This is a genomic window from Rhodococcus sp. DMU2021 (assembly GCF_019641445.1).
GTDB lineage: Bacteria > Actinomycetota > Actinomycetes > Mycobacteriales > Mycobacteriaceae > Rhodococcus > Rhodococcus pyridinivorans.
Genome location: NZ_JAIFKB010000001.1, coordinates 230,687 through 287,733, shown reverse-complemented (window position 1 = coordinate 287,733; position 57,047 = coordinate 230,687). Strand labels below are relative to the sequence as shown.

At 69.5% G+C, this 57,047-nt stretch carries 56 protein-coding genes (2 of these 56 running past the window's edge); 17 read left to right on the top strand and 39 right to left on the bottom strand.

Annotated features, from left to right (window positions below; translation table 11 throughout):
* Together rpsO and K3M35_RS01350 are read right to left on the bottom strand one after the other, a co-directional pair.
* Positions 1-220, bottom strand: the 5' portion of a protein-coding gene (rpsO, locus tag K3M35_RS01355; RefSeq protein WP_006551263.1) for a 30S ribosomal protein S15. 50 nt of this gene lie to the left of the window's left edge; only the first 220 of its 270 coding nucleotides appear in the window; the start codon lies at positions 218-220; its stop codon lies beyond the left edge, outside the window.
* Between the two features lie 661 nt (positions 221-881).
* Positions 882-1,850, bottom strand: a complete 969-nt coding sequence (locus K3M35_RS01350; RefSeq protein WP_006551264.1) for a bifunctional riboflavin kinase/FAD synthetase — start codon at positions 1,848-1,850, stop codon at positions 882-884.
* Positions 1,851-2,008: 158 nt separating this feature from the next.
* Between K3M35_RS01350 and K3M35_RS01345 the strand changes: the two genes are divergently transcribed.
* Genes K3M35_RS01345 through K3M35_RS01330 form a run of 4 tightly spaced genes read left to right on the top strand, consistent with a single transcriptional unit; the run spans position 2,009 to position 5,293 of the window.
* Positions 2,009-2,896 carry a metal ABC transporter substrate-binding protein gene (locus K3M35_RS01345; protein ID WP_220665892.1) on the top strand — a complete coding sequence of 296 codons (888 nt, stop codon included), beginning with the start codon at positions 2,009-2,011 and terminating at the stop codon, positions 2,894-2,896.
* Positions 2,893-3,690, top strand: a complete 798-nt coding sequence (locus K3M35_RS01340) for a metal ABC transporter ATP-binding protein (protein ID WP_220665891.1) — start codon at positions 2,893-2,895, stop codon at positions 3,688-3,690. Before K3M35_RS01345 ends, K3M35_RS01340 begins: the two co-directional genes overlap by 4 nt.
* Positions 3,687-4,580: a metal ABC transporter permease gene (locus tag K3M35_RS01335; protein WP_006551267.1), complete on the top strand. Its 894-nt coding sequence runs from the start codon at positions 3,687-3,689 to the stop codon at positions 4,578-4,580. Before K3M35_RS01340 ends, K3M35_RS01335 begins: the two co-directional genes overlap by 4 nt.
* 20 nt (positions 4,581-4,600) lie before the next feature.
* Positions 4,601-5,293 (top strand): metal-dependent transcriptional regulator, encoded by a 693-nt coding sequence (locus K3M35_RS01330; RefSeq protein ID WP_006551268.1) that lies wholly within the window; start codon positions 4,601-4,603, stop codon positions 5,291-5,293.
* Between the two features lie 31 nt (positions 5,294-5,324).
* Here K3M35_RS01330 and truB read toward each other — a convergent pair whose 3' ends face one another.
* The 11 genes from truB to rimP all read right to left on the bottom strand — a co-directional run bounded on the left by truB (position 5,325) and on the right by rimP (position 16,360).
* A complete protein-coding gene (gene truB, locus K3M35_RS01325; protein WP_019289147.1) occupies positions 5,325-6,248 on the bottom strand; it encodes a tRNA pseudouridine(55) synthase TruB in 924 nt (307 codons plus the stop codon).
* Positions 6,248-6,910, bottom strand: a complete 663-nt coding sequence (gene npt, locus K3M35_RS01320) for a 4'-phosphopantetheinyl transferase Npt (protein ID WP_033096709.1) — start codon at positions 6,908-6,910, stop codon at positions 6,248-6,250. Before npt ends, truB begins: the two co-directional genes overlap by 1 nt.
* 41 nt (positions 6,911-6,951) lie before the next feature.
* Positions 6,952-7,890 carry a metallophosphoesterase gene (locus K3M35_RS01315; protein ID WP_006551271.1) on the bottom strand — a complete coding sequence of 313 codons (939 nt, stop codon included), beginning with the start codon at positions 7,888-7,890 and terminating at the stop codon, positions 6,952-6,954.
* Between the two features lie 3 nt (positions 7,891-7,893).
* Positions 7,894-9,210, bottom strand: a complete 1,317-nt coding sequence (locus tag K3M35_RS01310) for an MATE family efflux transporter (protein ID WP_220665967.1) — start codon at positions 9,208-9,210, stop codon at positions 7,894-7,896.
* Positions 9,211-9,335: 125 nt separating this feature from the next.
* Positions 9,336-10,343 carry a bifunctional oligoribonuclease/PAP phosphatase NrnA gene (locus K3M35_RS01305; protein WP_052227384.1) on the bottom strand — a complete coding sequence of 336 codons (1,008 nt, stop codon included), beginning with the start codon at positions 10,341-10,343 and terminating at the stop codon, positions 9,336-9,338.
* A 28-nt stretch (positions 10,344-10,371) separates the two neighbouring features.
* Positions 10,372-10,830 carry a 30S ribosome-binding factor RbfA gene (gene rbfA, locus K3M35_RS01300; RefSeq protein ID WP_006551274.1) on the bottom strand — a complete coding sequence of 153 codons (459 nt, stop codon included), beginning with the start codon at positions 10,828-10,830 and terminating at the stop codon, positions 10,372-10,374.
* A 53-nt stretch (positions 10,831-10,883) separates the two neighbouring features.
* Positions 10,884-11,174 carry a DUF503 domain-containing protein gene (locus K3M35_RS01295; protein WP_006551275.1) on the bottom strand — a complete coding sequence of 97 codons (291 nt, stop codon included), beginning with the start codon at positions 11,172-11,174 and terminating at the stop codon, positions 10,884-10,886.
* A gap of 124 nt (positions 11,175-11,298) precedes the next feature.
* Positions 11,299-14,178 (bottom strand): translation initiation factor IF-2, encoded by a 2,880-nt coding sequence (infB, locus tag K3M35_RS01290; RefSeq protein ID WP_024100657.1) that lies wholly within the window; start codon positions 14,176-14,178, stop codon positions 11,299-11,301.
* Between the two features lie 204 nt (positions 14,179-14,382).
* Positions 14,383-14,691, bottom strand: coding sequence for a YlxR family protein (locus K3M35_RS01285; protein ID WP_006554227.1), 309 nt, complete (start codon positions 14,689-14,691; stop codon positions 14,383-14,385).
* A 44-nt stretch (positions 14,692-14,735) separates the two neighbouring features.
* A complete protein-coding gene (nusA, locus tag K3M35_RS01280; RefSeq protein ID WP_006554228.1) occupies positions 14,736-15,764 on the bottom strand; it encodes a transcription termination factor NusA in 1,029 nt (342 codons plus the stop codon).
* The gene (gene rimP, locus K3M35_RS01275) at positions 15,761-16,360 is read right to left on the bottom strand and encodes a ribosome maturation factor RimP (protein WP_019289143.1); all 600 of its coding nucleotides are present in this window, start codon (positions 16,358-16,360) and stop codon (positions 15,761-15,763) included. Before rimP ends, nusA begins: the two co-directional genes overlap by 4 nt.
* A 150-nt stretch (positions 16,361-16,510) precedes the next feature.
* Between rimP and K3M35_RS01270 the strand changes: the two genes are divergently transcribed.
* Both K3M35_RS01270 and K3M35_RS01265 read left to right on the top strand, forming a co-directional pair.
* On the top strand, positions 16,511-17,008 hold the full coding sequence (locus K3M35_RS01270; RefSeq protein ID WP_006554230.1) for a hypothetical protein: 498 nt from the start codon (positions 16,511-16,513) through the stop codon (positions 17,006-17,008).
* Positions 17,005-17,448: a ferritin-like domain-containing protein gene (locus K3M35_RS01265; RefSeq protein ID WP_217579877.1), complete on the top strand. Its 444-nt coding sequence runs from the start codon at positions 17,005-17,007 to the stop codon at positions 17,446-17,448. The genes K3M35_RS01270 and K3M35_RS01265 overlap by 4 nt, the downstream gene beginning before the upstream one ends.
* A 38-nt stretch (positions 17,449-17,486) precedes the next feature.
* On the opposite strand, the gene K3M35_RS01260 is transcribed toward K3M35_RS01265, so the two are convergent.
* Both K3M35_RS01260 and K3M35_RS01255 read right to left on the bottom strand, forming a co-directional pair.
* Entirely contained in the window at positions 17,487-18,146 is a 660-nt protein-coding gene (locus K3M35_RS01260; protein ID WP_033096518.1) for an O-methyltransferase, read from the bottom strand.
* 119 nt (positions 18,147-18,265) lie between these two features.
* Positions 18,266-19,999, bottom strand: coding sequence for a proline--tRNA ligase (locus K3M35_RS01255; RefSeq protein WP_220665890.1), 1,734 nt, complete (start codon positions 19,997-19,999; stop codon positions 18,266-18,268).
* A gap of 53 nt (positions 20,000-20,052) precedes the next feature.
* Here K3M35_RS01255 and yaaA point away from each other — a divergent pair, with 53 nt between their 5' ends.
* Positions 20,053-20,796: a peroxide stress protein YaaA gene (gene yaaA / locus K3M35_RS01250; protein WP_094980578.1), complete on the top strand. Its 744-nt coding sequence runs from the start codon at positions 20,053-20,055 to the stop codon at positions 20,794-20,796.
* Here the strand turns inward: yaaA and K3M35_RS01245 are convergent.
* The 4 genes from K3M35_RS01245 to mqo form a co-directional block, all read right to left on the bottom strand.
* Positions 20,789-21,871 (bottom strand): aromatic acid exporter family protein, encoded by a 1,083-nt coding sequence (locus K3M35_RS01245; protein ID WP_072740501.1) that lies wholly within the window; start codon positions 21,869-21,871, stop codon positions 20,789-20,791. The genes yaaA and K3M35_RS01245 overlap by 8 nt on opposite strands.
* Before the next feature lie 92 nt (positions 21,872-21,963).
* Entirely contained in the window at positions 21,964-23,385 is a 1,422-nt protein-coding gene (locus K3M35_RS01240) for an MFS transporter (RefSeq protein ID WP_230826315.1), read from the bottom strand.
* A gap of 59 nt (positions 23,386-23,444) precedes the next feature.
* Positions 23,445-24,707: a uroporphyrinogen-III C-methyltransferase gene (gene cobA / locus K3M35_RS01235; RefSeq protein WP_006554239.1), complete on the bottom strand. Its 1,263-nt coding sequence runs from the start codon at positions 24,705-24,707 to the stop codon at positions 23,445-23,447.
* Positions 24,708-24,803: 96 nt separating this feature from the next.
* Positions 24,804-26,330, bottom strand: a complete 1,527-nt coding sequence (gene mqo / locus K3M35_RS01230) for a malate dehydrogenase (quinone) (RefSeq protein WP_217579878.1) — start codon at positions 26,328-26,330, stop codon at positions 24,804-24,806.
* Positions 26,331-26,517: 187 nt separating this feature from the next.
* Between mqo and K3M35_RS01225 the strand changes: the two genes are divergently transcribed.
* Together K3M35_RS01225 and mtr are read left to right on the top strand one after the other, a co-directional pair.
* Entirely contained in the window at positions 26,518-27,588 is a 1,071-nt protein-coding gene (locus tag K3M35_RS01225; protein ID WP_064061050.1) for an alpha/beta hydrolase, read from the top strand.
* Positions 27,585-28,958, top strand: a complete 1,374-nt coding sequence (mtr, locus tag K3M35_RS01220; RefSeq protein ID WP_006554243.1) for a mycothione reductase — start codon at positions 27,585-27,587, stop codon at positions 28,956-28,958. The genes K3M35_RS01225 and mtr overlap by 4 nt, the downstream gene beginning before the upstream one ends.
* A 75-nt stretch (positions 28,959-29,033) precedes the next feature.
* On the opposite strand, the gene K3M35_RS01215 is transcribed toward mtr, so the two are convergent.
* The 4 genes from K3M35_RS01215 to K3M35_RS01200 all read right to left on the bottom strand — a co-directional run bounded on the left by K3M35_RS01215 (position 29,034) and on the right by K3M35_RS01200 (position 32,654).
* Positions 29,034-29,600, bottom strand: coding sequence for an alpha/beta fold hydrolase (locus K3M35_RS01215; protein ID WP_024100650.1), 567 nt, complete (start codon positions 29,598-29,600; stop codon positions 29,034-29,036).
* Between the two features lie 9 nt (positions 29,601-29,609).
* Positions 29,610-29,993, bottom strand: a complete 384-nt coding sequence (locus tag K3M35_RS01210; RefSeq protein ID WP_217579880.1) for a hypothetical protein — start codon at positions 29,991-29,993, stop codon at positions 29,610-29,612.
* A 94-nt stretch (positions 29,994-30,087) separates the two neighbouring features.
* The gene (map, locus tag K3M35_RS01205) at positions 30,088-30,945 is read right to left on the bottom strand and encodes a type I methionyl aminopeptidase (RefSeq protein WP_006554247.1); all 858 of its coding nucleotides are present in this window, start codon (positions 30,943-30,945) and stop codon (positions 30,088-30,090) included.
* Between the two features lie 65 nt (positions 30,946-31,010).
* Entirely contained in the window at positions 31,011-32,654 is a 1,644-nt protein-coding gene (locus tag K3M35_RS01200) for an AMP-binding protein (RefSeq protein ID WP_019289131.1), read from the bottom strand.
* A gap of 108 nt (positions 32,655-32,762) precedes the next feature.
* Here K3M35_RS01200 and K3M35_RS01195 point away from each other — a divergent pair, with 108 nt between their 5' ends.
* Positions 32,763-33,626: a LuxR C-terminal-related transcriptional regulator gene (locus tag K3M35_RS01195; RefSeq protein WP_006554249.1), complete on the top strand. Its 864-nt coding sequence runs from the start codon at positions 32,763-32,765 to the stop codon at positions 33,624-33,626.
* Between the two features lie 49 nt (positions 33,627-33,675).
* Positions 33,676-35,031 carry an APC family permease gene (locus tag K3M35_RS01190; protein WP_019289129.1) on the top strand — a complete coding sequence of 452 codons (1,356 nt, stop codon included), beginning with the start codon at positions 33,676-33,678 and terminating at the stop codon, positions 35,029-35,031.
* 2 nt (positions 35,032-35,033) lie between these two features.
* On the opposite strand, the gene K3M35_RS01185 is transcribed toward K3M35_RS01190, so the two are convergent.
* The 5 genes from K3M35_RS01185 to dxr all read right to left on the bottom strand — a co-directional run bounded on the left by K3M35_RS01185 (position 35,034) and on the right by dxr (position 41,443).
* Positions 35,034-36,875 (bottom strand): penicillin-binding transpeptidase domain-containing protein, encoded by a 1,842-nt coding sequence (locus K3M35_RS01185; protein ID WP_183079142.1) that lies wholly within the window; start codon positions 36,873-36,875, stop codon positions 35,034-35,036.
* 32 nt (positions 36,876-36,907) lie between these two features.
* The gene (locus K3M35_RS01180; RefSeq protein WP_094980585.1) at positions 36,908-37,744 is read right to left on the bottom strand and encodes a GNAT family N-acetyltransferase; all 837 of its coding nucleotides are present in this window, start codon (positions 37,742-37,744) and stop codon (positions 36,908-36,910) included.
* 114 nt (positions 37,745-37,858) lie between these two features.
* Positions 37,859-39,013, bottom strand: a complete 1,155-nt coding sequence (gene ispG, locus K3M35_RS01175) for a flavodoxin-dependent (E)-4-hydroxy-3-methylbut-2-enyl-diphosphate synthase (RefSeq protein WP_220665889.1) — start codon at positions 39,011-39,013, stop codon at positions 37,859-37,861.
* A 45-nt stretch (positions 39,014-39,058) separates the two neighbouring features.
* Positions 39,059-40,276: an RIP metalloprotease gene (locus tag K3M35_RS01170; RefSeq protein ID WP_024100644.1), complete on the bottom strand. Its 1,218-nt coding sequence runs from the start codon at positions 40,274-40,276 to the stop codon at positions 39,059-39,061.
* A 15-nt stretch (positions 40,277-40,291) separates the two neighbouring features.
* Positions 40,292-41,443 (bottom strand): 1-deoxy-D-xylulose-5-phosphate reductoisomerase, encoded by a 1,152-nt coding sequence (dxr, locus tag K3M35_RS01165; RefSeq protein WP_220665888.1) that lies wholly within the window; start codon positions 41,441-41,443, stop codon positions 40,292-40,294.
* A gap of 151 nt (positions 41,444-41,594) precedes the next feature.
* On the opposite strand from dxr, the gene K3M35_RS01160 reads away from it, so the two are divergent.
* Positions 41,595-41,843 (top strand): DUF2631 domain-containing protein, encoded by a 249-nt coding sequence (locus K3M35_RS01160; RefSeq protein ID WP_026003452.1) that lies wholly within the window; start codon positions 41,595-41,597, stop codon positions 41,841-41,843.
* A gap of 65 nt (positions 41,844-41,908) precedes the next feature.
* On the opposite strand, the gene rlmN is transcribed toward K3M35_RS01160, so the two are convergent.
* Positions 41,909-43,018 (bottom strand): 23S rRNA (adenine(2503)-C(2))-methyltransferase RlmN, encoded by a 1,110-nt coding sequence (gene rlmN / locus K3M35_RS01155; protein ID WP_064061626.1) that lies wholly within the window; start codon positions 43,016-43,018, stop codon positions 41,909-41,911.
* 136 nt (positions 43,019-43,154) lie between these two features.
* Between rlmN and K3M35_RS01150 the strand changes: the two genes are divergently transcribed.
* Positions 43,155-43,988, top strand: a complete 834-nt coding sequence (locus K3M35_RS01150; RefSeq protein ID WP_220665887.1) for a CoA ester lyase — start codon at positions 43,155-43,157, stop codon at positions 43,986-43,988.
* Positions 43,989-44,000: 12 nt separating this feature from the next.
* Here K3M35_RS01150 and K3M35_RS01145 read toward each other — a convergent pair whose 3' ends face one another.
* The 6 genes from K3M35_RS01145 to rpsB form a co-directional block, all read right to left on the bottom strand.
* The gene (locus K3M35_RS01145; RefSeq protein WP_052039969.1) at positions 44,001-44,747 is read right to left on the bottom strand and encodes a class I SAM-dependent methyltransferase; all 747 of its coding nucleotides are present in this window, start codon (positions 44,745-44,747) and stop codon (positions 44,001-44,003) included.
* 7 nt (positions 44,748-44,754) lie between these two features.
* Entirely contained in the window at positions 44,755-45,693 is a 939-nt protein-coding gene (locus tag K3M35_RS01140) for a phosphatidate cytidylyltransferase (protein ID WP_220665886.1), read from the bottom strand.
* Between the two features lie 2 nt (positions 45,694-45,695).
* Entirely contained in the window at positions 45,696-46,253 is a 558-nt protein-coding gene (frr, locus tag K3M35_RS01135; RefSeq protein WP_024100638.1) for a ribosome recycling factor, read from the bottom strand.
* Between the two features lie 28 nt (positions 46,254-46,281).
* Positions 46,282-47,010 carry a UMP kinase gene (gene pyrH / locus K3M35_RS01130; RefSeq protein ID WP_006550976.1) on the bottom strand — a complete coding sequence of 243 codons (729 nt, stop codon included), beginning with the start codon at positions 47,008-47,010 and terminating at the stop codon, positions 46,282-46,284.
* Between the two features lie 197 nt (positions 47,011-47,207).
* The gene (gene tsf, locus K3M35_RS01125; RefSeq protein ID WP_220665885.1) at positions 47,208-48,032 is read right to left on the bottom strand and encodes a translation elongation factor Ts; all 825 of its coding nucleotides are present in this window, start codon (positions 48,030-48,032) and stop codon (positions 47,208-47,210) included.
* A gap of 130 nt (positions 48,033-48,162) precedes the next feature.
* Positions 48,163-49,005: a 30S ribosomal protein S2 gene (gene rpsB / locus K3M35_RS01120; RefSeq protein ID WP_024100637.1), complete on the bottom strand. Its 843-nt coding sequence runs from the start codon at positions 49,003-49,005 to the stop codon at positions 48,163-48,165.
* A 307-nt stretch (positions 49,006-49,312) separates the two neighbouring features.
* Between rpsB and K3M35_RS01115 the strand changes: the two genes are divergently transcribed.
* The gene (locus K3M35_RS01115; protein WP_220665884.1) at positions 49,313-49,816 is read left to right on the top strand and encodes a M23 family metallopeptidase; all 504 of its coding nucleotides are present in this window, start codon (positions 49,313-49,315) and stop codon (positions 49,814-49,816) included.
* Between the two features lie 74 nt (positions 49,817-49,890).
* Here the strand turns inward: K3M35_RS01115 and K3M35_RS01110 are convergent, their stop codons facing one another.
* Together K3M35_RS01110 and K3M35_RS01105 are read right to left on the bottom strand one after the other, a co-directional pair.
* On the bottom strand, positions 49,891-51,405 hold the full coding sequence (locus K3M35_RS01110; RefSeq protein WP_220665883.1) for a MinD/ParA family protein: 1,515 nt from the start codon (positions 51,403-51,405) through the stop codon (positions 49,891-49,893).
* Positions 51,406-51,471: 66 nt separating this feature from the next.
* Positions 51,472-52,410: a tyrosine recombinase XerC gene (locus K3M35_RS01105; RefSeq protein WP_006550971.1), complete on the bottom strand. Its 939-nt coding sequence runs from the start codon at positions 52,408-52,410 to the stop codon at positions 51,472-51,474.
* 85 nt (positions 52,411-52,495) lie between these two features.
* On the opposite strand from K3M35_RS01105, the gene K3M35_RS01100 reads away from it, so the two are divergent.
* Positions 52,496-53,683, top strand: coding sequence for a multidrug effflux MFS transporter (locus K3M35_RS01100; protein WP_033096707.1), 1,188 nt, complete (start codon positions 52,496-52,498; stop codon positions 53,681-53,683).
* Between the two features lie 15 nt (positions 53,684-53,698).
* Here K3M35_RS01100 and K3M35_RS01095 read toward each other — a convergent pair whose 3' ends face one another.
* The gene (locus K3M35_RS01095) at positions 53,699-54,463 is read right to left on the bottom strand and encodes a siderophore-interacting protein (RefSeq protein ID WP_006550969.1); all 765 of its coding nucleotides are present in this window, start codon (positions 54,461-54,463) and stop codon (positions 53,699-53,701) included.
* 114 nt (positions 54,464-54,577) lie between these two features.
* Between K3M35_RS01095 and K3M35_RS01090 the strand changes: the two genes are divergently transcribed.
* Together K3M35_RS01090 and K3M35_RS01085 are read left to right on the top strand one after the other, a co-directional pair.
* Positions 54,578-54,844: a hypothetical protein gene (locus K3M35_RS01090; protein WP_220665882.1), complete on the top strand. Its 267-nt coding sequence runs from the start codon at positions 54,578-54,580 to the stop codon at positions 54,842-54,844.
* A 142-nt stretch (positions 54,845-54,986) separates the two neighbouring features.
* Positions 54,987-56,303 carry a ClC family H(+)/Cl(-) exchange transporter gene (locus K3M35_RS01085; protein ID WP_220665881.1) on the top strand — a complete coding sequence of 439 codons (1,317 nt, stop codon included), beginning with the start codon at positions 54,987-54,989 and terminating at the stop codon, positions 56,301-56,303.
* Positions 56,304-56,327: 24 nt separating this feature from the next.
* Here K3M35_RS01085 and dprA read toward each other — a convergent pair whose 3' ends face one another.
* Positions 56,328-57,047 carry the 3' portion of a DNA-processing protein DprA gene (gene dprA / locus K3M35_RS01080; protein WP_033096503.1) on the bottom strand. The gene runs 414 nt beyond the window's last position, so the window shows 720 of its 1,134 coding nt (coding positions 415-1,134); the start codon falls outside the window, past its right edge; the stop codon is at positions 56,328-56,330.

Here is a 57,047-nt window from a genome sequence, read left to right as displayed (position 1 = left end):
CGACCTTCTCGACGTACTTCAGCAGGCGGCGACGACGACCGACCAGCAGCAGCAGGCCGCGGCGGGAGTGGTGGTCGTGCTTGTGCTGCTTGAGGTGCTCGGTGAGGTCCACGATGCGCTTGGTGAGCAGTGCCACCTGCGCCTCGGGGGAGCCGGTGTCGGTCTCGTGGAGGCCGTACTCGCCGAGGATCTGCTTCTTCTGTTCGGTGGTCAGAGCCACTGGGTCACTCCTGTACAACTGACGTCCGCGTGACGGTAGACGGACCGGAGTCCGCCCGGTACGGCCACCGCGAACCGCAGCGCGCACCGACGGTCCAGCCTATCAGAGCCGACTTCTGCCGCCGAACCACGATCGGGTTCAGCGCCGGCCGGCACCCGCGCGGCCCACCGCGGCCGACACCTCGGCGAAAACCTGGTCGAGCAACTCGACGTACCGGTCGATGTCGCGGTCGGGACGGAGGTCGTCCCGCGCCGGGGCCAGGACGGTGACCGCCGAGCGCCACGGGCACCGCCGCGTACTCCGAGGGCAGATCCTCCCCGCGCTCGCGGTAGTAGCGCTCCATCGCGAGCGACACCGTCGTCGACGGCGAGGTCGGCCTTCACCCAGTAGGGATAGTCCAGTGAGCCCGGCGCGTCGGCGATCCGACGTGCCAGAGCACTGACCAGGTGCATGCGGGAGGCGAAGAACGACAGAATCGACTCACGGTCCGGGGTGCGCCCCCGGTCCTCGGAGAAGACGGCGGACAAGACCTTTTTCGTACCGAACTCGCAGTTTCGTTCGTTCGGACGACACCGGACGGTCGACGGACACCCACGTCATTCGAGAGTCGGTGTCACTCGAAGTCGGTGTCACTCGAAGTCGGTGTCACTCGAAGTCGGTGTCACTGGGGAGTCTTCGTGAGAACCTCTCGCGCCCGTTCGGCGTCGCGGTGCATCGCGGAGATCAACGCTTCCACGGAATCGAACTTCTCCATGCCCCGCAGCCGCTCGACGAAGTCGACCGCCACGTGCTGGCCGTAGAGATCGGCCTTCTCGTCGAGGACGAACGCCTCCACGGTGCGCTTGCGTCCGGAGAAGGTCGGATTGGTGCCCACCGAGACGGCTGCGAGGTAGCGCTGACCAGCTGTGAGTCCCTCGACGGGAGAACCGGAGTCGAGCACCGTGAACCAGGCCGCGTACACGCCGTCGGCGGGGATCGCCGCGTAGATCGGCGGTGCGACGTTGGCGGTCGGGAATCCGAGTCCTCGACCGCGACCGTCGCCGTGCACGACCACGCCTTCGACCCGGTGCGGGCGACCGAGTGCGTCCGCGGCCGCAACGACGTCCCCGGCGTCGACGCACGAACGAATGTAGGTCGACGAGAACGTCACGGCGTGCTCGGCGACCAGCGTGAGCCCCTGCACCGCGAACCCGAAACGCTCACCGATCGAGCGCAGCATGTCGACGGTGCCGGCCGCCTTCTTTCCGAAGGTGAAGTTCTCCCCCACGACCACCTCGGCCACGTGCAGTCGCTCGACGAGGATCTCGTGGGCGTACCGCTCCGGCGAGAGCTTCATGAATTCCGGGGTGAACGGCATGACGCAGAAAACGTCGATACCGAGTTCCTCGGCGAGCTCGGCGCGTCGCGCGAGGGTGGTCAGCTGCGCCGGGTGGCTGCCCGGGCGGACCACTTCCATGGGGTGGGGATCGAAGGTCATGAGCACGGCGGCCACACCGCGTGCCCGCGCGGCCTCGACGGCACGCGCTATGAGCTGCTGATGGCCGCGGTGTACGCCGTCGAACACGCCGATCGTGAGTACACACCGACCCCAGTCCGCAGGAATTTCGTCCAGACCTCGCCATCTCTGCACATCGGCAGCCTACGGCCCGTGAGCGGGTCGGGCACGCCCGGATGGCTCCCGGAGCGCCCCACATGACGGTGACGGCTCGGCGAATGCATAATTTCGGTGTGCCGAACTTTTCGTCGAGAGCCCACAGAACACGGTCCGTATCCTTCCGTGCCGGTCGCATGATCGCCGCCTTCGCGGCCACGGCCTGCGCCGCCGCCCTCGCGGCATGTTCGACCACCGGTTCCGCCGACGATCGGCCCCTGGTCCTGACCACCTTCACCGTCCTCGCCGACATGGCGCGCAACGTCGGCGGCGACCACGTGCGGGTCGAGTCCATCACCAAGCCCGGCGCCGAGGTCCACGGCTACGAGCCCACGCCGGGCGACCTGCGGTTCGCGACCGAGGCCGACCTCGTCCTCGACAACGGACTCGGTCTCGAGCGGTGGTTCGAACAGTTCGTCGCCGATGTCGACGCCGAGCACGTGGTCGTGAGCGAGGGTGTGGACCCACTGCCGATCGGTGAGGGCGCGACGACGGGTCCCTACAACCCCCACGCCTGGATGTCCCCGCTCGCCGCCCGCGTCTACGTCGACAACATCGCCGCGGCACTGGCCGACCTCGCCCCCGAGCACGCGGACGACTTCGCGGCCCGCGCCGAGGCGTACAAGGCCGAACTCGACGGTCTCCACACCGAACTCGTCACCGCCCTCGACAGCGTGCCCGCCGACCGGCGCGCACTCGTCACCTGTGAGGGCGCGTTCAGCTATCTCGCGCGCGACGCCGGGCTGCAGGAGGCCTATCTGTGGCCGGTGAACTCCGACCAGCAGGGCACCCCGCAGCAGATCGCCCGGACCGTCGATTTCGTGCGCACCAACGAGGTTCCGGCGGTGTTCTGCGAATCGACCGTCTCGGACAAGGCGCAACGGCAGGTCGCGGCCGATACCGGAACGGAATTCGGCGGAATCCTCTACGTCGATTCGCTCTCCGAGGCGGACGGTCCCGTCCCCACCTACCTCGATCTGCTCCGATACGACATCGACGTCATCACGACGGGACTGAGGCCATGACTTCGACACTCGACACACCGGCACTGTTCGTCGACGACGTGACGGTGCGCTACGACACCGTCCTGGCCCTGCAGAACGTCACCCTGAAACTCGCACCCGGCCGCGTCTGCGGACTCGTGGGAACCAACGGCTCGGGTAAGTCGACGCTGTTCAAGACGATCATGGGTCTCGTGCGACCCACCTCAGGTCGCGTCACCATCGGCGGGACGACCACCGCCGTGGCGCGTCGCCGCACGCAGGTCGCCTACGTGCCGCAGTCCGAGGCCGTCGACTGGAACTTCCCGATCGGCGTGCGCGACGTCGTCATGACGGCCCGCTACGGCCACCAGGGCTTCCTGCGCCGCCCGCGCCCCGCCGACCACGAGGCCGTCGACGCCGCGCTCGAACGCGTGGGCATGACCGCGTTGTCCGGCCGGCAGATCGGGCAGCTTTCGGGCGGCCAGCGCAAGCGTGTCTTCGTGGCACGGGCGATCGCGCAGGGCTCGCCGCTGCTGCTGCTCGACGAGCCGTTCGCGGGGGTCGACACCACCACCGAGCACGCGCTGACCGGCGTCATCCGCGAACTGGCGGCGAGCGGCCACGCGATCCTCGTCGCCACCCACGATCTTGCAGGTCTGGCGCAACTGTGCGACGAGGCGGTACTGCTGCAGCGGCGCGTGCTCGTGCACGGCTCCCCCGAGGAGGTCCTCCTCCCGGAGAACCTCGCCCGCGCCTTCGGCGCTCCCCCACCTGCGAACGGTGGACGAGCCGAGGACGTCGCACGGGAGACATACGCACAGGAGGCCGGACGATGATCGACGTGCTGATCGAACCCCTGCAGTACGGCTTCATGCAGCGCGCGCTGCTCGTCGCGGTCGCCGCGACGATCGTGTGCGCGCTGCTCAGCTGCTGGCTCGTGCTCATCGGCTGGTCGCTGATGGGCGACGCGGTCTCGCACGCCGTGCTGCCCGGTGTCGTCCTCGCCTATCTGGTGGGGGTGCCGTTCGCGCTCGGAGCCCTCGTCTTCGCCGGCATCGCCGTCGCGTTGATCTGGCTCGTCCGCGGCACGAGCCGCGTCAAGGAGGACGCCACCATCGGCATCGTCTTCACGACACTGTTCGCCCTGGGCGTGGTGCTGATCTCGAAGAACCCGAGCCAGATCGACCTGCACCACGTGCTGTTCGGAAACCTGCTCGGGCTCGCGACGGGCGACGTCTGGCAGGTGTCGATCCTGGCGGCCGTCGTGCTGGCCGTCCTCGTCGCGAAGCGCCGCGATCTGACGCTGTTCGCCTTCGACCGCGTCCAGGCGCACACCCTCGGCCTGTCCCCCGCCGCGCTGTCGGCGTTGCTGTTGTCGCTGCTCGCGGTGACGATCGTCAGCGCGCTCCAGGCGGTCGGCGTGATCCTCGTCGTCGCGATGCTCATCATCCCCGGCGCGACCGCCTATCTGCTCACCGACCGGATGGCCCGGATGCTGGTGATCGCACCGGTACTCGCAGTGATCGCCTCGGTGGTCGGTGTGTACACGAGCTACTACACCGACGCCGCGACCGGCGGCGTGGTGGTGCTCGCCCAGGCCGTGGTCTTCACCCTCGCGTACCTGTTCGCTCCGCGTCAGGGTGTCGTCACCCGGCTCGTGATGCGTCGCCGCGCGCCGGAGGGCGAAAGGACCAGCGAGCCGACGGAGAGCGTGATTCCCGGGTGACGGTTACCTAAGCTGGACGCGTGCCTGAGAGTAACGAGACCACCGCGACCGAGCTGCTGTCCTCGGTCGCACAGGACTATCTCAAGATCATGTGGACGGTCCAGGAGTGGTCCGGGGAGAAGATCTCCACCAAGCTGCTCGCCGAGAAGCTGGGCGTGTCGGCGTCCACGGTGTCCGAAGCGGTACGCCGCCTCGCGGACCAGGGACTCGTCGACCACGAGCGCTACGGCGCGATCTCCCTCACCGACGAGGGCCGGCAGGCCGCCGTGGCGATGGTCCGGCGCCACCGCCTCATCGAGACCTTCCTGGTCCGCGAGCTCGGCTACGGGTGGGACGAAGTGCACGACGAGGCCGAGATCCTCGAGCACGCCGTCTCCGAACGGATGGTCGCAGCGATCGACACCAAACTCGGTCATCCCGAACGCGACCCGCACGGCGACCCGATCCCGGCGCCCGACGGCACGATCCCGTCACCACCCGCCCGCGCCCTGAGCGAGTTCAACGACGGCGACCACGGCCGCGTGGCCCGCATCTCCGACTCCGACCCCGCGATGCTGCGCTACTTCGACGAGGTCGGGATCGCCCTCGACACCGACATCACCGTGCTCGAACGTCGCGACTTCGCCGGAACCATCTCGGTCCGGTTGGGCCGGACCGAGGGCCGCACGATCGATCTCGGTCACCCGGCGGCGGAAGCGATCTGGCTCGTCTGAGCCGGCTGCGATCCGGCCCGTCCGAGCCCGCTCACATGTTGGAGGGGCGCACCACGAACACCGCCGCAGCCCGCTTGCCCTTCTCCTGCAGCAGCGCTGCAGCCCGACCCTGCGCATCCACGGCGCCGTAGACGCCGTGGATCCCGACGGGCTCTAGCCAGCGCCCGTTCGCGAGCAGCCCCACCTCCTCGTCGCTGATGGTGCGGCACTCGAAGGCCGTGCGCACGGCCGCGTCGATGTCGAGGCTCGGCGTCGGGTCGTCGGCGAGCTGTTCGAGCGTGCGGGCATGTTCGAGGCCGAACGGGCCGACCTTCGTGCGACGCAGCGCCGTGAGATGACCGCCCACTCCGAGGGCCGCGCCGAGATCGCGTGCGAGCGCCCGAATGTAGGTGCCGGACGAGCAGTCCACGTCGACGTCGACGTCCACGAAGCCGCTCCCGGGCACATCGCGGCGGGCGAGGACGTCGAACCGCGAGACCGTGACCGGCCGGGCCTTCAACTCGACCGCCTCCCCCTCGCGCATGCGGGCGTAGGCGCGCTTGCCGTCGATCTTGATGGCGCTGACGCTGGCGGGCACCTGCTGGATGTCGCCTGTCAGCGCGGCCACGCCCTCGCCGATCTGCTCGTCGGTCACGTGCGTCGCATCGGTGGTCGCGACGGTCTCGCCTTCCGCGTCGTCCGTGACGGTGCTCTGCCCGAGACGGATCGTCGCGGTGTACGACTTGGTCGTCAGTGCGAGCAGCCCGAGCAGCTTGGTGGCGCGCTCGACGCCGAGGACGAGCACGCCCGTCGCCATGGGGTCGAGAGTGCCCGCGTGCCCGACCTTGCGGGTGCCGAGCAGTCGGCGGCAGCGCGCCACCACGTCGTGGCTCGTCATGCCGGCCGGCTTGTCGACGACGAGCAGGCCTGCGCGGGCGAGTGCCGGATGTTCCTGCGGGGGTGCGGCGTCGTTCATCAGCGCACCGTGATCGCGGTGAGGACGAGACCGTCGGCGATGAGCCACCGTCCGTCGAAGCCCGTCAGCGGCTGCCCGTCGAGGGTGTCGCCGGGGACGAGCAGTCGCGAGTGGAAGGTGCCGGTGACCACGTCCGAGGTGGTGTCGCGCTCGAAGGTGATGTGGGCGTCCTCGAAGCCCAGCCACCTCTTCGTCAGCGGGAACCACGCCTTGTAGGTGGCCTCCTTGGCGCAGAACAGCAGACGGTCCCAGTGCAGGTCGTCGCCGGCCGAGGCGAGCCACTCGCGTTCGGGTTCGAGGCTCACCGCGGGCAGCACCCCGTCGGGGAGCACGTCGTGCGGTTCGGCGTCGATGCCGAGCGATCGGATCTGCAGCGAATAGCCCAGCACGGCACCGCGATAGCCGTCGCAGTGGGTGAGGCTGCCGACGACGCCGCGAGGCCAGACGGGATCGCCCATCTCTCCGCGCAGTACCGGCGCGGGGTCGACGCCGAGGGTGCGCATGGCCTGGCGGGCGCAATGACGGGCACCGGCGAACTCGCGGCGCCGCTTCTCCACGGCCCGCGCCACGAGCGGCTCCTCCTGGGGATGCGGCCGCAGTCCCGGTGGGTCCTCGAACAACTCGGCTGCAGCGACGCCGTCCGGCACGATGCGCCCGATCAGCGCGCCGCGCGTGTCCGTCTTCTGCCCGGTGTCCGGTTCGGTCACCGCAACTCCTTCTCTCGTTGAGCCCGCATCTTCTCGGCCTCGGCTTCCATCTCGGGGGTCACGGTGAAATGACCGCCCCACTTGTTCAGGCTGCCCGGCGGATACTCCGGGACGGGGAGGATCTGCCGCAGGGGCTGCTCCGGCATGCCGCGTCGCTGCCATTCGCGCGGGTAGCCGACCGAGACCTCCTCGAAGCGCACCCCGTCGTAGTAGGTGGTCCGCGGGATATGCAGGTGGCCGTACACGCTGCACAGCGCCCGGTAGCGCAGGTGCCAGTCGGCCGTCTCGGTGGTACCGCACCACAGGGCGAACTCGGGGTAGAACAGCATCCGCGTGGGTTCGCGCACCAGCGGGAAGTGGTTGATCAGCACGGTGGGCAGGGCGGGGTCGAGCGCGTCGAGACGGGCGCGGGTCTGATCCACGCGTACCCGGCACCAGGTGTCGCGCGTGATGTACGGATCCGGCTTCAGCAGGAACTCGTCGGTCGCGACGACGTTGCGTTCGCGCGCCAGCGCGAGCCCGTCCGCCTTCGTCGTGGTGCCCTCCGGCAGGAACGAGTAGTCGTAGAGCAGGAACATCGGCACGAGCACCACCGGCCCGTCCTCGCCCTCCCAGATCGGATACGGATCCTCAGGGGTGAGCACGTCGAGTTCGCGGCACATAGTGACGAGATAGTCGTAGCGCGCGACCCCGAACATCTGCACCGGGTCCTTGGCGGTCGTCCACAGTTCGTGGTTGCCGGGCACCCAGATCACCTTCGCGAACCGGCTGCGGAGCAGCGACAGCGCCCACCGGATGTCGTCGGTCTTCTCCGACACGTCGCCCGCGACGATCAACCAGTCGTCGGGCGACTCCGGATACAGGTCCTCGGTGACCGGCCGGTTGCCCCGATGGCCCACATGGATGTCGCTGATCGCCCACAGCTTCGCTGCCACGCACTAACCTCCCGACTCGTCCTGGATGCACACCTGCCGGTCCGCGCCCGTCACCGCCCATCGTCCCGAGAGCGTGCGCCACACGACGGCGATCATCCGGAACACGATGAACACCGTAAGCCCCGTCCAGATACCCGCCAGACCCCAGTCGTACGCGAGCGACAACCAGATCAACGGCAGGAAGCCGAACAGCGCCGAGGCCAGCGTCGCGGTGCGCAGGAAGGCGGCGTCCCCCGCACCGAGGAGAACACCGTCGAGTGCGAAGACGATTCCCGCGAACGGCATGATCGCGACGAAGAACCACCACGCGACGCCGATCTGGTCGAGCACCTCGGTATCGGTGGTGAACAGATCAGGAATCACATCCTTCCCCGCCACGAAGACCGCCGCGAGGACGACGGCGAAGACCACCGACCACGCCGACAACCGCCACGCCAGGCGAGTCGCGCCCCGGCGGTCGGCCGCACCGAGCGCGGCGCCGACGAGGGCCTGCGCGGCGATCGCCAGCGAGTCCAGGGTGAGGGTCACGAAGGTCCACAGTTGCAGCACGACCTGATGACCGGCCACCGCGGCCGCACCGAAGCGCGACGCCACCGCCGCCGCGGACAGGAAGCAGGCCTGGAATGCGAGGCTGCGCGCGATCAGGTCACGTCCGAGCCGCAACTGTGCCCCGATCACGGCGGGTCGCGGTCGCAGCGGAACCCCGGACCGCAGCAGCGCCACGACGAACAGGACGGCCGTCACGGACTGCCCGATCACGTTGGCGATGGCGGAACCGACGAGTTCCCACCGGGGAGCGCCCAGCAGTCCGTGGACCAGTACCGGGCACAGCACCGCCGACAGGCCGAGGCCGGCGATGACGAATCGCAGCGGCCGCATCGTGTCCTGGACGCCGCGCATCCAACCGTTCCCGGCCAGGCCGACGAGGATCGGGGGAGCCCCGAACAGCGCGACGCGCAGCCACGAGACGGCGGCGTCGGCGATCTCGGCATCGCCGGCGAGCAGCCGCGCGACGGGGCCGGCCAGCGCCTGGCCGACGAGCAGGATCGCAAGTCCGACGATCATCGCGAGCCAGGTCGCCTGCACGCCCTCGCCGACAGCGTCGTCGTGCCGGTCCGCACCGTGGAAACGCGCCGCGCGCGCGGTGGTGCCGTACGACAGGAAGGTGAGCTGGGTGCTCACCTGCGCGAGGATCAACCCGCCGATCGCGAGACCGGCCAGGGGCAGCGCCCCCAGCCGGCCGACGACGGCGATGTCGAACAGCAGGTAGAGCGGTTCGGCCGCGAGCACCCCGAGGGCGGGAAGGACGAGCCCGAGGATCCGCCGTCCGGTGACGTCGGAAGCGTGTGAGCCGCCGGGCGTCTCAGAGGCGCGTAAGCCGCCGGGCGTCTCAGAGGCGCGTGAGCCGCCGGGCGTCTCAGAGGCGGGCGACCCGCCGGACGCAGTCAACCGAGCACGCCGCGTAGGGCGGCGACGATCCGATCGGTGTCGCCGTGGGCGGTGTATCCCGCCGCCAGGCGGTGTCCTCCGCCGCCGAGTGCGGTGGCGACGGCGGACACGTCCACCGAGGTCTTCGCGCGCAGCGAGACGGTCCACTCCTCGGGAGCGACCTCCTTGAACACCGCGGCGACCTCGGCCTCGGCGGTGGTGCGCACGATGTCGATGACGCTCTCGACCTCCTCCGGACCGAGATGCGCGGAGTCGGCGCGCCGGACGAAGGCGTAGACCAGTCCCCTGCCCTGAGCAGCGTCGCGTTCGAGTGTGGCGGTGGCCAGCACCGACGACAGCATCGGCAACCACCCGAAGGGATGGGTGTCGAGCAGGGCCCGCGTGATCGACGTGCCGTCGATACCGGTGGCGAGCAGGCGCTCGGCAAGTCCGTGGGCCTGCGGGCGACCCCAGCGGAACGATCCGGTGTCGGTCACCAGTCCCGCGTACAGGCAGTGCGCGAGTGCGGCGTCGATCTCGACACCCCACACGTCGAAGAGGTCGGCGAGCACCATCGCGGTGGCCTCGGACTCCGGGTCGACGAGGTTGTGGGTGCCGAACCGCGTGTTGGACAGGTGGTGGTCGATCACCAGGACGTTCGGGGCGGTCTTCAGACGGTCGCGCAGGACACCGAGACGGCCCGCGGTACCGCAGTCGACGGTCACCACGAGATCGGCCTCACGGCGTACCTCCGCGACCGGCGTGACCAGGTGTGCGCCCGGCAGCGACCGCATCGAGTCCGGCATGTTCGCGGGCGAACCGAACGCGACCTGCACGGTGACACCGCGTCGCTCGAGCGCCAGCCCGAGGGCCAGCCCGCTGCCGAGGGTGTCGGCGTCGGGGTTGATGTGGCACAGCACCGTCACGGTGGCCGCCGCGTCGAGCAGTGCGGCGGCACCGTGCAGGTCGACGGATCCTGCCGGGCCGGACGGGACGCCGGCATCGTCCCGGTGCGACGGGACCACCGGAGGAGTCGGGTCGGGCACCGGTGCGTTATTCGTCGTCGTCACCGGCGTCGCGCTCACGGGATTCCTTGTAGGGATCGGCATCGCCGGCCGGAACGGCGCCCTCACGGGCGCGTGCGACCTCGTCGTCGGCCGCGCGAGCGCGCGCGAGGAGTTCCTCCATGTGCCGTGCCGTGTCGGGCACGGTGTCGGTGACGAACGTCAGCGTCGGGGTGAACCGCACACCGGTGCCGGCGCCGACCTTCGAGCGGAGCACGCCCTTGGCCTTCTCGAGGCCGGCAGCAGCGGCCTCGTGATCGGGTTCGGTGTTCAGATCCGCGCCCCGGACCGTGTAGTAGACGGTGGCGTCGTGCAGATCCGCGGTGACCTTCGCGTCGGTGATCGTCACGAACTCGAGGCGCGGATCCTTGATCTCGAGGTCGATGGCGGTGGCCACGATGGTGGCAATGCGCTTCGCGAGTCGGCGAGCCCGTGCTGGATCGGCCATGTCGTTCGTTCCCTTCTGTAGCCGCCGGCAGGCGGCCTGTCGTGCGGCCGGGATCAGTCCTCGGGCCCGTACAGCCTGCGTCTGACCGACAGCAGGTCGAGTTCGGGCCGCTGGGCGACCAGCCGCTCACACTTGTCCAGTATCTCTCCGACGTGCGCGAGGTCGGGGGCGACGACCGCCACACCCACCTGCGCCCGGCGGTACAGATCGTGTTCCCCGGTTTCGGCGGCGGACACCCCGAGCCGGCGCAGTTCTGCGACCACCGGACGGATCGCCGATCTCTTCTGCTTGAGCGAATGCACGTCGCCGAGCAGCAGGTCGAGTTCGAGTGCTCCCAGATACATTCGCTTCTCTCCTCGAGGACACTCCGGTCGGCCGTCCGGTCGGCTCCGTGCCGGCCGGGTCGGGCGTCCCGACACACCCGTGGCGGCGAACGACGAATCGTTCACCGCCACGGGTGCGGGTGGATCAGTCGCGCGGCTTCTCGCGCAACTCGTACGCCTCGATCACGTCGCCGACCTTGATGTCGGAGTAGGTGATCGTCAAACCGCACTCGAAGCCCTCGCGGACCTCGGTGACGTCGTCCTTCTCGCGGCGCAGCGACGAGATGGTGACCGTCTCGGCCACGACGTTGCTGTCGCGGATGAGGCGGGCCTTCGCGTTGCGCTTGACGATGCCGGACTGCACGAGGCAACCCGCGATGTTGCCGACCTTCGACGACTTGAAGATCGCGCGGATCTCGGCGCGGCCGAGCTCGACCTCCTCGTAGATCGGCTTGAGCATGCCCTTGAGGGCCTTCTCCACCTCGTCGATCGCCTGGTAGATGACCGAGTAGTAGCGGATGTCGACACCCTCGCGGTTCGCGAGCTCGGTGGCCTTGCCCTCGGCGCGGACGTTGAAGCCGATGATCACGGCGTTCGACGCGGCAGCGAGGTTGACGTTGGTCTCGGTGACGCCACCGACACCGCGGTCGATGACCCGCAGGCGCACCTCGTCGTCGATCTCGATACCCATGAGCGCCTCTTCGAGGGCCTCGACGGTACCCGAGTTGTCGCCCTTGAGGATGAGGTTGAGCTCGTTGTGCTCCTTGAGAGCGGCATCGAGATCCTCGAGGCTGATGCGCTTACGGCTACGTGCTGCGAGCGCGTTGCGCTTGCGGGCATTACGCCGGTCGGCGATCTGACGCGCGATGCGGTCCTCTTCGACGACGACGAGGTTGTCCCCGGCGCCGGGCACCGACGTGAAGCCGACGACCTGGACCGGACGCGAAGGCAGTGCCTCGAGCACGTCCTCGCCGTGTTCGTCGACCATGCGGCGCACGCGGCCGTAGGCGTCGCCGGCGACGATCGAGTCGCCGACCCGCAGAGTGCCGCGCTGGATGAGCACCGTGGCCACCGGACCGCGACCGCGGTCGAGGTGCGCCTCGATGGCGACGCCCTGCGCCTCCATGTCCGGGTTGGCCCGCAGATCGAGCGCTGCGTCGGCGGTGAGCAGCACCGCTTCGAGCAGCTGGTCGATGTTGAGGTTCTGCTTCGCGGAGATGTCGACGAACATGGTGTCGCCGCCGTACTCCTCCGCCACCAGCCCGTACTCGGTGAGCTGCTGACGGATCTTCTGAGGGTTCGCACCCTCCTTGTCGATCTTGTTCACCGCGACCACGATCGGGACATCGGCGGCCTGTGCGTGGTTGATCGCCTCCACCGTCTGCGGCATGACGCCGTCGTCGGCTGCGACCACGAGGATCGCGATGTCCGTCGCCTTCGCGCCGCGGGCACGCATCGCGGTGAACGCCTCGTGACCCGGGGTGTCGATGAAGGTGATCAGGCGATCTTCACCGTTGAGGTGCGTCATCACCTGGTAGGCACCGATGTGCTGGGTGATGCCACCGGCCTCACCCTCGCCGACGTTCTCCTTCCGGATCGTGTCGAGCAGGCGGGTCTTGCCGTGGTCGACGTGACCCATGACGGTGACCACCGGCGGACGCTGCTGGAGGTCTTCCTCGCCGCCCTCGTCCTCGCCGTACTGGATGTCGAACGACTCGAGCAGCTCGCGGTCCTCATCCTCGGGCGAGACGACCTGCACGACGTAGTTCATCTCCGAGCCGAGCAGCTCGAGGATGTCGTCGTTCACCGACTGAGTGGCCGTGACCATCTCACCGAGGTTGAACAGCGCCTGCACCAGGGCCGACGGGTTCGCGTCGATCTTCTCGGCGAAGTCGGACAGCGATGCGCCGCGAGCGAGACGGATGGTCTCGCCGTTGCCACGCGGCAACCGCACGCCGCCGACCGACGGCGCCTGCATCGAATCGTATTCCTGCCGCTTCTGCCGCTTCGACTTACGACCACGACGCGGAGCGCCACCGGGACGACCGAACGCGCCGGCTGCACCGCCGCGACCGCGTCCACCGCCACCGCCACCGGGGCGACCGCGGAAACCACCGGGAGCACCTGCACCTGCAGGTGCGCCGCCACCGGCACCGCCACCGCGGTAGCCGCCGCCACCGCCACCGGGACGTCCACCGGGAGCTCCGCCCGGACGACCCGGACGACCGGATGCGGCCGGACGCGCAGCACGCTGCGGCATCGCACCCGGGTTGGGACGCGGGGGCATCGAACCCGGGGACGGACGGGGACCGCCCTGTCCGGGCGCGGGGCGGGGACCGCCCTGTCCGGGAGCCGGACGCGGACCGGCCTGGCCGGGTCCGGGACGCGGGCCACCGGGGCCTGCTGCGGGACGTCCCTGTCCGGGCGTGGGGCGGGGGCCGCCCTGTCCGGGGGTAGGACGCGGTCCGCCCGGGCCGGGGCGCGGGGCACCCGGACGCGGAGCGGGACGCTCGGCCGGAGCCGAGGAGTACGGGTTGTTACCGACGCGCGGGGTCTTCGGACCCGGACGCGGACCGGCCGGCTTGGGGCCGGGCTTGGCCGCGGGAGCCTGCGGCGTCGCGCTGGGAGCCTGAGCAGCCGGGGACTGCGGTGCCGCCTGGGCAGCGGGGGCCTGCGGCGCGGGAGCCGCGGGCTCCTCCGGTGCCGGAGCGGGCTTGGGAGCAGCCGGCTTCGGTGCGCCGGGCTTCGGACGCGCGGTCTCGGCCGCGGGGGCCGGGCTCGCAGGGGTGGGCCGGGGACCCGGCCGGGGGGCACCGGGCTTCGGTGCGGGGTTGGGTGCAGCCTTCGCGGCTGCATCGCCTTCGGTCTTACCGAACGATTCGCGCAGTCGACGCGCGACCGGCGGTTCGACGGTCGACGACGCGGACTTGACGAACTCGCCCTGTTCCTTCAGGCGTGCGAGTAGTTCCTTGCTGGTGACACCGAGTTCTTTCGCCAACTCGTGCACGCGGGCCTTGCCTGCCACTGCTCTCCTCACTGATGAGGTCGAGCGGCCGACTGCCCGCACGACCTCGGGTTATCTCCGATGGACGTTCATCGCTGGTGCTTCACGGTGTGCTCATGAGTGTTCGTGCCTGTTCTTCTCAGAGTGCGATGTCACTGTTGGTGTTCCTCGTCGTCGTTCCCACGATCGTCGTACCCGGCCGAGGCCGACTCGATGCGTCCGTGATCACTGTGCCGTGGACCCGACCAGCTGATCCAGCGCTGTGGTGTCCGGATACCCGGTCACGCGCAGTGCCCTGCCGAATGCTCGACGCCGAACCGCCAGGCCCAGACATTCCGGGTTGGGATGCAACCAAGCACCTCGCCCGGGAAGTCTGCGTCGGGGATCGGGAATCACGGCGAAACCTGACGGTTCCTTCTCGCGCGCCACCACCCGGAGCAGTTCGGCAGCCAGCGTTCGCTGCCGACATCCGACACAGGTCCGCACCGTAGTGGCGCGTTCCCCGCCGGTCGAGGACAGGTCATGCTGAACCATCGACCACTGTACCGCTGATTTGCCCGGAATCCCGCATCCCACTCCTACGCGCCTGTCGAGCCGCCGCGCGAATCGTCGTTCCCGGCCGGTGCCGCGTCGCTGCGGATGTCGATCCGCCAGCCGGTCAGCCGGGCCGCGAGCCGGGCGTTCTGCCCTTCCTTGCCGATCGCGAGGGACAACTGGAAGTCGGGAACGACCACCCGGGCGGCGCGCGCGTCGGGGTCGACGACCGTGACCGACACCACCTTCGACGGCGACAGTGCGTTGCCCACGAACTTCGCGGGGTCCTCGTCGTAGTCGATGATGTCGATCTTCTCCTCGCCGAGTTCGCGCATCACGTTGCGCACCCGCTGCCCCATCGGGCCGATGCACGCACCCTTGGCGTTGAGGCCGGGGACGGTCGAGTGCACGGCGATCTTCGAGCGGTGCCCGGCCTCGCGGGCGACGGCGACGATCTCCACCGACTCGTCGGCGATCTCCGGGACCTCGAGGGCGAACAACTTGCGCACCAGATTGGGATGCGTCCGCGACAGGGTGATCTGCGGGCCGCGCTGTCCGCGGGAGACGCCCACGACGTAGCACTTGATGCGGTCGCCGTGCTCGTAGGACTCCCCCGGCACCTGCTCGGCCGGCGGGATCAGTCCCTCGGCGTTGTTCGTCTCGCCGCCGATCTTCACGACGACCATGCCGCGGGCGTTGGCACGCGAGTCGCGCTGCACGACGCCGCTGACGATCTCACCCTCGTGGGTCGCGAACTCACCGAAGCGCTGTTCGTGCTCGGCGTCGCGGATGCGCTGCATGATGACCTGACGCGCGGTGGTCGCCGCGATCCGGCCGAAGTCCTCGGGAGTGTCGTCCCACTCGGCGATCAGGTTGCCGTCGGCGTCGCGCTCCTCGGCGAGGACCTGGATGGCGCCGGTCTTCGTGTCGACCACGACCCGCGCGTGCGGCTGGTGTCCGTCGACGTGCCTGTACGCCGTGAGCAGGGCCGTCTCGAGCGTCGCGATCAGCTCGTCGAACGGGATGTTCTTCTCCGCCTCGAGCATGCGCAGGGCGGCGATCTCGATATTCACTTGTCCACCTTCGTTTCGTTCGTCTCGTCGTGGTCGTCGCTGCCCGTGTCGTCCTCGGGCCCTTCGGCCAGCTCCCCGGCCGCGACCCGGCCGTCCGGAACCCCGCCCGCGAGCTCGAGTTCCCTCGGTGGCGGCGGGGAGAACTCCACCTCCACCACCGCTCTGCGCACCGCCGAGAGCGGGACCGAACGCACGACCGGCCCGGACCGATCGGGCAGGACGAGCCTGATCTCGTCGCCGACGAGCTCGCCGATGCGTGCGACGAGGGTCTCGTCGGCCAGTTCCACCTTCGTCTTGCGACCCTGAGCGCGCCGCCAGTGGCGGGGCTCGGTCAGGGGCCGGCCGATCCCGGGGCTGGTGACCTCCAGGACGTAGGGCGACTCGCCGAAGTCCGAGACTCCGTCGAAGGCCTCGGAGACGATCCTGCTCAGGCGGGCCGCCTCGTCGAGACCGAGACCTGCGTCGCTGTCGACGAGGAGGCGCACCGTACTGTGCTTTCCGGCGGCCGTGACCACCACGTCCTCGAGGTCGTATCCCTCTCTGGCGAGCAGATCGGAGACGAGCTCGACGATCCTCTCCGGGGGCGGCACAGGCATGGCGGGCGGGCTCCTCGTTCAGTTGTGGTCGCAGCGGACAGCGGGCCGGAACGGATGCGTACCGGCAGACATCAAGCCTAACCCGCGTCTCCTGCTGCTGTGACCAGGGCGGCGTCCTTCGTCGGACGACGCGACTGGCAGGATGGTCCGGTGCCGATGCCACTCGACCGTCCCACCGTCTCCCGACGAACCCTCCTGCGATGGTCGTCGGTCGCCGTCGGTGGATTCGGAATCACGACGATCACCGCGTGCGGCGCCTCCGACGAGGATGCCGCCGAACCGGATCCGCTGGCGGGTCAGGCGACCCGCGCCCGCACCGACGCCGCGATCGCGACCGCGCTGGTCGCGCGGGCGCCGGAGCTGTCCGCGCCGCTCACCACGATCGCGGCCGAGCGGACCTCCCACGCCGACGCGCTCGAGGCCGAGATCGCCCGGATGGAGGGCGCCACCACGAGTTTCACTCCCCCGTCGACCACCGTGACCACTCCCACCGGTGAGCTGCCGACCGTAGAGGCGCTCCGTGAGCGGTTGAACCGGTCGCAGCGCGAAGCCGCCGACCTCGCACGCACGCTCTCGGGTTACCGCGCGGGTCTGCTCGCCTCGATCAGCGCGTCCTGCGCCGTGCAGACGGCGGTGATGTTGCCGTGAGCTCACCCGAACTCGGTTCCGAACAGCAGGCTCTCGTCGACGCCCTCGAGGCCGAACACGCGGCGGTCTTCGGATACGGCGTGGTCGCGGCCTTCGCGGATCCCGCCCGCGCGAACGCCGTGGCGGAGGACACCGCAGCGCACCGCGCACGCCGTGATGCAACGATCGAGGCGTTGCGCGCCGCGAGCGTCGAGCCGCCGGTCGCGGCACCCGGTTACACCGTGCCGTTCCCGGTGATCGACGCCGCGTCCGCCGCGCAGCTCGCCGAACAGATAGAGAGCGACACCGCGGTCGCGTGGCGGTCCGTCATCGAACGGGCACGCAGCGAGGCCACCCGGGCCACGGCCGTGGACGCACTCACCGAGGCGGCCCTGCGGGCGGCGCGGTGGCGGCAGAGCCGCGGAGTCGTGCCGTCGGTGGCCTTCCCCGGTCAACCCTGATCCGGTCGGCCTCGATCCGGTCGACTCCGAAGCACGGGTCACCCGGTCACGACCGCCAGCGCGAAGCCGTCCCAGCCCTTCGATCCGACGGTCTGCAACGCCGTCGCGTCGAGGCGCGGTTCGCGGGCGAGCAGTTCGAGCACGTCCCGCGACGCGCGGACCCGTTCGTCGTCGCTGCCCTGATCGACGATGGCCCCTGCCCGCACCACGTTGTCGACGACGATGACGGTGCCGGGTCGCGACAGCCCGAGCGCCGCGCGCACGTAGTTGCTGTTGTTCTCCTTGTCGGCGTCGATGAACACCAGGTCGAAGGGATCCTCGTCGACCAGGCCCGGCAGCGAGTCCAGGGCGGGGCCGACTCGGATGTCCACACGGTCACCGACGCCGGCGCGGTCGAGATTGGCGCGGGCCACCTCGGCGTGCTTGCGCTCGTATTCGAGGGTGACCACCCGGCCGGACTCCCCGACGGCCCGGGCGAGCCAGATGGTCGAGTATCCGCCGAGGGTGCCGATCTCCAGGACCCGGCGGGCACCCCGGATCCGTGCGAGCAGGTGCAGGAACTTGCCCTGCGGCGCGGACACGTCGATGGGCGGCAGTTCCGCTGCGGCGTTCGCCTCGAGCGCTGAGCTCAGCGCAGGATCGTCGCCGATCAGCACGTCGGTGAGGTAGTTGTCGGTCGCACTCCAGTTGTCGGCCATGTACCTCATTGTGGTTCGGCGCGCAGCGCACCACGGCGACTTCTGCCACATACGCCGGTGCCCCCGCGACGGCAGGTCGCAGGGACACCGGGTTCCGCCTGTATCGGCGAATAAGAGCGTCAGCGGTTGACGATGCGCTGGACGACCTCACCGATCGGCAGTTCGTCGGCCTCGCCGGAGAAACGGTCGCGGACCTCGACCTTGCCGTCGGCGAAGCCGCGGCCGACCACGACGACGAGCGGCATGCCGAGCAGCTCCGAGTCCTTGAACTTCACGCCGGGCGACGCCTTGCGGTCGTCGAGGAGCACCTCGAGGCCGGCGTTCGAAAGTTCCTCGGCGAGGTTCTCGGCGCCTTCGCGGGCCTGCTCGTCCTTGTTGGCGATGACCAGGTGCACATCGAACGGTGCGATCTCCGACGGCCAGCGCAGGCCCTTCTCGTCGTGCTGCTGTTCGGCGACCACCGCGACGAGGCGTGACACGCCGACGCCGTAGGAGCCCATCGTGGGGCGGACGGGCTTGCCGTTCTCGCCGAGGACGTCCACCGCGAAAGCATCGGTGTACTTGCGGCCGAGCTGGAAGACGTGGCCGATCTCGATGCCGCGGGCGGAGAGGAGCGGGCCGGCTCCGTCGGGCGACGGATCGCCGTCGCGCACCTCGGCGGCCTCGATCGTGCCGTCCGGGGTGAAGTCGCGACCTGCGACCAGCCCGAAGACGTGCTTGCCCTGCTCGTCGGCGCCGGTGATCCAGCTGGTGCCGTCGACCACGCGGGGGTCGACGAGGTAGCGGACACCGTTGGCGAGCAGCGCCTTCGGGCCGATGTAGCCCTTGACGAGGAAGGGATTGGCCTCGAAGTCGGCGTCGGTGAGCAACTCGACCTCGGCGGGTTCGAGCGAGGCCTCGAGGCGCTTGTCGTCGACCTCGCGGTCGCCGGGGATGCCGATGCCGAGCAGCTCCCACCCGCCACCGGGCTGCCGGACCTTGACCATGACGTTCTTGAGCGTCTCGGCCGCGGTGACCTCCCGGCCGAGGACCTCCGACGCCGCGGCGACGAGCGAGGCGATCGTCGGGGTGTCGGGGGTATCGTGCACGACCGCCTCGGGCTGTCCGTCGATCGGCAGCGGTTCCGGCGCGAGCGTCTTCACCGCTTCGACGTTCGCCGCGTAGCCGGATTGGAGGCACCGCACGTAGGTGTCCTCACCCGCAGGCGAGTCGGCCAGGAACTCCTCGGAGGCGCTGCCACCCATCGCACCGGAGGTGGCCGAGACGATCACGTACTTCACGCCGAGACGCGCGAAGATGCGCTCGTAGGCGTCGCGGTGCGCCTTGTACGAGTCGGTCAGGCCCTCGTCGGTGAGGTCGAAGCTGTAGGAGTCCTTCATGACGAACTCGCGACCGCGGAGGATGCCGGCGCGGGGGCGCTCCTCGTCGCGGTACTTCGTCTGGATCTGGTAGAGCGTGACCGGGAAGTCCTTGTAGGAGTTGTACTCGCCCTTGACGGTGAGCGCGAAGAGCTCCTCGTGGGTGGGTCCGAGGAGGTAGTCGCCGCCCTTGCGGTCCTTCAGCCGGAACAGGCTGTCGCCGTATTCCGTCCACCGGTTGGTGGCCTCGTAGGGTTCGCGCGGCAGCAGCGCGGGCAGAGCGATCTCCTGCGCTCCGATGGAGTTCATCTCCTCGCGCACCACCCGCTCGATCTGCCGCAGCACCCGCAGCCCCAGAGGCAGCCACGAGTACACACCTGGCGCGATTCGTCGCACGTATCCGGCTCGGACCAGCAGCTTGTGGCTCGCGACCTCGGCGTCGGCCGGGTCGTCTCGGAGGGTGCGGAGGAACAGGTGCGACATGCGGGTGATCACGACCGTGCAGCCTACCGTGGCCACCTTCCGCGACGTCGGTACGGTTACCGGTTGTGCTGGTGCTTCTCCCCCCTTCCGAAACCAAGTCCGACGGCGGCGACGGCGGACCGCTCGATCTCGCCGACCTGTCGATGCCGCAGTTGACGGAGACGCGGGAGATGCTCGTGCAGGCCCTCGTCGACCTCTCCGCCGACCCCGAGGAGTCGAGCCGCGCACTCGGGCTGGGTACGAAGGGCGCCGACGAGATCGAACGCAACGCGAAGTTGTGGGTCTCCCCCACCCGCCCGGCGCTGGAGCGGTACACCGGCGTGCTGTACGACGCGCTCGACGCGGGAGCCTTCACGAAGGCGCAGCGCGACAAGGCCTATCGACGCCTGGGCATCGGGTCGGCGCTGTTCGGCGCGGTCCGGGCTGCGGATCCGATACCCGCCTACCGCCTCTCCGGAGGGTCGAAACTGCCCTGCTTCGGCACCGTGAAGTCCGTGTGGCGGAACGAGCTCACCGACGCGCTGGTGGCCGAAGCCGGCGGCGACCTCGTGGTCGATCTCCGCTCCGGGGTCTACCAGCAGCTCGGTCCCGTGCTGGGTGCGGTGACCGCAACCGTGCTCACCGAGCAGCCCGACGGCACCCGCAAGGTCGTCAGCCACTTCAACAAGCACCACAAGGGCCTGCTGGCCCGCGCGCTGGTCCTCACCCGCGCGGAGCCGAGCGATATCGGAGCGCTCGCCCGCGTCGCGACGAAGGCGGGACTGAGGGTCGAGGTGGAGTCGCCGACCGAGTTGGTCGTGCTCACCTGACCTCGAGTCCCATCGCCGCGACGATCCGGCGAGCCGTGTGCAGGACGGCGCCGAGTCGTGCGGTCAGGACCAGGTCGTCCGATTCGGTGGCGAACCGTTCGAGGTCGGTGAGATTGCTGCGGCACGTCCCGTCGGGGTCGACCTCCCGGCCCGCCCCCACGGCATCGACCATCTCGGCGAGGGCGTCGAGCATCGCTGCGATCCCCGTCCGCAGGCGGCGACGGTCGGCTTCGGCGACGTCGTCGCCGAGTACGGGGTCCAGAGCGTGCGCGAGTTCCTCGACAGCGCTGGACACCGACGAGAGGTCGTCGAGGGTCCGGTCCCAGCGACGTGCCCATTCCCCGGCCCGTGCAGCGGCGGGGCGTGGATTCATCCGGGCACTCTCGTGCGCCCACCGTGATTCCTCGAAGGCGCGCTGCACGAGGCTGTCGATGCCCCGCGCGCGCTGCACCCAGTCCCGCACCCCCGACGATCCCTCACGGCATCCGGACGCCATGTCCCGCAGCAGGTCGCGCAGCTCACCGGTGAGTTCGCGGGCCTCCTTGCCCGCCGAGTACACCGGCGGGAAGACCAGCGCCGTCACGGCCACGCCGATCGCCGCGCCGATCGCCGTCTCCGCGAGTCGTTCACCGAGCAGGATCGGGCTGTCCGAGGCGCCCGTCGCGATCACCAGCAGCGCGGTGATCGCCACCCAGATGCCACTGGCCCCGAACCGTCGCCAGCGACCCGCGAAGTAGCCGATCGCCACGGCGATGCCGATCGCAGCGGTCGTCGACTCCACGAGCCGCGTCACCACGACCGCGACCAGCAGACCCGCAACCACCGCCCCGACCTGCACCACCGCCTGCTGGAGCGAGCGCACGAGTGTCGCCTCGACGAGGAAGACCGCGACGTAGGGCGCGAGGAAGGCCTGCTGGAAGTGGAAGACCTCGGTCACGACGAGCCACGCGACGACCGCGGCGAGCGTGGACCGGAACGCCTGGAGGGCAACGTACCGCTCGTGTCCGGCCTCGCGCACCGCGCGGACCATCCACGATCCGACGAATCTGCCCCGTTCGAGAACACCGACCTGCATGAGTGTCGGGTACCCGGGGGTCGTGCGTGGCAGGCGTGAGCAAACTCATCCGCCGCAGCGGTCGCTCGTCCGCCACGGTGACGGTCCGACGGTCAGGAGGTCTGCGCGGCCTTCTCGGCCTCCTGCGCCTGCGCGACCTCTTCGGGAGTGAAGCGGATGAACAGCGCGGCGACACCGGCGATCACCGCGCAGACCGCGCAGCCGACGAGCGCGAACATGTATCCCTCGCCCTGGGCGACGAGCTGGGCGTCGGTCATGTCGGCGACGGCTCCGGAGACACCACCGAGCGACATCGTCCGCGAGGTGGCCATCGCACCGATCACCCCGAGGCCGACCGGACCTCCGAGAGTCTGGGCGACCTGCGCGATCGCCGAGAGCGGTCCGATCTCGTGCGGTCCCACCCCGGATATCGCGCACAGCGGCAGCGGGACCACGGCCAGGCCGACCCCGAAGCCGACAACGAGCACCAGCACGAACAGGGTCGGGAAGTAGCGGACGCTGCCGTCCATGGTCGAGCCGTAGAGCAGGCTGACAGTCATGATCGCCGAGCCGGTGACCACGAGCCAGCGCGGTTCGATCCGCGCGACCAGCTTCGACGACACCGCGGCGGCACCGCCGAGACCGAAGGCGAACGGCACGAAGGCCAGACCCGCGGCGAGCGGGCTGTAGCCGAGGATGTCCTGCACGAACAGGGCGACGAAGGCCGCGAGGCTGAACATCACGGCGCCCGCGAAGAAGATCGCCACGAAGGTCGCGACGCGGTCCTTGTTGCGGAACAGCACGAACGGCAGCAGCGGGTTCTCCGCCCGCCGCTCGACGAGCAGGAACACTCCGAGCAGCACGAAGCCGGCGACGATCGCGCCGATGACCGAGGGGCTCGACCAACCGATTTCGGGACCCTCCGTGAGACCGAAGACCAGGCCGGTGCATCCGAGTGTCGCGAGGATCGCGCCCGGCACGTCGAGCGCGAGGCGTTCGGAGGCGGTCTCACGCAGCGCGATCGCGGCGAGCACGACGATGAGGACGCCGATAGGGACGTTGATGAGGAAGATCCAGCGCCACGAAAGCTGGGTGAGCGCACCCCCGAGGATCAGTCCGGCGATGGACCCGACACCGGTCATGGCCGCGAAGACCGCGATGGCGCGGTTGCGTGCCGGACCTGCGGCGAAGGTCGTCGCGACGAGCGCGAGGGCGGTCGGGGACGCGACCGCGGCGCCGACGCCCTGCAGGGCGCGGGCGCCGATGAGCATCGCCTCGCCGGTCGCCAGACCGCACAGCAGGGACGCCAGGGTGAACAGGCCGACTCCGCCCATGAACGTGCGTTTACGTCCGTAGCTGTCGCCGAGACGGCCGCCGAGGAGCATCAACCCGCCGAAGGCGAGGGCGTAGGAGGTGAGGACCCAGTTGCGACCCGCATCCGACAGTCCCAGATCACTCTGCAGCGGCGCGAGCGCGAGGTTCGCGACCGTTCCGTCGAGCACGACCATCAACTGGAGGCCGCTGAGGACCAGCATGGCCAGAGCGACCGCGCGGGTGGCCGACGGATGCGAAGTGGCTGACACGTGATCCAACGTTACCCACCGTCCGAGTCGGAGCCGGTCCGCGGATCGAGTCCGAATCCGGCCACCGGCCCGATCACGACGATCGCGGGCGGGCGCACGGCCTCGTCCCGGACACGCTGAGCGACGGTCGACAGATCGGCACGCACCACACGTTGGCTGCTCAGCGTGCCCTCCTGCACGACGACCACGGGGGTGTCGGTGGGACGTCCGCCGGCGATCAGGGCGTCGGCGAACTGCTCGATGCGTTCGACGGCCATGAGCAGGACCAGGGTGCCGCGCAGCTTGGCGAGCGCGTCCCAGTCGGTGAGCGAGTCGGGATGTCCGGGCGCGACGTGGCCGCTGGCCACGACGAATTCGTGGGTGACCCCACGGTGGGTGACGGGGATCCCGGCCGCGGACGGCACGGAGATCGCGCTGGTGATGCCGGGGACGACGGTCACCGGGATGCCGGCCGCGGTGCAGGCCTCGAGCTCCTCGTAACCGCGACCGAAGACGTACGGGTCGCCGCCCTTGAGTCGGACGACGAACTTGCCGGCCTTTGCGCGGTCGATGAGGGTCTCGTTGATGACCTGCTGGGCCATGGCCCGTCCGTACGGGAGCTTCGCCGCGTCGATCACCTCGACGTGCGAGTCGAGTTCCGCGAGCAGTTCCTGCGGGGCGAGATGGTCGGCGACGACCACGTCGGCGCGGGTGAGGAGGCGTCGACCGCGCACGGTGATCAGGTCGGGATCGCCCGGCCCTCCGCCCACGAGGGCGACGCCGACCGGCTTCGGCGCGGTCTCGGCGAACTCGGCGACGGCCGCTCCGGCGAGGGCGTCACGGATCGAGGTGCGCACGGCGGCGGACCGGCGGTGGTCGCCACCGGCGAGGACGCCGACGGTCAGACCCTCGTAGCGGGCCGTGGCGGGGGTGACGGCACTGCCGTGACGGGCGTTGTCCGCGCGGACGCAGAAGATCCTGTTGCGTTCGGCTTCGGCGACGACCGCTGCGTTGGTCTCGGGTTCGTCGGTGCAGGCCATGGCGTACCACGCGCCGTCGAGGTCGCCGTCGCGGTAGTCGCGCAGGTCGAGGGAGATGCGGCCCTTCGTCGCCATGCTCTCGACCACGGGGGTCGCGGCCCGGGCGACCACGTGGACGTCGGCACCGGACGCGACGAGCAGACCGAGACGCCGCTGCGCGACGCTGCCTCCTCCGACGATCACGACGCGGCGTCCACGGAGATCGAGTCCGACCAGGTAACTGGTCTCGTCCTCAGCGGCAGCGGACACGGGCATCTCCCCATCTCTCGTGTCGGGGCGAATCCGATCGGACCCACCTTCGGGACACCTGTGGCCCGGGCATCGCCCCGGGCCACAGGTGCAGTGATCGGATCAGACCGCGGCGGCCTCTGCGGGTGCCTCGGCCACGGTGTCGGAGCAGACGTCGAGCTGCAGCGACTTCGTGCTGTGGTCCCATACCTGGCGGAACAGGTCGGGGTTGTCGGACAGCTTCAGACCGAGCGACGGGACCATTTCGCGGAGCTTGGACTGCCAGCCCGCCCACTGCTGCGGGAAGCAGCGCTCGAGGACGTCGAGCATGGCCGGAACGGCCGTCGAGGCACCCGGCGACGCACCGAGCAGACCGGCGATCGAACCGTCACCCGCGTTGACCACGGCGGTACCGAACTCGAGGACACCGCCCGCACCCTTGCGGCGGATGACCTGCACACGCTGGCCGGCGACGATGAGCTCCCAGTCCTCGAGGCGCGCCTCGGGCACGAACTCGGCGAGGGTGCCGATGCGGTCGGCGGGCGACTGCATGAGCTCACCGACGAGGTACTTGACCAGGCCGAGCTCGGTGACGCCGACGCCGAGCATCGACATCAGGTTGCCGGGCTTGACGGACTTGGGCAGGTCCATGACGCCGCCCTGTTTGAGGAACTTGGGCGACCAGCCGGCGTAGGGACCGAAGAGTAGACCCTGCTTGCCGCCGATGACGCGGGTGTCGAGGTGCGGCACCGACATCGGAGGGGCACCGACCGCGGCCTTGCCGTAGACCTTGGCGCTGTGCTGCGCGATGACCTCGGGATTGGTGCAGCGCAGGAAGGCACCGGAGACGGGGAAGCCACCGAAGCCCTTGATCTCCTTGATGCCCGACTTCTGCAGCAGGTGCAGCGCGCCGCCGCCGGCGCCGACGAAGACGAACTTCGCCTGGACCTTGCGCGACTCGCCGGTGCGGCGGTTGCGGACCTTCACGATCCAGCTGCCATCGGACTGCTTGGACACGTCGGTGACGTCGTGGCCGAAGAAGACGGTGCCGCCGGAGGCCGCGACGTGGTTGATGAGCTGCTTGGTGAGGGCACCGAAGTCGATGTCGGTGCCGGTCTGCGTCCAATTCAGGGCAACCGGGTCGGAGAAGTCGCGGCCCTTGCCCATGAGCGGCAGACGCTCGGTGAAGACCTCGGGGCTCTCGGTGTACTCCATGCCCTCGAAGAGGGGATGGCCGGCAAGGGCGTCGTAGCGGGCACGCAGGTACTTCACGTTCTCGGCGCCGTGTACGAAGCTGACGTGCGGAACCGGATTGATGAAGTTCTTGGGGTCGGACAGAATGCCGTTGTCGACGGCGTACGCCCAGAACTGGCGCGAGACCTGGAACTGCTCGTTGACGTTGACGGCCTTCGCGATGTCGACCGAACCGTCCGGCTTCTCAGGAGTGTAGTTGAGCTCACACAGCGCGGAGTGGCCCGTACCGGCGTTGTTCCAGGGGTCGCTGCTCTCGGCGGCCGCGGCGTCGAGGCGCTCGAACGCGGTGATCGACCAGTCGGGCTGCACCTGACGCAACAACGCACCGAGGGTTGCGCTCATGATGCCCGCGCCCACGAGCACTACATCGGTTTTCGCTACTACGTTCTCTGACACTGGGAAATCGACTTCCTTGTCTGGTTCGCACGCGCCGCCGAAGTACGGAGGTACCGTCTCGCGTGGGTGTCCCGTCAACGCGGCGCGCGAATGCGACCGACAGGTTACCCGCGCGTGGTCCGGCGTTTCATTTCACCTCATTGTGTACCCATGAGCGGTGGTCGGCGAACACACCTAGGGTGTGATAGTGACTACTTGGCGTCCTGACGTCCTCGGAGACGGCTACGAACAGCTCGAACTGCCGCTGGGCACCGACCCCGACGGCGAAGGCGAGATCTCGGCGACCCTGGTGCGCTACCAGCCTCCGTCTACCGATCTCCCCGACCGGGCGGTGCTCTACGTCCACGGCTTCACCGATTACTTCTTCCAGCAGCACCTCGCCGAGCACTTCGCGGCGCGCGGTTACCGCTTCTTCGCGCTGGACCTGCGCAAGTGCGGTCGTTCGCGGGCACCCGGGCACACCCCTCACTTCGTCACCGATCTCTCCCACTACGACGCCGAACTCGACGAGGCGCTGCGCGTGGTGCGCGAGGAGGTCGGTGGCGGTGTGCTGCTGGCGGCCCACTCGACGGGCGGGCTCGTCCTGCCGTTGTGGCTCGACCGTCTCCGTCGCCGGCCCGGCGGGGTTGCCGCGGCGGGCATCGTGGGTCTCGTCCTGAACAGTCCGTGGTTCGACCTGCAGGGACCGTCCTACCTGCGCAATGTCGGCACGGCGGCCGTCGACATCGTCGGCCGCCTCCGCCCGCGCGCGCTCATACCGCTGCCGAAGACCGAGGCCTACGGCCGCAGCCTGCAGTGCGACGGCTGGCGCTACGACCTCGACTGGAAGCCGTTGACCGGGTTCCCCGTCCGCTTCGGCTGGTTACGTGCCGTGCGGCGGGGCCAGGCCGTCCTGCACCGCGGGCTCGACATCGGGGTGCCGTCGCTGATCCTGCGGTCCGGTGCCTCGCGCTTCGCTCCGCGGTACGACGCGAGCGTCGACACCGTCGACGCGGTCCTCGACGTCCGCCAGATAGCCCGATGGGCGGGATGCCTCGGCAACCGCACGACGATCGTGCCGATCGACGGTGCCCGTCACGACGTGTTCCTGTCCACACCCGGTCCCCTGGCGGAGGCCTTCCGGGAATTGGACTTGTGGCTGGAATGGTTGGACGGAGCGGACGAGGCGGACACCTCCGGTTCCCGAACCGAGGCCGACGACTCCGACGACTCCGCCACCGTTTCCGTACTGCACCGACTCACGGGAGAGCACGCGTGACCCACTACGACCTCGCGATCATCGGCACAGGATCGGGGAATTCGATCCTCGACGAGCGGTACGACGGGAAGCGCGTCGCTCTCCTCGAAGAAGGCACCTTCGGGGGCACCTGCCTCAACGTGGGCTGCATCCCCACGAAGATGTACGTCTACGCCGCGGAGGTCGCCCACACGGTCCGCACCGCGGCGAAGTACGGCGTCGACGCGTCGATCGACGGAGTGCGGTGGAACGACATCGTCGACCGGGTCTTCGGTCGCATCGATCCCATCGCTGCGGGCGGCGAGCGCTACCGCCGCGAGGACTGCGCGAACGTCACCGTCTACGACGGTCACGCGCGGTTCGTCGGCGAGCGCCGCATCGACACCGGAACCGGTGAGGTGATCACCGCGGACCAGGTGGTCGTCGCGGCCGGTTCGCGGCCCGCCATCCCGCAGGAGGTACTCGATTCCGGTGTGAGATATCACACGAGCGACGGCATCATGCGGTTGCCTAAACTGCCCGAGTCCCTCGTAATCCTCGGGACGGGTTTCATCGCGATGGAGTTCGCCCACGTCTTCTCGGCGCTCGGCACGCGGGTGTCGGTGATCGCGCGGACCGACCGTCTACTGCGGCACCTCGACGCCGACGTCTCCGAGCGGTTCACGGCGCTCGCCGCGGCCAAGTGGGACGTCCACCTCGCCAATCCGGCCCGGGCGTTCCGTCCGGTCGGCGACGGCGTGGAGGTCGAACTCGCCGACGGCACCGTCGTGAGCGGCGACGCCCTGCTCGTCGCGACAGGTCGGCAGCCCAACGGTGACCTGCTCGACGCCGCGGCGGCCGGCATCGAACTCGATGCGAAGGGCCGGATCGTGGTCGACGAGTTCCAGCGCACGTCCGCGGCGGGTGTGTTCGCCCTCGGCGACGTGTCGTCGCCCTACCAGCTCAAGCACGTGGCCAACCACGAGGCGCGGGTCGTCCAGCACAACCTGTTGCACGACGCGTGGAGCGGCGACACCACGGGTCTGCAGCGGACGGACCACCGCTACGTCCCCTCCGCGGTGTTCACCGATCCGCAGATCGCGTCGGTCGGTCTCACCGAGGCCGAGGCCCGGGAGGTGGGATTCGACATCTCCGTCAAGATCCAGGATTACGGCAACGTCGCCTACGGCTGGGCCATGGAGGACACCGAAGGTTTCTGCAAGCTGATCGCCGATCGGTCGACGGGTCTGCTGCTCGGCGCCCACATCATCGGGGCCCAGGCGTCGACGGTCATCCAGCCGCTCATCCAGGCCATGTCGTTCGGTCTGCCCGCGCGGGAGATGGCGACCGGGCAGTACTGGATCCACCCCGCGCTGCCCGAACTCGTCGAGAACGCCCTGCTGGGTCTCTGAACTTCGGGGTCTCCGAGCACCTTCACCAGCGCCGTGTGGCCTGCTGCCCTCTCCGGGCCGCAGGCCACACGCGTCTCACCAGCTTCCGGTGCGCAGCGCGATCGCGGACGCGAAGTCGGTGGGCGCCTCGGCGGGCACGTTGGCGACCCCGGCGAGTTCGACCACCCGGAACTCTCCCGTCACGTAGCGCATCGATGCGTCCGCTTCGGGTCGACGCGAGGCATCGCCCACGACGATCGTGGTGGGCACCTCCGCGGGCGGCGCCGACGCGTCGCGCACCGTGCCGTCACGATCCGCGACCGCGGGATGGCCGCGGTCGGCGACCACCAGGCTCGCGAAGCGTCCGAAGCGTCCTGCGGCGACGGCCCAGGCCAGTTCGGCTCCCGCGCCGCTGCCCGCCAGATGAACCCAGGGCAGGGCGAGGGCGTCCAGTAGGGCGAACACGTCGGCGGGCGCGAGTCCGTCGATCTTCTCGACCACGATCGTCCGCAGGTCGGACGTGTGCAGCCGCTCGCACACGACGTCGTACACACCTGCGTCCTCCCCCGCGTCGGGGAAGAGCAGCACCGTGTAACGACTTTCGGGGCCGCCGATCCGAACCTGCACGTCCCCACCGGGCGTGGTCACCGTCCTCGATTCCATGGGCAAACGCTACATGGCCGCAGTCCGTGCTCCGCCTCTTGCCGTATCGACGACGGGCTGGGGAGTGGACATGCGGATGTTCGGGATCCTGCGTTTCGTCACCGACAGTTCCGTGGTGCAGTTCCTGGGCTTCTTCGCCACCATGCTCCTGATCGTTGCGCTGTCGATGCTCGTCGGGGCAATCCAGCACCGTTGGCGCGCAACGGGTCTGCTGACGGCCGCCGCGTCCGTCGTCGTGATCGGCGGTCTCGCCGCGACCCTCGTCACGTGGACCCGGTCGTGGTCGTCGCTGTGGTCGTGGATCGTCGACGCGTCGCCGACGACGACCCTGGTGGCGCTCCCCCTGCTGGTGGCCGCGGTGTGCGTGGGCGCGACCTGGCAGGTCGCCCGCAACGCGGCACCCCAGGCCGGCCGCCTTCCGAAACAGGTTCGGCCCCGACCCTTTCCGGGTCGGGGCCGAACTCCGTGCTCGCTCAGCGAGCGGAGGTCACGGCAGGGTGAGGATCTCGGCGCCGGTGTCGGTGACGACGATGGTGTGCTCGAACTGCGCGGTCCACTTGCGGTCCTTGGTGACGACCGTCCAGCCGTCGTCCCAGATCTCGTAGTCGGGCGTACCGAGGTTGATCATCGGTTCGATGGTGAACACCATGCCGGGCTCGATGATCGTGTCGATGTCGGGCCGGTCGTAGTGCAGGATCACCAGGCCGTTGTGGAAGGTCTCGCCGATACCATGGCCGGTGAAGTCGCGGACGACGCCGTAGCCGAAGCGGTTGGCGTAGGACTCGATGACCCGGCCGATGACGTTGAGGGCCCGGCCCGGCTTGACCGCCTTGATGCCGCGCATCGTGGCCTCGCGGGTGCGATCGACGAGCAGGCGGACGTCCTCGGAGACGTCGCCGGCCAGGAAGGTGGCGTTGGTGTCGCCGTGGACGCCGTCGATGTAGGCGGTGACGTCGATGTTGACGATGTCGCCGTCCTCGACGACGGTCGAGTCGGGGATGCCATGGCAGATGACCTCGTTGAGCGAGGTGCAGCACGACTTGGTGAAGCCGCGGTAGCCGAGGGTCGACGGGTAGGCGCCGTGGTCGCACATGTACTCGTGCGCGACGCGGTCGATCTCGTCGGTGGTCACGCCCGGCGCGACAACCTTACCGGCCTCGACGAGGGCCTGTGCGGCGATCTTCGACGCGAGTCGCATCTTCTCGATCGTCTCGGGTGTCTGCACCCACGGCTCGTTGCCTTCCTTCGCCGTGGGCTTCCACACGTACTCCGGCCGTTCGATCGATGCGGGCACCTCCCGGACGGGAGTCGGAGTGCCGGGGACGAGCGGAGCGCGGGTAGCCATGACTTCCAGATTAGCCGCCGCGCCCCGCTCCCCCGTCATCCACCGATCGGGCCGTCGTGCGCCGCTCAGCCCACAGCGCCCGCCTGGCGCAGCTTGAAGCGCTGGACCTTGCCGCTCGGCGTCTTGGGCAGGTGCGGCACGAAGTGCACCGCGCGCGGGTAGGCGTGGGCGGCGTACTTCTGCTTCACGAGCTTCTGCAGCTCCGCCTCGACCGCGTCGTCGCCCTCGACACCCTCCCGCAGCACCACGAACGCCTCGAGGACCTCCCCCCGCAGTTCGTCCGGCAGACCCACCACGGCGGCCTCGATCACGTCGGGGTGCATCACGAGCACCGACTCGACGTCGAACGGGCCGATGCGGTAACCGGCCATGATGATCACGTCGTCGTCGCGGGACGAGAAGAAGAAGAAGCCGTTCTCGTCGACCTTGCCGGCGTCGCCGGTCAGGTACCAGCGGCCGTCCTCGCTGAACCGGTCGGCGGTCTTCTCGGGTGCGTCGACGTAGCCGGTGAACCACACGAGCGGGCTCGCGTGCACGTCGATCGCGACGCGTCCGACCTCACCGGGCTCGGCGATCTCGTCGCTGTCCTCGCGCAGCACCGCGCAGCTCCAGCCCGGCAGCGGCTTGCCCATCGAACGCGCCGGGGTGTCCTCGCGCAGCTCGTCCGCCCACGCGTCGACGACGAACATGCCGTGTTCGGTCTGTCCGTACTGGTCGCGCACCACGACACCGAGGGTCTCCTTCGACCACTCGAGGACGTCCGGGGTCAGCGGCTCACCGGCCGAGGAGGCACGACGCAGCCGCACCGGCGGGTGCTCGGCGGTGTCGGCCTTGAGGCTGCGGTAGACCGTCGGGGCCGCCGCGAAGTTGGTCACCCCGAAGGTGTCGAGGATCTGCCAGGTGAGCGCGGGCGAGAAACCGGCGTGCAGCAGGAGGCTGCGCCGACCGGCCGCGAGCGGCCCGAGTAGCGCGTAGTAGAGCCCGTACGCCCATCCCGGATCGGCCGCGTTCCAGAAGACGTCGTCCTTGCGCACGTCGAGGCCGAACTCCAGGTAGGCGTGGAAGGACGCCAGCGCCTTCACCGGGACGGGAACACCCTTGGGAGTGCCGGTCGTGCCGGAGGTGAACAGCTGGACCAGGCGCCCCTCGGCGCCGACGGCGACGGCCTCGCCACGCGGGTCGTCGGCCGACTGCGCGGCGACCAGCTCGCCGAAGTCGCGGGCCCCACGCCCGGACGCGTCGGCGTCTCCCTCCCCGGCCACGACGACCTGCCACGGCACCTCGGCGGGAAGATCCGATCCGGCGGCGAGCTTGCCGGCCTGATCACGATCGGCCACGACCACCTTGGTGCCGCTCGCGTCGAGCCGGAAGGCGATCGCCGGCGGGGCGAAGGCGGTGAAGAGCGGCACGTGCACGGCGCCGCGACGCCAGATACCGAGAACCGCGACCACCAGGTCTGCCGACTTGCCCATGAGCGTCGCGACGTGGTCGCCGGGTTCGACACCGAGATCCGCCAGCGCCGCGGCGAAGCGGATCGACCGTTCGCGGAGCTCGCCGTAGGTGAGATCGGTGGAGCTCAGGTCCGCGTCGACGACGGTGAACGCCACCGCGTCGGCGGGATGGTCGTCGCACAGCAGTCGGGCTGCGCAGGCGTCTGCCGTGTCGTACCGCTCGAGCAGTGTCCGCACGCGGCTCGCTGTGTCGCCCATAGTGGTCCTTTCGTCCGTACCGGCCAGGGTGTTCCTGATCTGTGGAGCACACCCGTTCGACGTCTATGATTCGAGTCACACCATGTTCCCCGATACCCCCGGAAAGGGGTGGCGTTCGTGTCGTCCTCCTCGTCGGCGCTGCTGCGTCCCCGTGACGGTGACGCCCTGCGCGGTGAACTCCGCCGCACCGCGGCGCAGGCACAGTTGCCGGTGGTCTTCGCCGGCGAGGTCCAGCAGGGATCGCTGCAGCTCAGCGAATTCTTCGGCACCCGCACCAACAGCCTGGCGGGGGTCGTGGTGCCTCCGCGGGCCGGTCTCGGCGGTCGCGTCCTCGCGGAGTCGCGGGTGGTGACGGTGTCGGACTACGGTCGCTCTGCGTCGATCACGCACCACTTCGACCGTCCCGTTCTGTACGAGGGATTGCGGTCCATCCTCGCCGTGCCGGTACTCGTCGAGGGCAAGGCCCGCGCGGTGTTGTACGGCGCCGCGCGCGAGTGCGCGCCGGTCGGTGATCGGGCGGTGACGGCGTTCGCGCAGGCGGCCGCACGTCTCGCGCACGAGATCGAGGTGCGCGACGAGGTCGATCGGCGACTCGCGATGCTCGAGCGGTCGTCCGGCGACCGCGATCCCGTCGCGACCGCGCAGGTCCGCGAGGTCCACGCCGAGCTGCGGGTGCTCGCGCAGGGCACAACCGATCCGGCGCTGCAGGAGAAGCTCCGCTCGTTGTCCGACCGTCTCGCCGGGGTGCTCGACGGAACGGAACCGGAACCGACGGACGTCGTGCTGTCCCCGCGCGAGACCGACGTGCTGTCCCATGTGGCGCTGGGGTGCAGCAACGCCGAGATCGCCCAGCGCCTGTCGGTCGGTGCCGAGACGGTCAAGAGCTACCTGCGCAGCGCCATGAGCAAGCTCGACGTCCATTCCCGCCACGAGGCCGTCGTCGCCGCGCGAAAATCGGGTCTGCTGCCCTGATATCCGGCCGGTCCCCCATCGGCGGACAGGGTGCGGAAGGGGGCCTGCGGTGGCCGAGACGACCGACTCACCCCAGCTCGTCCGCGTCCTCGGACCGGGTCTGCTCCTGCTGTTCGTCATCGGCGACATCCTGGGCACCGGCATCTACGCTCTCACCGGGGAGGTCGCGAACGAGGTCGGCGGCGTGGTGTGGCTGCCGTTCCTCGTCGCGTTCGCCGTCGCGACGGTGACCGCGTTCAGCTATCTGGAGCTGGTCACGAAGTATCCGCGGGCGGCCGGAGCGGCGCTCTACACGCACAAGGCGTTCGGCGTGCATTTCCTGACCTTCCTGGTGGCCTTCGCCGTGATGTCCTCGGGCATCACCTCTGCCGCCACTGCCGCGCGGGCGTTCGCCGCGAACTTCGCCGAGGCCTTCGGACTCGACCTGGCCGGCACGGCCGGGATCACCGTGATCGCGCTGGTCTTCGTCCTCGTCCTGGCGGTGATCAACTTCCGCGGGGTCGGCGAGAGCGTGAAGACCAACGTGGTGCTCACGATGGTCGAGTTGGGCGGCCTGCTCATCATCGTCGCGATCGGCATGTGGGCGTTGGGTTTCGGCGGCGGGGACTTCTCGCGTGTGGTCGAGATCGATCCCGGCGACCGGTCCGTCTTCTCCGCGGTGGTCGCAGGGACGGCCCTGGCCTTCTTCGCGATGGTGGGGTTCGAGGATTCGGTGAACATGGCCGAGGAGTGCAAGGAGCCCACCCGGATCTTCCCCCGGATGCTGCTGCTCGGCCTGGGTCTCGCCGCGTTGGTGTACGTGCTCGTTTCGATCACCGCGATCGCGCTCGTCGCGCCCGAGGAGCTCGGGGCGGGCGAGACGCCCTTGCTGCGGGTGGTCGAGGTCGGCGCGCCGGCGTTCCCGGTCGGGATCTTCGCCTTCGTCACGATGTTCGCGGTGGCCAACACCGCGCTGATCAACATGCTGATGGCGAGCCGGCTGGTCTACGGCATCGCCCGCGAGGACGTCCTGCCCGCCGTCCTGGGGCGGGTGCACCCCACGCGCCGCACGCCCTATGTCGCGATCGCGTTCACGACGCTGCTCGCGGTCGGTCTCGTCGTCTTCGTCGGCGGTGTGCCCGAACTCGGGGGGACGACGGCGCTGCTCCTGCTGGGGGTGTTCGCGATCGTCAACGTCGCCGCCCTGGTCCTGCGCCGGGACCACGTGGAGCACCGGCACTTCCGCGCGCCGACGATCCTTCCGGTGCTCGGGGCGGCCAGTTGCCTGTTCCTCGTCCTGCCGTGGGTCGACCGGCCCGTGACCCAGTACCGGACGGCCGGGGTGCTGCTCGGGATCGGTGTGGTGCTGTGGCTGGTGACGCGACTCGCGGGCCGGCGCGACGGTCGGCCCGCGAGTACGACCTGAGCTCAGGCTCCCTCGTCGTATTCCGGCGGCAGGGCGGCGAACATGTCGCGGGTGACCGCGACCGCATTGTCGGAGCTGCCGCCGCGCACGACGAGCGTCGCGAACGCCAGATCACCGCGGTAACCGACGAACCACGAGTGCGACCCGCCCTCGACCTCGGCCTCGCCGGTCTTGCCGTAGACGTCGCCCTGGTCCCGGATGCGGTCGGCGGTACCGCTCGTGATCACCAGGCGCATCATCTCGCGCAGACCCTCCACCATCTCCGGCGTCACCGGCGGCGGCGAACCGCTCACAACGGTCTCGCGACCCGCGATGAGATAGGGCACCGGGGTACGGCCGGCGGCGACCGTCGCCGCGGTGAGCGCCATCCCGAACGGGCTCACGACCACCTTGCCCTGACCGAAGCCGTCCTCGGTCCGTTCGACGAGATCCTCCGCGGGCGGAACCGAACCGGTGAAGGTCGGCATCCCGACCACCTCGTAGTCCACACCGATACCGAACTGCGAAGCGGCGACGGTCAGCGCGTCCGGGGCCATCTCGGAGGCGAGCTTGGCGAAGGAGGTGTTGCAGGATCGGGCGAAAGCGGTAGCGAGAGAGACCGTCCCGAGCTCGAACTCGTTGTAGTTCGGCACGCTGCGCTCACCGATCGTGATGCGGCCCGGGCACGGCACCATCGTGTTCGGGGTCGCGCTCCCCTCGGCGATCGCCGCACCCGAGGTGACGATCTTGAACGTCGAGCCCGGCGGGTACTGGCCGGCCAGCGCGACCGGGCCGTCCCGGTCGGCGGCCTTGTTCTGGGCCACCGCCAGCACCGCACCCGTGGACGCCTCGATCACGACCGTCATCGCCTGCTCGGTGCGGGCATCGACGGCCGCCTGGGCCGCGAGCTGGAGGGGACGGTCGAGACTGACCGAGAACGACGGCACCGGTTGCGGCGGCGTCTCGGTGAGCACCCCGGTGTCCACGCCGTACTGGTTCACCACGACGACGCTCCACCCGGCCGTGCCGTCGACCTCGTCGATGACGGTCTTCTTGATCTGACCCACGAGATCCGGCGCGAAGTTGCGATCGGTCGCGACGAGGTCGGCCTGCTCGGTCACCACGACACCGTCGATCCCGGCGAGACGTGGGGCGACGCGCTCGTAGTCGTCCTCGCGCAGTCGCATCACCGAGCGCGGCCCGGAGGAGGCCGTCACCGATTCCGCGATCGCCTGCGCCGTGAGCGAGGAATCGAACTCCGACAACGTCGACGCGAGCTGTCGTGCGGCGCCGGCGACGTCGGTGGTCTGCGCGGCGTCGAAGGCGATGCCGTAGACCGTGCCGGGGACGAGGATGTCGCTGCCTGCGTGCTCGTTGACCCGGGCACGCGGCGCCGGGCTGCTGCGGAGCTGCATGGTCTGCCGTTCGCCGAGCTGCGGGTGCAGCGCGGACTTCGCCCACCGCACGATCCAGTCGTTCCCGCTGCGCCCCATGTTGAGCTCACCGGTGTACTGCCATACCCGTTCCTTCGGCAGGTGCCACTCGTAGCTGTAGCCCACGGTCGCGGAGTCGCCGCTGATCCGGGTGGATGTCGTTGTGGCGATGAGGGATTCGGCTTGAAGCCCGTCCAGGACCTCCTGCATCGCGACGGCCGCGTCGTCGGGGCGGTCGGTGCGATCCGCCGCCGACGCGACGTCCTGCGCGGCGAACGAGTCGAGAAACGCCTGGGCGGCGGCCTCCGGCCCGGCCGGCCGCGGCGTGCACGCGACGGCCAGGCCGAGGAGCACGACGGCCGCCGACCACACAGCGCCGATCCGGAGTGCGCGTGCGTACGGGGATGCCGGGGTGGAACTTCGAGGTCTCATCGCCCGTCATCGTAGGCAGAGCCGACGGGAAATCAGTCGAGCAGCACCGTGGAGAACGTCGCGACCTGACGGAAACCCGCGCGGGCGTAGGCTCCACGAGCCGGGGCGTTGAAGCTGTTGACGTAGAGGCTGGGCAGGCGACCACTGCGAGCGACCGCGCAGGCCACGGCGGCCGTGCCGATCGTGCCGAGGCCCGAGCCACGATGCGCGGGATCGACCCAGACGCCCTGGATCTGGCCCACCGTGGACGACTGCGAACCCACCTCCGCCTTGAACACGACCTGTCCGTCCTCGAACCGCGCCCAGGCGCGTCCCGCCGCGATCAGGCTCGCGACGCGGCGCCGGTAACCCGCACCGCCGTCGCCGGTGCGCGGGTCGACGCCGACCTCCTCGATGAACATCGAGATCGCGGCGGGCAGATACACATCCAGTTCGTCGGTCCGCACGGGCCGGACCAGCGGGTCGGGGTCCACGAGCGGTTCGCGGTCGAGGACGAGGAGGGGTTGCTCGGCGCGCACCTCGCGGGGAGCGCCCCACGTGGATTCGAGTCGCTCCCACATGGGCAGCGCGTACTCGGCGCGACCGACGATGGACGAACACAACCGCGGCCCGCGACTCGCGCGCTCGGCGAACGCCTGGATGTCGTCCGGACTGCCCAGCAGCGGAATGAGGTTCGCGCCGGAGAAGCACAGCGAGGTCTCGGGGCCTCCGCGGCTCCACATCTCGCCGCCGACGGCACGCCCGTCGAGTCCGTACTCCTCGACGCGGCCGGCCACCATGCACGCGGCCACGGGGTCGCGGGAGAGCACCCGGAGCACCGCGGCGGTGTCACGTCCGCCCAACGACCGGACGCCCAGAAGCTTGAGCACTCGCTCACCACCCGTCGAGAAGCCGATACGAGATCAGAGTGCCATGCCGGACGGCGGCGTGGAAACCTGAGTCCTCGAAAGTGAGAGAACGCCGTCCCGTGCGCCCCACCCGTATCAGCCGACCGACACCACGGGGCCGCCGCCCGAGTCGTTGCCGTCCATCTCGTCGGCGATGCGCATCGCTTCCTCGATGAGGGTCTCGACGATCTGCGCCTCGGGCACGGTCTTGATGACCTTGCCCTTGACGAAGATCTGGCCCTTGCCGTTTCCGGAGGCCACACCGAGGTCCGCCTCACGAGCCTCACCGGGTCCGTTGACGACGCAACCCATCACCGCAACCCGCAGCGGCACCTCCATGCCCTCGAGTCCGGCGGTGACCTCGTTGGCGAGGGAGTAGACGTCCACCTGGGCACGCCCGCAGGACGGGCACGAGACGATCTCGAGTTTGCGGGGACGCAGGTTCAGCGACTGCAGGATCTGCGTGCCGACCTTGATCTCCTCGGCGGGCGGCGCCGACAGGGACACGCGGATGGTGTCGCCGATGCCCTCGCTCAGCAGCGCACCGAAGGCGACGGCCGACTTGACGGTGCCCTGGAAGGCGGGGCCGGCCTCGGTCACACCGAGGTGCAGCGGGTAGTCGCACTGCGCGGCGAGCTGCCGGTAGGCCTCGACCATCACGACGGGGTCGTTGTGCTTGACGGAGATCTTGATGTCGCCGAAGCCGTGTTCCTCGAACAGGCTCGCCTCCCACAGGGCGGACTCGACGAGCGCCTCCGGGGTGGCCTTGCCGTACTTGGCGAGGAGCCGGGGGTCGAGGGAGCCGGCGTTGACGCCGATCCGGATGGGGATCCCGGCGTCTCCGGCCGCCTTGGCGACCTCCTTGACGCGACCGTCGAACTCCTTGATGTTGCCGGGATTGACGCGCACGGCCGCGCAACCGGCGTCGATCGCGGCGAAGATGTACCGCGGCTGGAAGTGGATGTCGGCGATCACCGGGATCTTGCTCTTCTTCGCGATGATCGGGAGTGCGTCGGCGTCCTCCTGACGCGGGCACGCGACACGCACGATGTCGCAGCCGGACGCCGTGAGCTCCGCGATCTGCTGGAGGGTGGCGTTCACGTCGTGCGTCTTCGTGGTAGTCATCGACTGCACGGACACCGGATGATCGCTGCCGACGCCGACATTTCCGACCATGAGCTGGCGGGTCTTGCGTCGGGGTGCGAGGACCGCAGGAATTTCGGGCATGCCCAATCCGACGGGGCTGGTCACAGTTCGCCTTCTTTCGTCGCTACTCGGCAAGTCTACCGGCGCAGATCAGAACAGCTTGATGGGGTTGACGATGTCTGCTGTAAGGGTGAGCACCATGTAGGCGCCACCGATGACCACCGCCACATAGGTCAGCGGCAGCAGTTTCATGTAGTCCACGGGAGGGCCGACCGGCAGTCCGCGCAGGCCGCGCAGCCAGTTGCGGGCCTTCTCGTAGATCGCGACGGCCATGTGCCCACCGTCGAGCGGCAGCAGCGGGAGGAGGTTGAACGCACCGAGGAAGAAGTTCAGCTGAGCGAGCAACAACACGAACGACTCCCAGATGCCGCGCTCGGCGAACTGGCCGCCGATGACACTGGCGCCCACGACACTGACCGGGGTGTCGACCGCGCGCTCTCCCCCGGTGACGGCCGTCCACAGGTCGGCGACCTTACTCGGCAGGCTCACGAGGGCCTCGGCCGTGCGGACCGCCAGGTAACCGGTGAAGTCGAAGGTCGCGGGGATCGCCGAGAGCGGCGTGTACTCGATGATGCCCGGCTCTCCCCCGACCCCGATCGCACCGACGGTGCGGGAGACGGGTTCGGCGTCGAGCGACTCGCTCTCGTAGACCCAGCGCTGGACCTGCTGGACCGTGACGGGCACGGTGAGGGTCTCGTCACCACGCTCGACGGTGAACGGTACGGTGCCCGACAGGGGCTGCGTGGCCCGGACGAGGTCGCCGAAGGTCTCGACGGACTGCCCGTCCACGGCGACGATCACGTCGCCCGGTTCGATGCCGGCCTGCTCGGCCGGGCCGGGACCCGAGCAGTCGGCCGGGGTGTAGTCGGGCGGCCCGTCCTGGGTCGGCGCGGCACAGCCGACGGTGCCGACCACCGCACGGTTGTCGGTGTTGGGCAGCCCCGCGCTGGCAGCGAGGCCGTAGATGAGCACGATGCCGAGCAGGAAGTTCATCGCGATGCCACCCGACATCACGACGAGACGCTTCCACGTCTTCTGCTTGTACATCGCGCGCTCGACCTCGTCGGGCGCGAGTTCGTCCAGGGCCGTCATGCCGGCGATGTCGCAGAACCCGCCGGCCGGAACCGCTTTGAGACCGTATTCGGTCTCCCCGCGCCGGAAGGCGAACACACGGGGACCGAACCCGATGTAATAGCGCCGGACCTTCATGCCCAGCTTCTGCGCCGTCCACATGTGGCCGGCCTCGTGCAGGGCGATGGAGACGGCGATGCCGAGGGCGAACACCACCACGCCCAGTACGAACATCATGAGTGGCCGATCCTCCTATACGAGTGTGCGCGCCCGGTCGCGGGCCCAGCCGTCGGCGGCGAGCACGTCGTCCACGGTACTGGGTTCGGCGGACCACTCGTGTGCGTCGTTCAGCACGGCCTCGACGGTCTGCACGATCCGCGGGAACGACAGCGTCCCCGCGAGGAAGGCCTCGGCGGCGACCTCGTTGGCCGCGTTGTAGACGGCGGTGAGGCATCCGCCGCCCACGCCCGCTTGGCGCGCGAGCCGCACGGCGGGGAAGACGTCGTCGTCGAGGGGTTCGAACTCCCAGGTGGACGCGGTCGAGAAGTCGAGTGCCGGGGCGGCGTGCGGGACGCGGTGCGGCCAGCCGAGGGCCAGCGCGATCGGCAGCTTCATCGACGGCGGCGATGCCTGGGCAAGGGTCGATCCGTCGACGAAGGTGACCATCGAGTGCACGATCGACTGCGGGTGCACCGTCACGTCGATCCGGTCGTAGTCCACACCGAAGAGCAGGTGGGTCTCGATGAGTTCGAGTCCCTTGTTGACGAGGGTCGCCGAGTTGAGGGTGTTCATCGGCCCCATCGACCAGGTGGGGTGGGCGCTGGCCTGTTCGGGCGTCACCGATTCGAGGCGATCGGCGGTCCAGCCGCGGAACGGACCGCCCGAGGCGGTGAGCACGAGACGCGCCACCTCGCCGCCGGTGCCGCCGCGCAGGCACTGCGCGAGCGCGGAGTGCTCCGAGTCGACGGGCACGATCTGGCCCGGCCCCGCCGCCTTCGTGACGAGCGACCCGCCCGCGACCAGCGACTCCTTGTTCGCCAATGCGAGTCTCGCGCCGGTGCCGAGCGCCGCGAGGGTCGGTTCGAGACCGAGGGAGCCGACGAGGGCGTTGAGCACGACGTCCGCGCCGACCTCACGCACGAGCTCGGTGACGGCGGTCGGGCCGCTCCGGACCGGCAGGTCGAGCCGGGCGGCGGCGTCGGGATCGGCCACGGCGACCTCGCGGACGCCGGTCGCGCGGATCTGTTCGGCGAGTAGGTCCGTCTTGCCTCCGCCCGCGGCGAGACCGACGACTTCGAAGTCGTCGGGATTGGCGGCGATCACGTCGAGTGCCTGGGTACCGATGGAACCGGTACTGCCCAGCAGGAGCACCCGGGTGCGGGAAGAAGATCGAGTCTCGGCCACGCGAGCATTGTTCCCCACGCACCTGAACGGTTCCTGAACCGCCCGGCATCCACCCGTCGGAACGCACCGCACGCATGCCCCGCTTCGTACGACAGGGGGTCGTATGTCACGATAAGCAGCAACAGCAGCATCTGGTGAGCAGGAGGAAGCCGTGGCCGGTACCGAGTTGCAGTCCACTCGTAGTGATGTGGCGGCGGAAGTTCCGTCGGCCGAGTGGGGTTGGAGCGGGGAAGCCCCCAAGTTCTTCCGCGTCATGGCCCTGGTCGTCGCGGCGTTCCTGCTGCTGATGCTCATCGGCAACCACGAAGGACACGTGGAGAGCCTGTACCTGATCGGCTCGGCGGCCCTGCTCGTGTTCATCGTCGCGCGCGACGCGGTGCGCCGGCGCCGTCTGCGCTAGTTCCACGAACGTTCGGGGCCCGTCCGGATTCTCCGGACGGGCCCCGTCGTGTCTTCGGTGCCGCCTCATCCTTCGGCGGCGAGCTGCCCGCAGGCTGCCGCGATCTCCTGGCCACGCGTGTCGCGCACGGTGCACGACACGCCCTGGGCCTGCACGCGCCGCACGAATTCGCGTTCGACGTCCTTCGGGCTGGCGTCCCACTCGCTGCCCGGTGTGGGGTTCAGTGGGATCAAGTTGACGTGCACGAGCGACCCGAGCGCCTTGTGGAGCTTCTTGCCGAGCATGTCGGCGCGCCACGGCTGGTCGTTGACGTCGCGGATGAGGGCGTACTCGATCGAGACGCGCCGGCCGGTCTTGTCGGCGTAGTACCGCGCCGCCTCGAGAACCTCGGCGACCGACCACCTGTTGTTGACGGGGACGAGGGTGTCGCGCAGTTCGTCGTCCGGGGTGTGCAGCGACACCGCGAGGGTGACGCTCAGACCTTCGTCGGCGAGGCGCCGGATGGCCGGTGCCAGTCCCACGGTGGAGACGGTGACCGAGCGCTGCGACAGGCCGAGCCCTTCGGGGGCAGGTGAGGTGATGCGGCGCACCGCCGCGACCACCCGCTTGTAGTTCGCGAGCGGCTCCCCCATGCCCATGAACACGACGTTCGACAGCCGTCCGGGTCCGCCGGCGACGTCACCGTCGCGCAGCGCCGCAGCAGCCGCACGCACCTGATCGACGATCTCCGCCGTGGACAGGTTCCGGTCGAGGCCGCCCTGGCCTGTCGCGCAGAACGGGCACGCCATGCCGCACCCCGCCTGGCTCGAGATACACAGCGTGGCGCGGTCGGGATACCGCATGAGCACGCTCTCGAGAAGGGTGCCGTCGTGCGCGCGCCACAACGTCTTGCGGGTCTCCCCTCCGTCGCACGCGATGTGCTTGACCGCGCTGAGCAGAGGCGGGAACAGCGACTCCCCCACCTTGTCGCGGACGGCGGCGGGAAGATCGGTCATCTTCGCCGGATCCGCCTCGAGCCGTCCGTAGTACTGCCGGGCGAGCTGGTCGGCACGGAAGGCCGGCAGCCCCAGTTCGCGCACCGCATCACGACGCTGATCTGCGTCGAGGTCGGCAAGATGGCGCGGCGGAAGACCACGCTTGGGCGCATCGAAGACCAGGGGCAGAGAAGAAGCCATAATCACCCATTGTCCCATGATCCGGGACGGATGGGTCGCGGTGTCGCTGTGATACTCGCCCCCATTCCTGTGCCGGTGTCACCGCTCGGTCTCCCTCACGCCGAGTCACCCGGGCGCGGAGGGGGAATACGGGAGCATGGACATCATGACCGGTCTCGTCGCTCCCGAAGTCGCACGCTCGTGGTTGCTCGTTCCGGGCCGCTCCCCCGATCTCTTCGACGCCGCCGCCGACTCGCCCGCCGATGCGGTGGTGCTCGACCTCGAGGATGCCGTACCCGCCGCGGCCAAACCCGCCGCTCGCGACGGCATCGTGGCGTGGCTGCGCGAGGGTGGGAAGGCCTGGGTGCGGGTCAACGACGCCACCACGTCGTTCTGGGCCGACGATCTCGCCGCGCTCGCCGGCCTATCGGGCCTGCAGGGCGTCATGCTCGCGAAGGCGGAGAGCGGTCACCAGGTCGAGGCCACCGCCGACCTGCTGCCGGAGGGCACGCGCATCCTCGTGTTGATCGAGTCGGCGATGGGTCTCGAGGCGGCTCCCGAGATCGCCCGCGCGGAGGGCACCTTCCGCCTGGTCTTCGGCAGCGGCGACTTCCGGCGCGACACCGGCATGAGCGACAGCCCGATGGCGATGGCATACGCGAGATCCCGGTTGGTCATCACAAGCCGCGCCGCGCGCCTGCCGGGACCCATCGACGGACCCACACTCAGCGACGACCCCGAGGTCCTCGAACATGAGGCCGAGCTGACGCGCTCGATGGGGATGACCGGCAAGTTGTGCATGACCGGCGAACGCGCGTCGTACGCGAACGTGGCTCTGAGCCCGAACAGCACGGACGTGGACTGGGCGGAAGGCATCATCGACAAGCTCGGTGAGGACGGGCGCAACGTCCGCGACGGCAGCGACCTGCCGAACCTCGCGAAGGCGAAGAAGATCACCGAGCTGGCGCGGATGTTCGGTATCGGCCGGTAGCGCTGACCGGTCTCAGCTCAGTTCCAGGCCGCCGATGGGTCTGCGGCGCACGTGCAGCCGGTAGCGGACGGTAAGCGTCGTGCCGGGTGTCTCCCGGATCGCCCGGGTCGCGACGCGGGGTGCGAACTCGATGCCGAGCACCCGCTCGAGGGTCGCGCGGTCCGGGAACTCCCACAGCGTGTCGATGCGGCGCAGATCGAATCCCTGCGCCTCGAAGAACGCCTCGACCGCGGCCGGGTCGTAGTGCGGGAGGTCGTCGCGCATCCAGTCGCCGTAGGGATGGGCGGTGGCGTCGAGGTCGACGACGGCGAGCGCCCCGCCGGGACGCAGCACCCGCATGGCCTCGAGGATTCCGGCGCCGCACCCGGGGCCGAAGAAGTAGGCGGTGCGGGCGTGGACGAGATCGACCGAGGCGTCAGGCAGCGGCATGTCCGCGGCGGAGCCTTCCGTCACGGTGACCGACGGAAGACCTTTCACGCGGGTGCGGGCCGCGGCGACCAGCGGCGGGTGCGGCTCGATTCCGGTCACCGTGCGTGCGTCGGACGCGAACATCGGAAGGTGGAAACCCGAACCGCACCCGACGTCGACGACGTGGCGGCCGATCCAGTCCGCGGCCTCCCGCAGCGCCGCGTACACGGCGCCGCGGGGGTCCTGCGCGCGGTTCTCCTCCTCGTACACCTCGGGCCAGTGCCAGATGTTGGGGCTGGCGATCACACCACTTCCCGACTTCGGCGCACGAAGCTTCGACGGACGCACCATCGGCCGACTACACGAAGGCCGTGAGGATCAGCCAGGTGACGAAGGCCGACGGCAGGATCGAGTCGAGCCGGTCCATGATGCCACCGTGACCGGGCAGCAAGGTGCCCATGTCCTTGATACCGAGGTCGCGTTTGACCTGCGACTCGATCAGATCTCCGGCCGTCGCCGTGAACACGAGCACCGCACCGAGGATCACACCGACCCACCACGGGCCGTCGAGCAGAAGCATGACCGTGAGGACGCCGACGGCGACGCACGCCACGAGCGACCCGCCGAACCCCTCCCAGGACTTCTTCGGGCTGATCGCCGGCACCATCGGGTGCTTACCGAAGAGCACGCCCGCTGCGTAGCCACCGATGTCCGACGCCACGCACACGAGCATCAGGCAGAACACGCGCTGCGCGCCCTGATCCTCGAGGACCATGAGGGTCGCGAACGACGCCAGCAGCGGCAACCAGGCGGCGACGAAGACCGCGACAGCGGTATCGCGCAGGTAGTTGCGTGGCTGCGCGACGAGACCGTGGTCGAACAGGCGCCACAGCATCGTCACGACGACCGTGCCCGCGAACGCGCCGAGCACACCCGTTGTGCCGTACGGCCACCCGAGCCAGATCATCGCCTGACCACCGACCAGCAGCGGCAGTCTGGGGACGAGCACGTCGGCTTCACGCAGACGCTTGGTGACCTCCCAGGTCGCGATGCCGATGGCGATCGCGACGACGGCGAGCCACGCCTTCGGGGCGAACAGCAGGATCCCGATGACGAGCGCACCCAGACCCCCGCCGACCGCGAAGGCGGCCGGCAGGTCGCGTCCCGCCCGTGAGGGTTTCTTCACCGGCTCCGACGCAGGGTCGGGGGCCGGTGCCGGGTCTGCAGGGGTGGCACCGGAGTCGGCTCCGGCACCGAGTGGAAGCTGCGGGTCGGAGGACCCGTCGGCTCGACCCACTGTCAGACCTCCATCAGTTCGGCTTCCTTGTGCTTGATCAACTCGTCGATCTGACCGACGTACTTGGCGGTCGTCTTGTCGAGTTCCTTCTCGGCGCGGTTCACATCGTCCTCGCCGGCCTCGCCGTCCTTCTGGATGCGGCCGAGTTCCTCCATCGCCTTGCGGCGGACGTTGCGCACGGCGACCTTGGCGTCCTCGCCCTTGGCCTTTGCCTGCTTGACGAGTTCGCGGCGACGCTCCTCGGTGAGCTGCGGGACCGAGATGCGGATGATGTTGCCGTCGTTGGTGGGATTGACACCGAGATCGGAGTTGCGGATCGCGGTCTCGATCGCGTTCAGCTGCGAGGCCTCGTACGGCTTGACGATGACCATGCGCGCCTCGGGAACATTGATGCTGGCGATCTGCGTGATCGGCGTGGGAGCCCCGTAGTAGTCGACGACGATGCGGTTGAACATGCCCGGGTTCGCGCGACCGGTCCGGATGCCACCCAGATCGTCCCGGGCCACCGTGACGGCCTTCTCCATCTTCTCTTCTGCTTCGAAGAGGGCTTCATCGATCACGGCAGTTCCTCCATGTTCCGTTGTCCGTTCATGACCGTACGAGTGTTCCGATCTTCTCACCGGCGATGGCTCGGGCGATATTGCCCTTGGTCAGCAGATTGAAGACCATGATCGGCATGGCGTTATCCATGCACAGGCTGAAGGCGGTCGCGTCGGCGACCTTGAGGCCCTGTTCGATGACCTCGCGATGGGTGATCTCCTCGAACAGCACCGCATCCGGGTTCGTGCGGGGATCGTCGGAATAGACACCGTCCACGGCCTTCGCCATGAGGACGACCTCGGCGCCGATCTCGAGTGCGCGCTGCGCGGCGGTGGTGTCGGTGGAGAAGTACGGCATGCCCATGCCGGCACCGAAGATGACCACACGCCCCTTCTCGAGGTGGCGGCGCGCACGCAGCGGCAGGTAGGGCTCGGCGACCTGCCCCATCGTGATGGCGGTCTGGACGCGGGTGTCGATGCCTTCCTTCTCCAGGAAGTCCTGCAGCGCAAGGGAGTTCATGACCGTGCCGAGCATGCCCATGTAGTCGGATCGCGCGCGTTCGAGACCGCGCTGCTGGAGTTCGGCGCCGCGGAAGAAGTTGCCGCCACCGATCACGACCGCGACCTCGGCGCCACCGCGCACGACCTCCGCGATCTGCTGGGCCACCGTCGTCACCACGTCCGGGTCGAGTCCGACCTTGCCGCCGCCGAACATCTCGCCGCCGAGCTTGAGCAGTACCCGGCGGAATCCGGGCCGATCGTGGGCGTGGTCGGACATGACTCTCCTCTGGTTGCGCATGAATCGGCCCTTATCATCCTGCCTCATCCGCTCGCGGGAACCGAGATCGGGCGGATAGACACGCCACACCTGTCACCGCGCAGCACGCGCGGGCGCCTCCGGGCCCCGAGGCGGCGTGGCCCGACACACCTCGACCCCGCCGGTAGCAGCACCGACGGGGTCGTGGAGTGGAAGAACTAGCTGGCGCCGACCTCGAAACGCACGAAGCGGACGACGTTCGCGCCGGCCTCGTCGAGGATCGCCTTGACGGTCTTCTTCGAGTCCGTCACGGACGCCTGCTCGAGCAGGACGACATCCTTGAAGTAGCCGTTGACGCGGCCTTCGACGATCTTCGGCAGAGCCTGCTCCGGCTTGCCCTCGGCCTTGGCGGTCTCCTCGGCGATACGACGCTCGTTGGCGACGATGTCCTCGGGAACCTCGTCACGGGTGACGTACTTGGCCTTCAGAGCGGCGATCTGCATGGCGGCAGCGCGAGCGGCCTCTGCAGCAGCGTCGCCCTCACCGGTGTACTCGACGAGCACGCCGACGGACGGCGGCAGGTCGGAAGCACGCTTGTGCAGGTAGACGGCGGTCTGACCGTCAAAAGCGGCAACGCGACGCAGCTCGAGCTTCTCGCCGATCTTCGCGGACAGCTCCTGGACGAGGGCGTCGACGGTCTTGCCGTCGGCCTCGACGGCCTTGAGTACCTCGACGTCGTTCGCGCGGGCCTGTGCGGCAGCGGTGACGACCTTGTCGGCGAGAGCCTGGAACTCGTCGTTCTTGGCGACGAAGTCGGTCTCGGAGTTCAGCTCGACGAGAACGCCGTCCTTGGCGACGACGAGGCCTTCGGCGGTGGAGCGCTCGGCGCGCTTGCCCACGTCCTTGGCACCCTTGATGCGCAGCTGCTCGACGGCCTTGTCGAAGTCGCCGTCGTTGTCGGCGAGAGCGTTCTTGCAGTCCAGCATTCCGGAGCCGGTGAGCTCACGAAGACGCTTGACGTCGGCGGCGGTGTAGTTCGCCATGGAAGCGAGCCTCCTGTGTCTGTGGTGGAAAAGTCTCTGGGGGCGGCCCTGTCGCGCGGATGAGCTCGGGCCGCGATGCGACGGCCCCGACCAGGATCTCTCGATCGGAAGGTCGGGGCCGGGCAACGAATCAGGCCTCGGGGGCCGCGTCTGCTGCGGGGGCTACGTCCGCTGCGGGCGCCTCGGCGTCGGCGGCGGGGGTGGCCTGCGCGAGCAGCTCCTGCTCCCACTCGGCGAGAGGCTCGGCACCGGCCTCGGGCTTGGCCTCCGCGTCGCTGCTCTTGCCGGCGCGGGCCTGCAGGCCCTCGGCGACGGCGGAAGCGACGACCTTGGTCAGCAACGCCGCGGAACGGATCGCGTCGTCGTTGCCCGGGATCGGGTAGTCGACGAGGTCCGGATCGCAGTTGGTGTCGAGGATGGCGATGACCGGGATGTTCAGCTTGCGGGCCTCACCGACGGCGATGTGCTCCTTGTTGGTGTCGACGACCCAGATCGCCGACGGAACCTTCGCCATGTCGCGGATGCCGCCGAGGGTGCGCTCCAGCTTGTTCTTCTCACGCGTGAGCATGAGGATTTCCTTCTTGGTGCGTCCCTCGAAGCCGCCGGTCTGCTCCATCGACTCGAGCTCCTTCAGGCGCTGCAGGCGCTTGTGAACGGTCGAGAAGTTGGTGAGCATGCCGCCGAGCCAGCGCTGGTTCACGTAGGGCATGCCCACGCGGGTGGCCTCTTCGGCGATGGATTCCTGAGCCTGCTTCTTGGTGCCGACGAACAGCACGGTTCCACCGTGAGCGACGGTCTCCTTGACGAACTCGTACGCCTTGTCGATGTACGTCAGGGTCTGCTGCAGGTCGATGATGTAGATGCCGTTGCGGTCGGTGAAGATGAACCGCTTCATCTTCGGGTTCCAGCGACGGGTCTGGTGTCCGAAGTGGGCGCCGCTGTCGAGCAGCTGCCGCATAGTCACAACAGGCATGCCTGTTTCTCTCTTTCGTGTCGGTTTCCGCGGTGGATCTTCCGATCCCCGCCCTGGCGCCCACATGCCCGTCGAACCCTTGCGGGACCGGCCGACGGCCATTTCCGATGCGGCCCGGAGAAACGGGTCGGCATCGATGCGCGGACGCGCGAAGTCGATCTGCGTATACAGACCGCCCGACAAGTGTACGCGGAGCAGGCGCGGATCCCTAACCGGGAGTCACCGGACCTGTGGACGGATCCGGAGTTGTCCACAGATCGCGTCGCCCCCTGGTGCGCAGCGACTCCGATTCACGAGGCTGGCGGGCATGCTCCTCCCCGCTCCCCTCCGGTCGCTCGCCGTCGTGATCGCCGTGGTCGTCGTGCTCACCGCTGCGCCGGGACCCGGATCGGCCGACGCCGGACGGTTCGTGTGGCCACTCGATCCCCGGCCGGTCGTGAGCCGGCAGTTCGACCCGCCCGAGCAGAACTGGCTCCCCGGTCACCGCGGTGTCGACCTCGACGCACACGTGGGGCAGACCGTCGTGGCCGCCGGTGACGGCGTCGTCGCGTTCGCCGGTGTCGTGGCCGGGAAGCCTGTGGTCTCCGTCGATCACGAGGGCGGGCTGCGCACCACCTACGAGCCGGTGGAGGCGGCGGTCGCCGCGGGTCGCCGGGTGACGAGGGGCGATCCCATCGGCACCGTCGTCGCCGGTCACGATGGCTGCGCCTCCCCCGCATGCCTGCACTGGGGACTCCGACGCGGCCGCGACGACTATCTCGACCCGCTGCCCCTCGTCGAGCGCCCTGTGATCCGCCTGCTGCCGGTATGAGACGTCCCGGGGCCCGTGCGCCCCGCCTGGCGCACTGCGTGTCGACCCGACTAGCGCCCCGCGTGTCGACCCGACTAGCGCCCCGCGTGTCGACCCGACAGTGCAGGGAAGTCGTCGGCGACCATCGCGGCGAGTTCGACGAACGCCGTGCGTGTCGCGGGGCGGAGGCGTTCGAGATCGATCTCGGCTCCCTCGGCGAGATGCTCGTCGAAGGGCAGCACCTTCACCGCCCGGCACCGCGCGAGGAAATGCGCGGTCAGCGCGTCCATGTCGATGCTCGCCGCACCCGGGCGCGGCGAGCTGATCACCACGACCGTGCGTTCGACCAGGTCGGAGTAGCCGTGCGCCTGCAGCCAGTCGAGGGTCGCCGCCGCACTGCGGGCCGCGTCGACCGCAGGTGAGGCGACGAGGACGAGGGTGTTCGCCAGGTCCAGCACGCCCCGCATAACCGAATGCATGATCCCGGTCCCGCAGTCGGTGAGGATCACGTTGTAGTAGACCTGCAGAATGCCGACGACGCGGCGGTAGTCCTCCTCGCTGAACGCTTGGGAGGCAGCGGGATCGCGTTCGCTCGCGAGCACTTCGAGCCGGCTCGGCGCCTGGGAGGTGTGGGCACGCACGTCCGAGTACCGGCGGATGTTCGACGCGTTCGCGAGCAGGTCCCGCACCGTCGAGGTGGTCTGCTGCGGAATTCTCTGCCCGAGGGTGCCGAAGTCCGGATTCGCGTCGACGGCGATGACGCAGTCGCCGCGCAGCGACGCGAACGTCGACCCGAGCCCGACGGTCGTGGTGGTCTTTCCCACCCCGCCCTTCAGCGACAGCACCGCGATCCGGTAGTCGCCCGGGATCGGCTGGCGGATCCGGGCGACGAGCTCCTCGCGGCGCTCACTGCCTCCTCCGTCGAGCCTGCCGCCGGTCAGCCGGTCGACCCGCTCCCGCCACCGCCGCGTGGAACGTCGTGACCTGCGGACGAGCACTCCCGACGCGAGGTCGACATTCGACGGCTGATGGTCGAACCGCTGGGCCTCGTGTTGCAGGTCGTCGACCGGAGCGTCCGTTCGCGCCGGTAGCGGGCCCGAGACCTCGGGTTCGACCGGTCCAAGAGCGACCTCCGTAGTCTCCGGGCTCGACACCTCAGGTGCAGGTGCAGGTGCCACAGTGTCGGGCTGCGTCTCCATGGCTTCGGGTGCCGCTTCCGAGAAGACGGGCTCAGGCTCGGGTTCGGTCACGGCTTCCGGAACCACCGCATCGGTCGCTGCCGAGACCGCCGCCTCGGGCTCCGACGATGGGAACACCGGATTCTCGGGTCGCGCCGGTTTGTGCGCGGCGAGCGGTTCGGACGCCTCCGGCTCCGGGTCGTCTGCGCTGATCCGGGGCCGCAACGCCATGCCGAGAGGCACGGAGGCCGTCATCTCGATCGGAGCGGAGGCAGTGGGCGGAATCGCACCGTCGCCAGGCGAAGTGGAGGAGCCGAGCGTCTCGGCGACTCTGGCCGCGCGGCGGAGGCCGCGTCGCGCGTGGTCGGTTCCGGATTCCGGTGGGTCCTGCAGCCAGGCGGGCACGGCAGGACCCGGTTCGTTGCGTCTCATCTGTTCCCCCGATTCGATGGTGCCGGCGCACGCTATCAAACCGGGACGGCTTCTCGGGCAGGCCGATCAGGCGCGGGGATGAGCCTGATCGTGCGCGGCGCGCAGACGCGCCACCGACACGTGGGTGTAGAGCTGCGTGGTGGCCAGACTCGAATGGCCCAGCACCTCCTGGACCACGCGCAGGTCCGCTCCCCCTTCGAGCAGGTGCGTCGCAGCACTGTGCCGCAGGCCGTGCGGTGCGAGGTCGGGTGCGCCCGGCACCGACGAGACGGCGTCGTGCACCACAGACCGGACCTGCCGCTGATCGATCCGGCCACCACGCTTGCCCAGCAGCAGCGCCGCACCCGACGACGGTCGTGCGAGATGCGGGCGTCCGTGACGCAGCCACGCGTCGAGCGCCTCTGCCGCGGGACCTCCGTAGGGAACGATCCGTTCCTTGTCGCCCTTGCCGAGAACCCGGACGACCCGCCGCTCGGCGTCGACGTCGTCGATGTCGACCGCGCACAGCTCACCGACCCGGATTCCGGTGGCATAGAGCAGCTCGACGATCACCCGGTCACGCAGTGCGACGGGATCGAGTTCACGCGCACCGGATTTCGCGGCCTCCATGATCTCCAGTGCCTGGTCGTCGCGGAGCACGGCGGGCAGGGAGCGGTGCGGACGTGGCGAGACCAGACGCGTCGCCGGATCGGCGTCGAGTCGGCGGGTGCGTACGAGCCATGCCGTGAAGACGCGTGCCGACGAGGTGCGCCGCGCGAGCGTGGTGCGGGCCGCTCCCGCCGCCACCATCCCGGCGAGCCAGGATCGCAGCAGATCGAGGTCGAGGTCGGTGATGCGCGCATCGGGATTCCGGTCGGCGAGGTGCTGCAACAGCGAACGGATGTCGGCGCGATAGGCGCGGATCGTGTGTTCCGAGCGGTTGCCTTCGAGGCGGAGGTGGTCGACGAAGTCCCCGAGGTGCACGTCCAGCGTCGCGGGGAGCATGTCGGATTCCTTGCCTCGCATGGGTCTACCGTGCGGCACGACCGCCTCGGGTGCAACGGCCCGCGCCGACTAAGGTGCTTTCGTGAACAAAACGATCCCGGTACCGATGTTGTGCGCCCTGGCGTTGCTGTCGGCGATCGCGCCGCTCGCCACGGACATGTACCTCCCGGGACTTCCCGTCATGGCGGAGAGCCTGGGCAGTTCGACCGTCGGCGTCCAGCTCACACTCACGACGTTCATGGCGGGTCTCGGACTCGGCCAGCTGCTCGTGGGTCCCCTGTCGGACGGCTGGGGCCGTCGACGGCTGATCCTCGCCGGCACGATCGTCCTGGCGGTGAGCAGCGCGATCTGCGCGATGGCACCCACCGTCGAGATCCTGATCGCTGCGCGTCTGGTCCAGGGCTTCAGCGGCGGCACCGGCATCGTCCTCGCCCGGGCGGTCATCGCCGACCGGGCGCGAGGCAATCAGGCCGCCAAGCTGTTCAGCCTGATGATGATCATCGGTGGCATCGCGCCCGTCGCCGCTCCTCTGCTCGGTGGTGTGCTGCTGGGACCGATCGGATGGCGCGGCATCTTCTGGGTGCTCACGGGCCTGGCCGTCCTGATGGCCGTCGGCGCCTTCGCGTTCGTCCCGGAGACCCTGCCGCCGGAGGAGCGGCACGGCGGCGGTCTGAAGACGATGGCCGGCAACTTCGGGTACGTCCTCCGGCAGCGACGCTTCGTCGGTTACGCCGCCGCGATGGCCCTGGGCTTCGGCGCCATGTTCTCGTACATCTCGGCCTCGCCGTTCGTCACCCAGAACATCCTCGGTCTGAGCCCCGGCCAGTTCTCGATGGTGTTCGCCGTGAACTCGGCCGGTCTCGTGCTGGCCAATGCCGTCAACACCCGCCTCATCGGCCGGTTCGAGGTGCGGACACTGCTGCTCTTCGGTGTGACCACCATGTTCACGGCGGGCGCCCTGCTGTTGCTGACGATGGTCGTCGTCGGCTACGTCGCGGCGCTGATCCTGCCGCTGCTGTTCGTCGCGATCAGCATGATGGGACTGACGCTGGGCAACGCCACCGCGCTGGCCCAGTCGCAGGTCCCGAAGGCGGCCGGTACGGGCTCCGCCGTGATCGGCGCCTCCCAGTTCGGTCTCGCCGCCGTGGTCTCCCCCCTCGTCGGGCTCGGCGGCGAAGGCACAGGTATCCCGATGGCCGTCGCCATCGTCGTGTGCTCGGGACTCGCGCTCACCTCCGCTGCGGTGCTGGCGCGTGACTCGGCCGCGGTGCCGGCGCGCGAGTCCTCGAGCTGACGCGAACCGCCGCCGTCAGTTGCTCTCGACGGCCGCCAGTTCGCTCTTCCATACGCGGAAGCCCTCCTCGGTGCGTCCGCGACGCCAGTAACCCGAGATCGACGCGCGTGCCGGCGGTACGGCCCGTTCCTTCCGCAGGTACGGCCGGATGTGCTTCATGACGGCCTCGGCCTCACCGTGCACGAAGACCTGCACGTCGCCGCCCGGCCAGGGCAGGGCCTTCACCGCTGCGACGAGCGGCGAGTTGCCGTCGATCAGGTCGGCACCGGCGTCACCGGCCGCGACACCGCGATGGAGCCACGTGATGTCCACACCCGCCGGCGCGTCGAGTTTCAGTTCGTCGCCTGGACCGATGACCTCCAGGAAGACCGCGCCCCGCGCGTCGGCGGGCAGGTCCTCGAGCGCAGTCGCGATCGCAGGGATCGCGGTCTCGTCGCCGGCGAGCAGATGGAAGTCGGCGGAGCGATCGGGCCGGTATCCCGCGCCGGGTCCCCGCACCACGACCTGCGTGCCCGGTTGCACCGAGCGAGCCCACGGCCCCGCGACACCCTCGTCGCCGTGCACGACGAAGTCGATCCAGATCTCCCCGGCGTCCGGGTCCACGCGCCGGACGGTGTAGGTGCGGACGACCGTCTCGTCCCCCGCGGGCAGCTCGATCTTCACGTAGCTGTCGGTCTCCGCACGGGCCTGGAACTCGCCGAAGCCGTCTCCGCCGAGCACCACGCGGACGAAGTGCTCGCCGATCGCCTCGGTCCGCAGAACCGTGAGTGTCGTCCCCATGGGCGCTTTCCGTGCCACCGAACCTCCTATTAGGGTTACCTATCTCGCGTCACCGTACTCTGTCGCGGGGTGCGGCGGGGAGGTCACGATCGGCGAGGCTCTAGGCTCGAGAACATGAGCACCACCGCGGCCGACATCGCCACATGGATGACCGACATCATCACCACCGAACGCAGGGTCACCCAGACCGACATGGTCGACGCGATCGAGGCCAAGTTCGGCTCCGAGTGGATCTACGTGAACGACAACGGCCACCCCTCGATCGACCGCGCCGTCCTCAAGGAGTTCCGCAAGGCCCACCCCGGTGCCGTGAAATGGGACCGCGAGGACCGCGCTTGGTACGTCGAGGACGAGCCGACCGCCGACACCTCGGCCGAGTAGGCGGTCCTCCTCCGAATTCACCCTCGCGCGTCCCCGCGAAACGTCTCGGAGTCTGTGAACATACGGTCACGACTCCTTCGCGCGACCGTCTCCGGCACCGCCGGGCGGATCGGCGCGTCGGCGGCAGGTCGGAGGGCGCCGGGTGGACATCGAGAACGTGCGGGAACCTACCGTTCCCGCTCGCGAACTGGCGACGATCTGTGTGCTGGCGATCGTGGCCGGCGCCGTCATCGGCGTCGTCGGCGGGGCCTTCCGCTGGTGCCTGGAACGGCTCGAGCGATGGCGGATCCACACCGCGGAGTGGGCGCACGAACTTCCCGGTCCGGGATGGCTCGTGCCGGTGGGAATCACGATCCTTGGCGCTCTGCTCGCAGCGCTGATCGTCCGGATGGTCCCCCTCGCCTCGGGTAGCGGAATCCAGCACGTCGAAGCCGTCGACCGCGGGCAGGCCGAGCCCCCACCTCTGTCGGTGCTGCCCTCCAGATTCGTCGGGGCGCTCCTGTCGATCGGGTCGGGTCTCGTCCTGGGACGGGAGGGCTCGATCGTGCACATGGGTGCCGCGGTGGGCGCCGAGACCGCACGCTGCGCCCGGCGTCCCGAGCACGAACGTCTGCTGCAGACCTCGGTGTCCGGTGCCGGACTCGCGGTCGCGTTCAATGCCCCGATCGGCGGTGCGCTGTTCGTCTTCGAGGAGGTCACCGGCAGCTTCCGTTTCCGCACGGTCGTACCCGTCGTCCTGTCGGTGGCCGCCGCGGTGGTGTGCTCGCGGACGATCGTCGGCGACACCCCCGACTTCGCCGTGGACCCCATCGCTCCCCCGTCGATCGTCCTGCTGCCCGTGTTCGTGGTGTTCGGTCTGCTCACCGGGCTGCTCGGCGCGGCCTACAACCGGATGGTCCTGGGCTCGCTGAGCGTGGTGGAGTCGGTCCGGTCGCTCTCCCCGGTGATGAAGGCTGCAATCATCGGCGGACTCGTCGGGTTGTTGTCCGTGGTCGCACCGTGGGCCGGCGGTGGCGGCGACTCCCTCGTCCAGCACGTGGTGAGCGGTGGTGCGCTCGCACTGCCGGTGGTCGCCTGGTACGTCCTGCTGCGGTTCGTCGCCGGCCCGCTGTCGTACGCGGCCGGGACACCGGGCGGACTGTTCGCGCCGCTCCTCGCACTGGGCGCTCTCTGGGGTCTGTTGTGCGCCGGGATCTGTACCGCGATCGTCCCCGGGATCGGGTCGTCCCTGGCCGTGCCGATGGCCATCGCGGGGATGGCCGCTCTCTTCGGCGCGTCGGTGCGGGCCCCGATCACCGGAGTCGTCCTCGTCGTGGAGATGACCGCGGCGACGGGAGTGACGGTCCCGATGCTCGCCGCGACGATCTGCGCCGTCGTCGTGGCGTATTCCACGCGGGTCCCGCCCATCTACGACAGCCTGCGCGACCGCATGTTCGGCACCCCTCCCGACCGGGGGTAGACCGCCCCGGGCGTCGATCCGCCGTCACGTCCGCCGCCACCCTCCGTCCGTCACCACCACCAGACCGTCGAGTTCGAGCAGGGGCAGCGCCGCCCGCACCCGCTCGATCGGCAGCCCCGCGGACTCGGCCACCATCGCCGGATCACAGACATCCGACGCCGGAAGCGCCTCGTAGACAAGGGCCATGTCGCCCGACAATCCGTCCAGGTCGCGGCGGAACAGGCCGTCGAGGTCGTCGTCCCCGCCCGCCAGCAGCGGACCGCACTCCTCGACGACGTCGCGCGCCGCGCCCACCAGACGCGCCTCGCCCTCCCTGATCATGCGGTGACAGCCCTGCGAGGCCGCCGAGGTCACCGGTCCGGGCACCGCCATGACAGGCCGCCCGAGTCGTCGCGCCCACGCCGCGGTGTTGCGCGCCCCGCTGCGCCAGCCCGCCTCGACGACGACCGTGCCGGCGGACAACCCCGCGATCAGCCGGTTGCGGGCGAGGAACCGGTACCGCGCCGGAGTCGTGCCCGGGGGATACTCGCTCACCACCAGACCCGATTCGGAGATCCGCCGCAACATCGTCGCGTGTGCCGCCGGATACGCCCGGTCGACACCGCAGGCCAGGATCGCGACGGTGGTGCCACCCACCCCGAGCGCCGCGCGGTGTGCGGCCGCGTCGACGCCGAAGGCCGCGCCGGACACGACCGTCCATCCGTCGGCGGCGAGATCCCCGGCGATCTCGGCGGTGACGTGCTC

Excerpts from the sequence above, each read along its gene's own strand:
- K3M35_RS01345 (WP_220665892.1), top strand. The coding sequence starts at position 2,009 with ATGATCGCCGCCTTCGCGGCCACGGCCTGCGCCGCCGCCCTCGCGGCA.
- K3M35_RS01340 (WP_220665891.1), top strand. The coding sequence starts at position 2,893 with ATGACTTCGACACTCGACACACCGGCACTGTTCGTCGACGACGTGACG.
- K3M35_RS01335 (WP_006551267.1), top strand. The coding sequence starts at position 3,687 with ATGATCGACGTGCTGATCGAACCCCTGCAGTACGGCTTCATGCAGCGC.
- truB (WP_019289147.1), bottom strand. The coding sequence starts at position 6,248 with ATGAACGACGCCGCACCCCCGCAGGAACATCCGGCACTCGCCCGCGCA.
- rbfA (WP_006551274.1), bottom strand. The coding sequence starts at position 10,830 with ATGGCCGATCCAGCACGGGCTCGCCGACTCGCGAAGCGCATTGCCACC.
- K3M35_RS01295 (WP_006551275.1), bottom strand. The coding sequence starts at position 11,174 with ATGTATCTGGGAGCACTCGAACTCGACCTGCTGCTCGGCGACGTGCAT.
- K3M35_RS01285 (WP_006554227.1), bottom strand. The coding sequence starts at position 14,691 with ATGGTTCAGCATGACCTGTCCTCGACCGGCGGGGAACGCGCCACTACG.
- rimP (WP_019289143.1), bottom strand. The coding sequence starts at position 16,360 with ATGCCTGTGCCGCCCCCGGAGAGGATCGTCGAGCTCGTCTCCGATCTG.
- K3M35_RS01260 (WP_033096518.1), bottom strand. The coding sequence starts at position 18,146 with ATGGCCGACAACTGGAGTGCGACCGACAACTACCTCACCGACGTGCTG.
- K3M35_RS01245 (WP_072740501.1), bottom strand. The coding sequence starts at position 21,871 with ATGCAGGTCGGTGTTCTCGAACGGGGCAGATTCGTCGGATCGTGGATG.
- K3M35_RS01240 (WP_230826315.1), bottom strand. The coding sequence starts at position 23,385 with ATGCTGGTCCTCAGCGGCCTCCAGTTGATGGTCGTGCTCGACGGAACG.
- cobA (WP_006554239.1), bottom strand. The coding sequence starts at position 24,707 with ATGCCCGTGTCCGCTGCCGCTGAGGACGAGACCAGTTACCTGGTCGGA.
- K3M35_RS01215 (WP_024100650.1), bottom strand. The coding sequence starts at position 29,600 with ATGGAATCGAGGACGGTGACCACGCCCGGTGGGGACGTGCAGGTTCGG.
- map (WP_006554247.1), bottom strand. The coding sequence starts at position 30,945 with ATGGCTACCCGCGCTCCGCTCGTCCCCGGCACTCCGACTCCCGTCCGG.
- K3M35_RS01200 (WP_019289131.1), bottom strand. The coding sequence starts at position 32,654 with ATGGGCGACACAGCGAGCCGCGTGCGGACACTGCTCGAGCGGTACGAC.
- K3M35_RS01185 (WP_183079142.1), bottom strand. The coding sequence starts at position 36,875 with ATGAGACCTCGAAGTTCCACCCCGGCATCCCCGTACGCACGCGCACTC.
- K3M35_RS01170 (WP_024100644.1), bottom strand. The coding sequence starts at position 40,276 with ATGATGTTCGTACTGGGCGTGGTGGTGTTCGCCCTCGGCATCGCCGTC.
- rlmN (WP_064061626.1), bottom strand. The coding sequence starts at position 43,018 with ATGGCTTCTTCTCTGCCCCTGGTCTTCGATGCGCCCAAGCGTGGTCTT.
- K3M35_RS01150 (WP_220665887.1), top strand. The coding sequence starts at position 43,155 with ATGGACATCATGACCGGTCTCGTCGCTCCCGAAGTCGCACGCTCGTGG.
- K3M35_RS01145 (WP_052039969.1), bottom strand. The coding sequence starts at position 44,747 with ATGGTGCGTCCGTCGAAGCTTCGTGCGCCGAAGTCGGGAAGTGGTGTG.
- pyrH (WP_006550976.1), bottom strand. The coding sequence starts at position 47,010 with ATGTCCGACCACGCCCACGATCGGCCCGGATTCCGCCGGGTACTGCTC.
- tsf (WP_220665885.1), bottom strand. The coding sequence starts at position 48,032 with ATGGCGAACTACACCGCCGCCGACGTCAAGCGTCTTCGTGAGCTCACC.
- rpsB (WP_024100637.1), bottom strand. The coding sequence starts at position 49,005 with ATGCCTGTTGTGACTATGCGGCAGCTGCTCGACAGCGGCGCCCACTTC.
- K3M35_RS01115 (WP_220665884.1), top strand. The coding sequence starts at position 49,313 with ATGCTCCTCCCCGCTCCCCTCCGGTCGCTCGCCGTCGTGATCGCCGTG.
- K3M35_RS01110 (WP_220665883.1), bottom strand. The coding sequence starts at position 51,405 with ATGAGACGCAACGAACCGGGTCCTGCCGTGCCCGCCTGGCTGCAGGAC.
- K3M35_RS01105 (WP_006550971.1), bottom strand. The coding sequence starts at position 52,410 with ATGCGAGGCAAGGAATCCGACATGCTCCCCGCGACGCTGGACGTGCAC.
- K3M35_RS01100 (WP_033096707.1), top strand. The coding sequence starts at position 52,496 with ATGTTGTGCGCCCTGGCGTTGCTGTCGGCGATCGCGCCGCTCGCCACG.
- K3M35_RS01095 (WP_006550969.1), bottom strand. The coding sequence starts at position 54,463 with ATGGGGACGACACTCACGGTTCTGCGGACCGAGGCGATCGGCGAGCAC.
- K3M35_RS01090 (WP_220665882.1), top strand. The coding sequence starts at position 54,578 with ATGAGCACCACCGCGGCCGACATCGCCACATGGATGACCGACATCATC.